The sequence below is a fragment of the Halioglobus sp. Uisw_031 genome, from assembly GCF_047729875.1.
Taxonomy (GTDB): Bacteria; Pseudomonadota; Gammaproteobacteria; order Pseudomonadales; family Halieaceae; genus Marimicrobium.
In genome coordinates, this window is the sequence record NZ_CP159826.1 from 864390 (window position 1) to 922060 (window position 57671).

Genomic DNA, 57671 nt, shown 5'->3' on the forward strand with positions numbered 1-57671 from the left:
GTAAACGCGAGGGCACCGAGCAAGGCGAGAGACACATCGAAATGCCACGCCAGTGCTAATGTCATCAGGCCAGTCACCAATTCCAAAAGGGGGTAACGTGGCGAAATTCGCACTGCGCAGTTGCTGCACTTACCGCCTAGCGCAACGTAGCTGAGGACGGGAATGTTGTGCCACGGCTTTATAGCCGTCTTACAGTGAGGGCAGTGGGAATTCGGTATGGCCAGGTTGAACGGCGCCTCCGCGCTTTCCGGCTCGACTTCCAATAATTCGCAGCAATCGCGCCGCCACCGGGATTCCATGATCAGCGGTAGGCGATAGATGACGACATTGAGAAAACTGCCGACAAGCAGCCCAAGACACAGCAGGCCAACACTGAGCAGGCCTATTGGCACGACGGTTTCTGGCATAAATTATGTGTCCTTGCAGTGGTGGGCTAGATGACCGATCCCAGCATAAATATGGGCAGGTACATAGCAATCATCAGACCGCCCACAAGGACCCCAAGCACAGACATTATCAGGGGCTCCATCAGGGAGCTGAGGCTATCGACCGCATTATCTACAGCCTCTTCATAGTGGGTGGCCACCTTGTCCAGCATGTCATCGAGTGCGCCGGATTCCTCTCCAATAGACACCATTTGCAGCAGCAGATTGGGAAATAGCCCGGTAGATTTGATGGCGCTGTAAAGTGTGTTGCCCGTGGTAACGTCGTCACGGATGCGGCGAATAGCTTTCGCATAGACGGAGTTGCCTGCTGCGCCGGCGGTGGAATTCAAGGCCTCCACCAGTGGCACACCAGCGGCAAACGTGGTGGCTAACGTGCGAGAGAAGCGCGCGATTACTGCATCATGAATGATGCCGCCAACAACGGGTGTTTTCAGTGCGGCCCTATCCAGAAACTCGGAAAAACGGACAGAACGTAGCTTCATCTCTCGAAACGCAAATATTGTACCGACAATGACCCCGAACATGACGAACCACCAGGCGATGACGAAGTCCGATATATCCATAACGAACTGTGTGAACGCAGGCAGTTCAGAACCGAAATTCTTAAAGGTATTGGCAAAAACCGGCACCACTTTGATCAGTAGGATAGCGGTTACGACCAGTGCAATACAGACCACTGCGGTTGGATAGGTCATCGCCTTTTTGATTTTGGCTTTTAGCTGTTCGCTTTTTTCCTTATAGGTGGCCACGCGATCCAGCATGACCTCCAGTGTGCCCGAGTCTTCACCTGATCCAACCAGGCTACAGAACAGCTCATCGAAGTAACGTGGGTGTTTCGCCAGAGAAGGCGCAAGTCCGCTGCCCGAGGCTACGTCATTTTTGATGCTGACGACCAACGCTTTCATTTGGGGCTTTTCTAAACCGTCTTCGACGATGTCAAAACTTTGCACCAGTGGCACGCCTGCCTTGAGCATCGTTGCCAGCTGTCGAGTGAAAATAGCGATATCAGCTGGCTTGATGGCTTTACCCTTGCCCCCGAACAATGGCTTGGGTTTTTTACGCACGTTGTTGGGCTTGATGCCCTGCTGGCGTAATTGTGCTCTGGCCATGGCTTGGCTGATAGCCGTGATTTCGCCCTTGCCGGGACGGCCACTTTTGTCTGTCCCGCTCCAGGTAAAAATGTCGGTTCTGATTGCGCTTGCTGCCATGGTGGTGACCGTCCCTCTGTCTTTATGATGCCGCTATTATCTAGTCGACGGTAATCCGGTTTGCTTCTTCTAAACTGGTCATTCCCTGGGCAACTTTTTTCAGTGCCGCGATCCGTAAATCATGAAAGCCTTCTGCTCTGGCCTGAGTGGCGATTTGCATTGAGTTGCCTTCCTCCATAATAAGCTTGGCAATAGAGGGGGTTATTTTAACCACCTCGTAAATACCCACTCGTCCCTTGTAACCGGCATTACAGTCTTTGCAGCCCACAGGGCTCATGATAGTGGCTCCGGTCAACATGTCTTCGGTGAAGCCCTCTTCGAGCAGTGTGCCATGGGGGATGTCATCCGCTGGCACACTGCAGGTCTTGCACAATCGCCGGGCCAGTCGCTGCGCTATGATCAGGTTGACCGAAGACGCTACGTTAAACGCCGGGACTCCCATATTGAGCAACCGGGTAATGGTTTCCGAGGCACTGTTGGTGTGTAGCGTAGAAAGCACTAGGTGGCCTGTTTGTGCGGCTTTGATCGCGATTTCTGCTGTTTCGAGGTCTCGAATCTCACCCACCATGATCACGTCTGGATCCTGGCGCAGGAAGGAGCGCAATGCCTCCGCAAAATTAAGTCCTACCTTAGCATTCACATGAACCTGGTTGACGCCATCGAGATTAATTTCCACCGGGTCCTCAGCGGTGGAAATATTACGCTCGGGCGTGTTGAGAATATTGAGGCCAGTATAGAGCGACACTGTTTTTCCCGAGCCTGTGGGGCCTGTGACCAGAATCATGCCCTGGGGCTGGTTCAGTACTTTTAGGTACATGTCTTTTTGGTAGGACTCATAGCCCAGGGCGTCGATGCCCATTTTTGCGCTGCCAGGATCCAGAATACGCAGTACGATTTTTTCGCCGTACAGGGTGGGCAGTGTATTGACGCGAAAATCGATAGCCCGATTGCGCGACAGCTTCATCTGGATACGTCCGTCCTGAGGTAGCCGCCGTTCTGAAATATCCATTTGCGACATGACCTTTAGCCGCGCCGCGAGGCGTGGGGCAAGATTTCGCGGAGGTTTAACCACTTCCTCCAGAATGCCATCGGTGCGAAAGCGCACCCGATAGGAATGTTCATAAGGTTCAAAGTGGATGTCTGACGCACCCTGTTTAATCGCGTCTATTAAGACTTTATTAACAAACCGCACAATGGGTGTTTCGTCAATCGACTCGCTGCCATCATCCTCTTCTTTCGCTTCTCCGTCGCTGACGATATCAATATCGTCTAGATAGGACGCGTCCAGATCACTCAGCCCATCGGAGAGTGCGTCCTGTGACTCGGCACATTTAGCCAGTGCCTCACTGAGGGCGCTTTCTTCCACCAGCACGGCATCCGTGTTGATGCCAGTGTGAAATTTTATCTCTGCAAGGGCGGCTAGATTGGTCGGGTCTGATACCGCGACAAAGAGCCGATTGCCGTGGTGTAACAGCGGCAGCGCATGGTGCTTTTGCATCAACGCTGCATCGACCAGGGCAACGGAAATCGAATCGGTATTGAGCGCGGCTATATCAAATAAGGGTAAGCCGAATTCGTGTGAGGTCAGCTCTGCCAGACGTCGACCGTCGACGTTTTCCTTCTCTACCAGATACTGGACAAAGTGCACCTTCTCTATGGCCGCTTGTTTTTGCGCTTCGACGGCCTGCTCGGCGGTGATCAGCGATCCAGCCACAAGGCTTCCCGCCAAACCGCTGAGCTGCCCCAGTGCTTTACTGTTCATCGAGTGAAGGTTCCTGTGACCGATAGAAAAATAGCCATAACGCCGCAATTGATTGAAAAGAGAAAGTATAACCAGCTTGCTATACCTGCGGCAGCCTCTGTTTAGGGTTAAATTGTACAAAATACTGCTCGCAGTAGGCGTGAGCCTGTCGGCGCATTGCTACCGTGTTGGCGTCACTTGTGACAAAAATTGTCCGATATCGACACTTTGGGTCAAAATGGTGGCAAGCGTGGAGCGGCCTGTGCGCCGTGCTGGGAAACAAAAAATAATATAACCAATTGATTTAGCTAGTATTTTTATTTTTATTGCCGTGTATTTCCATTGTTGGCACGCGATATGCAATGTCATCTCTGCAAATGGCCTATACCGGGGAGAAGAGTCTCTTGCCGGTGTGTAACCCTAATCATCAAGGTAGAGAACGATTATGAATATTCAAAAGAAGGCACAAAAAGGTTTTACCCTCATCGAACTGATGATCGTGATTGCGATTGTCGGTATTCTTGCCGCGATCGCGCTGCCTGCTTATCAGGACTATATTGTACGCTCCAAGATGTCTGAAGCAGTCGCTGCTCTGGCAGAAGCCAAAACGACCGTTACTGAATATGTGGCGTCTAACGGTGGGCTGCCGGATGATGGCGTAGGAATCGAATTTGGTGTCAATACCGCTGAGCGCAACAGTGATATTCTTAAAGTGATAACTGTGATTGTTCTGACTCCAAAGGTTTACATTACGGCGAATGTTAATCAGGCTGTCTGGGGCGACGGTACTGGCACCGAGCCCTTTTCCTTAGTGGGGACTGTAGGCTCTGATTCTACTATTCGGTGGCAATGCAACCCAGGGAGTGCGCTTAGCACAACGGGAGTTGATATAAAGTATCTTCCTGCCAACTGTCGTGGCGCTTACGTAGACCCGGACGCAGCCCCTGACGCCTAACCTCGGTCACTAATGGAGTAGGAAAAAGCCCGGCTCTGCCGGGCTTTTTTTTGACCAAAATAAAGCGGTGCTGGCGATCGTTTTAGAGGACATGCCTTGCGCTTGACCTTACGACGCCCTCGCTTTTGCCTCACGCCGTCGCGCATGCAACACCGGCTCGGTGTAACCACTGGGCTGTTGTTCACCCAGAAACACCAAATCACAGGCGGCCTGAAAAGCAATGCTGGCATCAAAGTTGGGCGCCATAGGCCGATACAAAGGGTCCGCTGCGTTTTGTGTATCCACGACGGCCGCCATGCGCTCGAGTGTCTCCCGCACCTGTTCTGCACTGCAGACGCCGTGACGCAGCCAGTTGGCGATATGTTGACTCGAGATACGCAGGGTCGCACGGTCCTCCATTAAGCCCACCTGATTGATATCAGGCACCTTGGAGCATCCCACGCCTTGGTCAATCCAACGCACGACATAGCCCAGTATGCCCTGCGCGTTATTATCTAATTCGCGCTGAATTTCAAGCTCACTGAGACCGTCGGCGCCTTTGAGGGGAATGCTCAGGATGTCGTCCAACGAGGCGCGAGCCTCCCCTAATAATTGGGTCTGCCGCTCGCCGACGTTGATATCATGGTAATGCATCGCGTGCAGCGTTGCTGCCGTCGGGGAGGGCACCCAGGCAGTGCTGGCGCCGGCCTGCGGGTGTGCAATCTTGTTGCTCATCATGTCGGCCATCAGGTCTGGCATCGCCCACATGCCTTTGCCGATCTGAGCCTTACCCAATAGTCCACAGCGCAGTCCGGTATCGACATTCCAGTCTTCATACGCAGAGATCCAGGGTTCCTGTTTCATCGCACCCTTGGGTGTAATGGCGCCTGCATGCATGCTGGTGTGTATCTCGTCGCCGGTGCGATCCAGAAAACCGGTGTTGATGAACACTAGGCGCTCGCTCGCTGCACGAATACACTCTTTGAGGTTCACTGTGGTGCGTCGTTCCTCGTCCATGATGCCCATTTTCAGGGTGTTGCGGGCCATACCCAGGACGTCTTCGATACGGTCGAACAGGTCACAGGTGAACGCGACTTCATCCGGGCCGTGCATTTTGGGTTTTACAATATAGACGCTGCCCTGCGGCGAGTTGCGATCACTGCCGGCTGCCTTGTTCAGGTCGTGCAGCGCGATCATCGCGCTGAACATGGCATCCATAATGCCCTCTGGAATCTCATCACCGTTGGCATCCAATATGGCCGGTGTGGTCATCAGATGGCCTACATTGCGCACGAACATCAGGCTGCGCCCGGCCAGCATCAGCTCGCCGCCATCGGGCGCAGTAAAGCGACGGTTCTTGTTGAGACGGCGGGTCATCGTCTTGCCGCCTTTGTCAAAGCGATCTTCCAGATCGCCACGCATCAGGCCTAGCCAGTTGCGATAAGCGACGGTTTTGTCCTCGGCGTCCACCGCTGCGACGGAGTCTTCGCAATCTTGAATGGTGGTGAGTGCCGCTTCCAGCACGACGTCTTTGACGCCTGCTGCATCGGTCGCACCAATGGGGCTTGCCGGGTCGATTTGGATTTCGATATGCAGACCGTTATGGCGCAGCAGGATGCTGTCAGGTGCTGCCGCATCGCCGCAATAGCCACGCAGCTGCGCAGGCGCTTGCAGCGTGCGGGTTGCACCATCACTCAGTGTGACCTGCAGCGCGCCCTCCGCTACGGTGTAGGCTTTCGCATCGACATGGCTGCCCTCGGTGAGGGGGCAGTGGCGGTCGAGAAAGTCTTTCGCGTAGGCGATAACGTTATTGCCGCGCACTGGATTATAGGCACCCACGCGCTCGGCTCCGTCGGCCTCTGGGATCACGTCAGTGCCATATAAAGCATCGTAAAGGCTGCCCCAGCGGGCATTGGCCGCGTTCAGTGCGTAGCGCGCATTCATCACCGGCACCACCAGTTGCGGCCCTGCCAGCGTGGCGACTTCCTCGTCTACGCCTGTGGTGCTGATGTGAAAATCGGGACCTTCATGAAGCAGGTAGCCAATCTCTTGCAAAAAGGCCTTGTAGGCCTCGCGGTCGTAGTCGTTACCCGGGTGAGCCTGATGCCATGCGTCGATTTTGCCCTGCAGATCTTCACGGATTTGTAATAAATCACGGTTACGCGGCCCCAGCGTGTCGACGATGGATTCCAGACCCTGCCAGAACTGAGCGGGCGTGACACCCGTGCCCGGGGCGATGTCTTTTTCCAGAAGTTGGTTGAGAACGGTTGCAACCTGCAAGCTCCCCTGTTGGACGCGATCCGTCATGCTGATTCCTCTTTGTAAACGATAGCTAAGCCCAGGCCCACGCCTGTGCCGCTGAGCAGATGAGTGTAGGTCGCAGACTTAAATTTAGCGAATTTATCGCTTCTATCACCGCCATTAGAGCGGTGAATGCCGCTAAAGCGTCGGTTGCTGTCCGTTCAGTTCTCTGGCGGTGTCCACAATCAATTTACGCAGCCATTTATTGGCGGGGTTGTGTTGTAAAAGTGGGCTCCACGCCATTTTCAGCTCTAGTGGCGGAATCTCCAGCGGCGGCTCGCGCAACACCACACGCGGGTTGTTCAGTTTGAGCTGCGCTGCGCGGGTTGGGAGGGTGACGATCAGGTCGTTTTGTTCTGCCAGTGTCATCGCCGCCTGATAGTGTCGCGTGAACACCCGTATTTGACGCTTCTTGCCCAGTCTGTTGAGGGCTGCATCGACCCATCCCAAGCGTTGAACGTCGCTCGGATCTACGCCTACCCCCACACCCATGCCGGTCTTACTGACCCACACATGGTTGGCTTGGAGATAATTCTCCAGGGTGAAATCGTTCAGTACGGGATTTTCGGGGCTTAGTACGCAGGTAAAGCTATCGTCCCAAAGGTGTATCTGATGGAAGGATTGGGGCATGGAGTCGAACCGGTTGATCACCATGTCGACCTTCCCGCGCTCAACATCCAGAAAGCTCACGTCCGAGGGTGTCATGATATCCAGCGTCAGGCCCGGTGCCAGCGTGCGTAGCTTTCCTAGCACACTGGGGAATAAGGTGGACTCAGCATAATCGCTGGCCATAATGCGGAAAACACGCTGCGCAGTGCCCGCTTCAAACTCTCCGCGAGGCTGTACGGCCTGATCGATTTTGCTGAGGACCTCGCGCACCACCGGCTCCAGCTCGAGCGCGCGCTCAGTGGGTGTCATGCCCTCGCTGGTCCTTACGAGTAAGGGGTCGTTAAACAGTTCCCGCAGTCGGCGCAGGCCGTTACTCATGGCCGGCTGTGACAGGTTGAGTTGGTTGGCGGCCTGGGTCACGTTGCGCTCGCGCAGCAGTGCATCTAGGTAGACCAGCAGGTTAAGATCGATCCGATTGACTTTCACGAGACGCTCCGCATTCATTTTGTGAATGAAAGATATGCTAGGTATTGGCTGGGGGAATTATACTCACAATCTAGCGATTGCCAACACTGCACATGGGTTGCACGCATCACGGTTGGGTTTGTGCGTGTGCGTCAGGATGTATAATGCTCACAATGACATCATTTTGGAGTGGTTATGATCCCAATTTCGACCCCCGATCTATCGGATGAGGCACCCGAGGTCTGTGCCCTTGAGTTGCAACTGGTTAATTATGGACAAATCCGACAATTTGGGGGGGCGGTAGTCACCATCAAATGCCACGAGGACAACTCGCTGGTAAAGCAATGTGTCGAGGAGCCGGGACTGGGCCGCGTGATCGTGGTGGATGGCGGGGGTTCTATGCGGCGTGCCCTGCTGGGTGACCTGCTGGCAGAGAAAGCGGCAGCCAATCGCTGGAGCGGCCTGATTATCAATGGGGTTATCCGCGACGTGGATGAAATTGGCCGCACCTCTGTCGGTGTGCAGGCATTGGGCAGTTGTCCGATCAAGACTGAAAAGCGCGGCGTGGGGGAGCGTGATATCGACCTTCACATCGGCGGCGTGGACATCGCGCCGGGTGATTATATTTACGCCGATAATAACGGGGTGATTGTCAGTAAGCGGTCTTTGCTCTCGCAATGACCCTGATTGTGGCGTGCGGTTTTATAGCAGGCGCATGGATAGATCGAGCGGTTTACAGTCCTTGGTCAGTGCGCCAATTGAAATAAAGTCCACGCCGGTTTGCGCAATAGCAAGCAGCGTTGCTTCGGTCACATTACCGGAGGCTTCCAGTTCGACGCGCCCATTCGACAAATTAACGGCCTGCACCGTATGCTCAAGAGAAAAGTTGTCCAGCATGATTCGGTCGCAGGCCGCCGCTAGCGCCTCTTCGAGCTCTGCAAGGTTTTCAACTTCGACTTCCACTGGTTTTCCAGGGGCGTAATTCATTGCTGCTTTTACCGCTGCAGCAATGCCGCCGCAGGCCGTGATATGGTTTTCCTTGATCAGAAAGGCATCGTATAACCCGATGCGGTGATTATGACAGCCACCGCAGCGCACCGCGTACTTTTGTGCTTCGCGTAATCCAGGAATCGTTTTTCGAGTGTCCAACAATTTTGCATTAGTCTCGCTCACAACGTCTGCATAGCGATGACTGGTGGTTGCTGTGCCCGACAGCAGCTGCAGAAAGTTGAGGGCACAACGCTCACCGGTCAGTAAGCTTCGCGCAGGGCCCTCAACGGTAAATAGTGTATCGCCTGCGGTGACGACTTGCCCGTCTGCACGATGCCATTCCAGACGCACCGCCTCGTCCAGATCTGCGAATACGGCATTCACCCACGGCTGTCCACAGAGCACGCCATCTTCTCGGCTAATCACTCGGCCAGTCGCGCGCGAACCAGCGGAAATTAACGCAGCGGTAATATCGCCGCTGCCCACATCCTCTGCCAGCGCAGCGCGAATATTACGCTGCACTACTGCGGAATCGGGGGCTGTGAGTTGGGGTTTCGACTGGCTCATAAAATAAATGTGTGTCGTGAAAATGATTGGTGATTGTAGCAGTTAGTAATGTCCACTGTTAATGCCGATTGTGAGGCATAGGTGCTCTGCATTCTGTGACTAATTCCGTGTAAACTGTGACTCGGGCAACGTTTCGCTCGGCATCGACAGTAACAGCTGTCAGGAATAACAGCAGACATGCAATACACAGTGGATAAGGGCTGGTTACTTGAGGCTAGGAGGGTGCCTTCACCGAATTGCGAGACCCGCCCGGCAAACTGTGTGCCAGAACTATTGGTTATACACAACATCTCGCTCCCGCCGGGGTGTTACGGCGGCGACTGCATAGAGCGATTTTTTACGAATCGTTTGGACTGGGACGAACACCCTTTCTTCGAAAAGCTCCGTGGCATGAAGGTGTCAGCACATCTGTTGATACAACGCGGTGGTGATCTTGTGCAATTTGTTGATTTCGGTGAGCGCGCCTGGCATGCGGGTCAGTCCACTTACAAAGGGCGTAGCGATTGCAACGATTTCAGTATCGGCATTGAGCTTGAGGGCACGGATGATGACCCTTATACCGATGCACAATATACGGCCCTGTTAGCGGTGACGAGTGTGTTAATAGCACAGTACCCGGCTATGGGTACGGATAAAATTGTCGGGCATTGCGATATTGCGCCGGGGCGCAAAACCGACCCAGGCCCCGCATTTGACTGGTACCGTTATCGGCAGCAGTTGGGGGAAGTAGACCGTATGTAAATCTCTTCCTATTGACTGTCAGCCCATTACGGCATTTTTGCGTTCAACTGCTAAGCTTTAACACTAACGACTCTCTGTTTTGCAACCAGTCGACGGATACCCAAATCCATGATGAGGCCTGCTGACACGGATTTAACCCTTCCTTCAATCATTGCCGCGCTGGGAGCTGCGCCCGCGAGATTGGATCTCGTGCTTACGATCATTTTTCATGCTGACACTGCTCGTATTGGACACAAGACTTTGGTGCCATTGCAAACGGGTGATGTCCCTTGGGTGCTGGGGCGTTATAGCCCCGAGTTCAATGGGACATATGATCACGCCCCCGCAGGGCTCGATGATGCGCATGTCAGTCGCCGAGCGCTACAATTTAGCTACCAGGGTCAGCGCCTTACGATTCGTCGATTTGATTCAGCCAGTCGCTGTCGCGTCGGCCCGACCGAGTTGTACAGCAGCGTTGAACTGCGCAGGGACACGTTGCTCGAGGGCGTCCCTCTGATGCTAGGGCACAGTATTGTTCTTATGCTGCGACTGACCAAGCGCAGTATCACAAAGAATCAAACAAGCCATGATAGCGATCCGTTGCGCGGTAACAGTGTTTGTATGGATGACATTCGAGAGCAGGTCGCTCGTACCGCTAAAAGCGACCTTGACGTACTCATTCGGGGCGAAACAGGAACCGGCAAGGAATTAGTGGCCACGGCTATTCACCAGGCGAGTGGCCGGGCCGACGGCCCCATGGTCTGTGTCAATATGGCCGCAATCCCTAATGAGCTGGCGGCGTCCGCTTTGTTTGGCAGTACTCGTGGCGCCTTTACAGGCGCTGATAAAGCAAGCCCGGGTTATTTTGAGCAGGCACAGGGTGGCAGCCTGTTTCTGGATGAGATTGGAGATGTCGCTTTGGAGGTGCAACCGTTGTTGTTGCGTGTCCTAGAGCAGCGTGAAATTCAGGCTGTCGGTGGCCCGATAAGGCGCGTGGATGTGCGCGTGATATCCGCCACGGATGCAGCGCTTGAGGGTGAGGGTTGTCATTTTAAAGCGGCATTGCGCCACCGTCTTGGGGCCTGTGAAATAGTACTGCCGCCGCTGCATGAACACCCAGAAGATATCGGTGAGTTGTTATTGCATTTTCTTCAGCGTAGCGCAGCGGAGGCCGAACGCACTGAATTATTACCTCATGTGCAGAGCCTCGCGCGGGACATTGCCGCCTGGGCAATACTGTTTTTTCGTTTTGTGAGTTATCGCTGGCCGGGAAACGTTCGTGAGCTGGTCAATTTCACCCAACAGATCGTTCTCGCAAGTGAGACGACGCCGATCTTGAATGCAAACTTGCAGTTAACGCTGCTCAAGAAAAATACTAAAGCGTCTTCAGTAGAGGGGCGTCCGCCACGCCGTAAAATCCAGGATATCGACGATGATACGTTTGATCAGGCAATGGTCTCTAACGGTAGTGAAGCGCTACGCGTCGCTTTGCAGCTAGGTGTTTCGCGGGGCGCAGTGTACCGGCGTATTAAAATGTCACCTCGCTATCGCTTGGCCACAGACATTTCACTGGATGAGTTGCAGCGTGTACTGACTCAGCGCGGTGGCGATAGCGTAGCTGTTGCTAAACAGTTGCAGGTCTCGGTGAATAGTCTGCGCTGTCATTTGCGCAATTTACGTCTTTTTTATCACTGAGTGCATGAACCTTGATAGCCAAGTAGGGCCCTATCGTATTCTGCGGCTGATTAATCAGGGCGGGCAGGGGAGTGTATTCCTCGGTTACGACAAGCGGCTGCAGCGTAGAGTGGCCATTAAAATCTACACACTTTCTGCCAAGCACGGGTCCCGCAAGCAGCTGAGGCGTGAAGCGCAATTAGTGGCTAGTATGCACAGTCACAAGGTGGTGCAGATCTACGATGTGATAGAGTCTAGTACGCACCTCGCTCTGATCATGGAATATGTGCCAGGATCGAGCTTGGAAGAGTTGCTGGCCGCGGTGCGTCCCTCGTTGGCAAGTGTGCTGACAGTAGGCGTTGACATTGCTGGGGCGCTTGCGCTCGCTCGGCAACAGCACATCGTGCATGGTGATGTGAAAGCCGCAAACGTATTGATCACCGAGTTCGGGCGAGCCAAGCTTACCGATTTCGGGATTGCTAGGGTCACAGGAGAGGAGCCATCTCGGCAATGGGCGGCGGGAAGCTTTCATGCCCTATCTCCAGAACAGTATCTTGGCTATCCGTTAGATGGACGTGCCGACCTGTTCGCTTTGGGTTGTCTGTTTTACCGCATGCTGAGCGGTGAACAGCCTTTTTTTCGTGATGGGCGGCCTGCCCCGGATTTGCTGCTAACGCACGCCGCTCGTCCCTTGAAGGACATCGTTGGCAGCGATGTGGAGCTGCCGGATCAGCTGGTAGAACTGATCGACGGGCTTCTGCAAAAAGACCCTGCTAAGAGAGCCAATCACGTGCACAAGGTACGACAGGTATTGCGGTCGCTGTTGCGGAGGCTTCCGATATCATCTGGCAATAGTCTATTGCTTGAGGCTGGCCCCTATTTTCGGCGTGAATCCCCCGCCCATATCCCTCTATTGATACCTAAGGGCTTGGCACGCCAGAGACAGTTTGCACCGGTGCACTCCGGCACGAGAGTCGCCGGATTCTGGCGTCGGATAACAGCGCTCAGGTGGCCAGTTCGCGCAGCTGCTGCGCTTGCCATTGTGATTATGATTACGGTAGCGTCAGTGCTAACCCTGCAAAGCAGGGTGACACCTATTGGGTTCGCGTTGCCGATAACCTCTGTGACCGCAGAAATGGAATTACTACCCGGCATTTCCCCTGCTTGGCTGGTGCAGGAGGTGAAGAACGCGCTGGCGGAACAGCTGGGTAGGCTCCGGGTCATCGGTCCGGTTGGGGCCGTTCCCAGAACCACCTACTATTCTGCCGGAGAAACCACGAATTGGAACGAGGCGCCCGAGCTGGGTATTCAAATTAGTCTGCACTGTGCGGCGAACCTGTGTGTGTTTGCGATTCATCGTGAGCAATCGGGTTTGCGTGTTAACCAGCAGGGTATTTTGTTTTCAGATATGTCGATGCAGCAGTGGCGGGATATAGTGCGCAGTACGACGTTGGCGCTCTATCACTGATCTATACGAAGGCCACGCTGCAGGCCAAGGCCATGTGTGATGGCCGAGACAATGCTATGGGTAGTCAATTTTTCAACGACAGAGCGTCAGCATTGATGGCTTTTTATGCTCTTCAATAATGCACGGTTGTGAGGGGCATCAATTCCATGTTGGTCTGCGACTTGCAGCAGGAAGCCAGTAATGTAATCAATTTCGGTGCGCCTGCCATTCTCGACATCCTGCAGCATCGAAGAACGATTGTTTGCAGTGGCCGCAATGACCCCCGCGATCAACTGTGGCAATGCTGCGGCAATCGCGGTAAAGCCAGCCGCCCGAGTAATCTTGCAGACCTCACCACACAAGGTCGTCACTTGCGTGATTAACTCTGGGTCCTGGCTGAGTTCGCCATTGGCACAGTTGTGCAAGGCGGTCAGAGGGTTGATGATGCAATTGATCGCCATTTTTGACCATAGTGCTGCCTCAATATCGCTATCCCACAAGCAGGTGTCAATTGCATCAGACCACTGTTCAAACCATGGAGGGGGTTTCTTTTCACCCTGCTTGCCAATGCGCGTCTTTCCCCGACCGGTATGCTGAATATGCTGCGGCGCTAGACAGTAAGCGCCCTCGGTCGTGGTGCCACAAAAAATGTTCAGGTGTGGCCAATCTGCGGCCAACTGCTCTGCGAGACCCATGCCATTCACCAGCAGCACGACTACGCTGTCTTCGCTTAAGAGGTGTGCAATGCTCGCCACGGCCTCGCTTACGTCGTATGCCTTTGTTGTGATCACTAGATGGGAAATAGGCGCATGGCTATTAGGCGTCACAACGGGTACGTGTTGTTCGCTGCGAATGCCCCCGTGTTCTGTGATTATCGGCAGCGATGCTGGCGACGTTCCTTCGCGCATGATCAGCGAAATATCGCATCCACTACTGCGAAGGTGCCCTGCGTATAGGCAACCTATCGCCCCGGCGCCCAATAGATGCCAGTGCGGCTGCTGTGTCGTCAAAATACGTAGATTGGGCTTGAAAACGGGTTGTGTCGCATGACTTTGTGACTCCTTTTTTTAGGACCTAGAGCGGGAAACATTGTACACCCAGCGGACACGATGGGGCGCATAGTCCCAGCGTTGCCCGGCAGCTCGAGACTATACGCATAGGGCGCCGTATATTGTGTGAGTAGCGCCCTAGCGTTATGTGTTACTGCCAAGGTCTATCACTGAGACACTTTCATATAGGCTTCACTGCGGCCTCTGCCTGGCGACGGAAAACCATAACATGCTGCCAAGGAAGGTTATCATGCAATTGGTCCAGCACTAAACCGACAGCGGCCATTTCGCGCTTGGCTTGAGCTACACTCATCTTGTGCAGCCGCTTGATTGGCACGGCGAGGTCCTCTTCACGGTATTCTACCAGTACGATTCTGCCGTCTTCAGACAGTGCGTCTACGACGCGCGTCATGACTTCGCGAGGGAAAGAAAACTCATGATAAGCATCGACCATCAGGACTAGGTCTACCGTATTATCGGGTAGCATTGGGTCGGTTTCTGTGGCCAGGATCGAAACGATATTGGCAATTTTTCCCGCGCGGGCCCGTTCTTCGATGATTGTTAGCATCTCGGGTTGAATATCCACTGCCAATACGCGGCCTGTTGGGCCTACCAATCGGGCGATGGGTAGCGAGAAGTAGCCGGTGCCAGCGCCAATATCCGCCACCGTGTCCCCCGGGTGCAGCGCCAGCAAGCTGAGCAGCAGATCCGTCCGCTCCTTCTGTTCTCGCTCAGGCCTTTCTAGCCAAGTTGCGCCGCGATGGCCCATCACATGGGCAATTTCCCTGCCCATATAGACTTTGCCGATGCCATCGCGGTTAGGTTGATCATAGCTATAGTAGTTGTCATCCGTATCCGGTTCGGCGGATGCCTGAGCCATAAACAGCAGACCGGCAACGATTGCGGCGAGGCTGCCGAGTTTGAGAGTGAGTTGCATTGAGTGAAGTTTGTGAGCCATTTTCTGATGCCGTGACCGATTAATGAATAATAGGTTCAGGGTACATTTCATGTGACAAGTTGACCTCCAGCGCGTTACTGGACTCTCTCGGTGGCTGCCCGATCATTTCATCATAGGCGGACTCGTGCCGCAGGGTGATTGTACCAACGGGTAAAACCTGAAGCATTTCCCTTATGTTCTGCAAGCTTCGGCTGCTAATAGCTTTGCCCTTTTTATCCACCAGCAGATGAGGCCCGCTGGGTAAAGCTACCGTGACTTGATAAAGCGCCTGCTCGAGGGAGTGGATAGTAACATCAGCGGCATCGGTTAATGCGGCAAACTGGATGATGGAAAGTCTCATAATTCTACTCCCTCTTTACTTACTGACGCCGGTTTTAAGCGACAACGGACACCTTTATAACTGGCCTATAGATGTACGCGTATTGGCTGTATTTGGATTCAATCCAAGCGCTCGATTCAAACGTAATCAATAACATGTCGAAATACCAGATAACATTCGCGACCCGGCGCAGTGTGGTAGGTCCTTGCCCTTTTTGTCAGAGACCACAACCGCTCACATTTCACCATCTTATTCCCCGAAAACTGCATCGTCGGCGGCGCTATCAGCGCAATTTTAGCCGCGAGTCACTGCGCAGGGGGATTTATACCTGCCGTGACTGTCATGATGCAATCCATCGGACCTATGACGAGCAGCAGTTGGCCGCAGCCTATGCTTCTCCTGCAGCAATCGACTCTGACCCTGTGTTGAGGCGCCATTTTACTTGGCTATCTCGGCAGCGCCGCGATTACGGCTGATTTCATCGGGAGGCCGTGCTGCAGGTTTTGTCTGTAGCGGATGGGTAACCCAAAGCGCTGGGCAGCGCGGTATTGCAAAAGAGAATTCGCAGCCACCGTTTGATTGCAGCGCCTTAGCCTTCAACATCGTCGACGTCGATCTGACCGGTCAAGCGCCTGCGAATGTGCGACCAGGACATCCCCGTTGCCAATATTATCGACAGTAAAAGTAGCGCCAGATAGGCGATAACTCCGGTCGAATGAATGCTTAGCCAACCAATATCCACCAGCAACCAGACGATAGCAGCGAACAGCGCGGCGCCAAGAGAGACCCCTAGCCACCCTAGAGATAGCAAAGTCGCACGCAAATAGATAATCCAAGCTATCAGCAACACCAGGCCAACGATTGCCAACACAGGTCCAAACGTTACGCCCTCAGACATTAACCAGCCGATATAAGAGTAGCCGCTAGGGTTGTATGTTCCGAAGACCAGCGCTGCGGCGAACCCCCAGCGCGCTACAAAACTCCCCGTCGTGAAATTTTTGGCCATATCACTTCCTGCTAAACCGTTGGTTTTTCTTTGCGCTGAACACGTTAGCCAACTGCAGTCGCCAATTCAAGGTTAATCGTTGCGGCCTCGCGCACATAGCGCCCTTTTGTTATTCGCAATGCATGAGGGGCTAGCACGCGGGCCTCAGGTACAACAACCTTTATCCGTCATTCGCTGTGTTTGTTGCCAACGTCTTCTATGAAAACCGATCTCAGCGCATTACTATGTGATTTTAAATTCTGCCGAATTTGGAGTGAGACACTATGCCATCGTTTGATGTTGTTTCGGAAGTGGATATACACCAGTTGACTAATGCTGTCGATCAGGCAGCAAGGATTGTGGGTAATCGGTTCGACTTCAAGGGCATTGAGGCCTCTTTTGAGCGTGAAGAGCGCAGCGTGGTGCTAACCGCCGAAGCGGAGTTTCAGGTGAGCCAAATGGAAGATATGTTACGCGCTGCGCTGATCAAATGCGATATTGATCCTGCAGCTATGGATGTCTCGGACATGCTGACGACGGGAAAGACCGTGCGCGCAACGGTCGTGCTGCGTCACGGGTTAGAAGCCAGCCAGTGTAAGGCGATCGTTAAGCGGATTAAGGATGCAAAGCTGAAAGTTCAGGCTCAGATCCAGGGTGATCAGGTGCGGGTTACCGGGAAGAAGCGCGACGATTTACAGCAGGTGATGGCGCTGTTGCGCGAAGAAGACAATGGCGCACCTGTGCAGTTCAATAATTTCCGCGACTAGGTTGAACGTTGTGAGAGAAGGTTCATAAGTGCCGCCGATTTTTCTTCGATAGCCGCCGCGTTTAAAACGGGTTTTTCCAGTGCCAGGTACCAGAGCAGTTCCAGGTACCGATAGATGCAGCTGTATTGGTGCAGTAGGCTTCGCTCCTGGGCGTCGGGGGCTCGCTCCAGATAAGTATTTATCAGGGCTTCTGCCTCTGCTGTAGACAGTAAATCGCCGTTTACAACCACCGCGAGGTCGTACCAATGGCTTCCCATGGCGCAGTATTCCCAATCGATAGCCCACAGCCTGCCAGCGCTATAAATACGGTTGGCCTGCAGCAAGTCGTTATGACACAGTACTGCGTTAGATGGCTTGCAGTTAATCTCCGATAAAATCGCTGACACTTTGTTCGCGCTCTTTCGCAGTCCAGCGTTCAGTTGTTGACCTTTGCGTTGCAGCCGCTTTTCATACTGCAGAATCCGTTCCGCCAGATTTAGACGATGATGCCGGGCAGGCAGTTGATGGATGGCACGCAGTAATTGGCCAACGTCAGTGATGTCAAGGTTGTATGCCGCTTCCGGTGCCAGATAGTCGCAAACGAGACTGCCCAGTTCAGGATTGAAGTAGCGTGGATGGGGCGCGAGTCCGACACTGTGGGCCGCTTCCAGCGTGCGCCATTCTGTTTGCCGGTTGAGCCCATTGGATGCTGGTTCTAGCCCGTCGATACGCACGACGAAGTGCTGCCCTGATTCAACCAGCACGCTAAAATTACTGACGCCGGCAGTCAGGATGCGCACAACGTTCGGGGCGCGGGTCAGTTCAGGAGTACAGTGCCAGTGCGGCCACTGCGAGAGGGTCTGCTCTAGCTTTAACTGGATGTTGCGCGGCAGTGCGCGGACCATTGGCATTGCCTCTCATGATTGCATGATAAGTATAGGCCGCTTACACTCTTTATCCAATACGCAAAAGCTTGGACTGTGCTGTATCGTGGTGGAGAAATGGACATAATACATGGCAGATGATCACTATTTGGAAGAGGCTCACGTAGAGGTCATAGACGGCGCTCCCGCGCTGGCATCTATTGCAGAGCTGAGGGACAGCAGACGGACGGAATTCCTCGCCATTAACCGTTACCTGTACCAGCAAACCCAGAAAATAGAACTCATGCTACTGGGCGCCTTGGATTTGCCTGCGTTGTTGGAGATATTGTTGGTCACCATGCCTCGGCATTTCTCTTTTCGAGCTTGCGAGCTGTGGTTGTTCGATCCCGAGGACACCATGGCTCACCTTCTGGCGGGTTCTGAGCGGCATGGTCAGAACTTGCAATTATGCAGTGACATCTTTCAGATGCAGGAATTGTACGATCTAGAGCCCAATCTTATGGTTATCGATGCTACTGATTCTCGTATGTTTGAAATACTTAAGTTTTCTTCCGGTATCGATTATGCCGTGCTAGTCCCGTTGCTGGATTCCGGTCGCTTGATTGGCAGCTTGCATTTGGGGACACCTGACTCAGTGTTCTTGGGCAATGCAGAGGAACATCTGGTAGCGCATTTAGCCACCATCATCTGCGCCTGCTTCAAGGCGGCCGTCAGTCGCGAGCAAAGCACAGCGCTGACGCTACTGGATCCACTGACACTTATCGGCAATGAATTAGGGTTTGATAAGGACATTGGCCGAGAAATATCCCGTGCTAGTCGAACGCATAAGCCGTTGACGTTGCTGCTCATTGAAGTTGATGATGTTAACGATCTTTATGGACACTACGGAGAGCGGTGCGGCCAGTTTGTGATCAAAAAGGTCGCAGAAAGATTGTTCTCGAACCTACGTGCGACGGATATTACTGCACGGCTGGGTCGGTCAAGGTTTGCTGTTCTGCTTCCCGTCAGTGGTGAAATGGTTAGCCTGGGTATAGCGGAACGCATGCGTAATGATATAGCGCGTTTTACCATTGACGACGGGCGCGGGGCGGTGTTGCAAGTCTATATAAGTGCTGGCTTGGTAACCTGGGAGCCCGGCCAGTTTCCTGCGGTGGATATGCAGCAACTGGCACGGCAGATGCACGTAGTGGGTAACAAAGCCCTTGACGATGTGATGGCCCGGGGTGGTAATTGTGTGGGGCAATCTCGCCTCAGTACTATGGTTTTTTGAGGGACTGCCGTGAGTAAGCTTGACGTTTTATTTGAAAAAAATCGGGATTGGGCTCTTAGCGTCAAAGCTAGCGATCCGCTGTTTTTTGAAAAGTTATCCGCACAACAAAGTCCTGAGTATTTATGGATAGGCTGCTCCGACAGCAGGGTGCCGGCCAACCAAATTGTTGGACTGATGCCTGGTGAAGTCTTTGTGCATCGTAATGTTGCCAATATGGTGGTGCATACGGACTTGAATTGCCTCACGGTATTGCAGTACGCGGTCGATGTATTGAAAGTCAAGCATGTGATGGTAGTGGGTCATTATGGCTGCGGTGGTGTTGCCGCAGCTTACGAAAATGCGGACAACGGACTGATTGATAACTGGCTGCGCAATATTAAGGATGTACAGTATCATCACCAGTTGCAGCTCGATGCGATAGAGGATAAGGCTCAGCGATTGGAGCTGCTGTGCGAATTGAATGTCGTCTCCCAAGTGTCTAATGTGTGTCACACGACTATTGTGCAAAACGCGTGGCGGCGAGGCCAACCACTAGCGATACACGGCTGGGTTTACAGTCTTGCGGATGGCCTGCTGAAGGATCTTGATTGCACCGTCGACAGAGCAGAACAGATTGCGGATGCGTACCGCATAGATGCCTGAGCGCGCGAGACGTTAGGCAATCCAGGCAAGCAGCCGCTCGGTTGATCATCGGTGATTAACGCTTTTCAATGCGATTTAAATTCATCGCCCCGACCAGTGAGCTTTGTGGCAAAGAGGTAAAACCTTTTAATGTATAAGAACTTATTGTCCAGTGGAAAGATCGGGCAACTAGAGTTGCGCAATCGTATCGTCATGACGCCTATGGGCACGAATTTGTCCGAGGCGAGCGGTCACTGTGGTGAGCGTATTCAGGCTTATTATGAGGCCCGCGCCCAAGGGGGTGCGGGTATGCTGATTGTTGGGGTGGCTTCAATTGCCTGGCCATCGGGTGCTTGCAACCCGAACCAGGTGGCGATTTCCTCCGATGAGTTTTTGCCCGGTCTGCGTGAGTTGGCATCACGTATCAAGCTGCATGGCTGTCGAGCAGCGATACAGTTGCAACATGCGGGCAAGGTGGCGGTCTGTGATATTGCCGCGGGTCGCCCTATGCTTGTGCCTTCTATTCCCGATAAATCGCGCGATGAAATGAGCGCCGCTTTGACATCGGTGGAAATGTCAGCCTTCGTTAAGTCTTACAGTAAGAAGGGTGCCAAGGTTGAGTACAAGGTTGCAGATCATGATGACATTCGCGAGCTGATAGAGCATTTTGCTGAAGCCGCCGAGCGCGCCCGGCGTGCAGGCTTCGACGGTGTTGAATTGCATGCCGGGCACGGCTATATCCTATCTGAGTTTCTTTCCCCTAGTATCAACCGTCGGAACGACGAATATGGAGGTTGTCTTGAGAATCGCGCGCGTCTGCTTGTGGATGTCATCGAGGCGGTAAAGATCAGGGCAGGAAGTGATTTCCCGGTATGGTGCCGTATAGATGCTCTGGAATATAGGGTCGACGGAGGGATATGTCTCGCCGATGCAGTTGAAACGGCTGTGTTGGCTGAGGCTGCCGGTGCCGATGCAATTCATGTTAGTGCCTACGCGAACCCCTCTTCCGGCGCCGCTTTCACAGAGGCGCCACTAGTGCACCATAGCGGGGGCTATCTGCCGTTTACAGCGGCTATCAAAGCGAGGTTACGTATCCCTGTGATCGCTGTCGGGCGCATAGAGCCTGAAGTTGCTGAGCAGGTATTGGCCCGCGGAGATGCTGACTTTATCGCCATGGGTCGTAAGTTGCTCGCCGATCCACAGCTGCCCAATAAATTAATGCATGGACAGCAGGAGAGCATACGCCCCTGTATCTATTGTTATACCTGTGTCAGTCGGATCTTCGTTAGCGATCATGTGCATTGTGCAGTGAACGCGCGCACCGGTTATGAGCACGAGATCGTGCTTCTGCCTGCGCTACAGCCACGGCATGTGCTCGTGATAGGGGGAGGTCCCGCCGGCATGGAAACGGCGCGCGTGGCAGCCCTTCGTGGGCATCGAGTTACGCTAGCTGAGCAGAGTGCAGATCTGGGCGGCACCGTATTTTTCTCCTCTATCGTCTACCCGGAGAATGGCAAGCTTATTGACTATCTGGCCGAGCAGGTAAGGCAATTAGGTGTGGATGTCCGTTTGGGCACAACGGTAGATCGTGGGTGCTTGCGGGCGCTGGCGCCGGATGTCGTGGTAGTCGCTACAGGCGCGCGCAGGGATGCACTGCCTATCCCGGGCGCAGAGCAGGCACATGTCCTCAGCGGCGATCAATTGCGCGCACTGATGACGGGTAGCGATCCCGCGGCAGTGCGCGATAAACTCCGCAGTTGGCAAATTGCGCTTTTGTCTGTGGCGGGATTACTGGGCATTACTAAAAATGCTTATTGGTTACGCCGCCTCAGTTACCTGTGGATGCCGCTGGGTAAACGAGTGAGTATTGTCGGCGGCGGACTTGTAGGTCTCGAGTTGGCGGAGTTTTTGGCAGAGCGTGGCCGCGATGTGACTGTCGTGGAAGCGGGAGAAAAATTCGGCACGGAATTGGCCATCGTAAGGCGTTGGCGGGTACTTGAGGACTTACAGCAGTTGGGCGTTGTGTTAATTAACAGGACTGATGTGTCGTGCATCAAAGAACGATCTCTGACACTAGTCTGCGACGGCGATGAAGTAGAGATAGAGACGGACACGGTCATTTTGGCCAGCGGCGCCACTGGCGATTTGTCGTTGGCCGAATTGAGCCAGAGGCTTGGTTTTGAAACACATGTAGCCGGCGACTGCGATGGGGTAGGCTACATTGAAGGCGCTATCCACAGCGCGCATGCTGTAGCGCGATCGCTATAGGCATAGGTCTGCTGACGAAGATGTTGCGGAGGGAATAGTCGCTGAATACTCTATTGTTGATACTGTTACTGATCTTTGGCGGTGTCGCGTTGATGGTGGTGCTGGGTGAACGATTTACCAAACCGGTAGACCCACAGCGTCTGGCGCGACTGCAACGCTGGTTGACGCCATTAGTTGGGTTGATGCTGGTACTGTCGCTGTTGGACTACTCTCTCTAGCCCTTTGACTTATCGGGACGACGTGATGAATAAACCTCTGGTTGGCGTGCGTATATTAGACCTCACACACATGTTGGCCGGCCCGTATGCAGGCATGATTCTGGCCGATCTGGGGGCGGAGACCATTAAAGTTGAACCCCTTGCTGGCGAGGGAACTCGCCAGTTACTGGCAACTGACCCTGAAAACTCACTGAACGGAATGGGCGCCTACTACCTGACCCTCAATCGCAACAAGAAAAGCGTCGCGGTCGATCTGAAGTCTGAAAGCGGTATGGCTGTGTTCAGTCGGTTAGTGGAAGCGTCTGATATTGTATTAAGCAACTTCGCTGCGGAGGTACCTCAGCGTCTGGGGCTGGACTTCGAGACGCTCAGCCAAGTGAATCCACGCATCATTACGTGCACTGTGACAGGCTATGGTTCAGAGGGCCCGGGTGCGAACCGTCCCGCCTTTGACCAGGTCGCACAGGCCAGCGGCGGCGGGATGTCTATTACGGGGTCTGATTGGGAACATCCGGTGCGAGCGGGAATCCCCATTGGCGATCTTGGTGGCGGTATGTTCGGTGTCATGGGTATTCTGGCGGCGCTTTACGAAAGGGAGCGCAGCGGCCTTGGCCAGCATGTGGACATCGCTATGGTCGACTGCCAGATATCCATGCTCAATTACATGGCGACCATGCACTGCCTCTCCGGGAAAGATCCATACCCTATTGGAAATGCACATTTCGTTCACGTGCCCTACGATACATTTCGCTGTGCCGACGGGGTTATCGTGATCGCGGTGATTACCGATAACTTTTGGCAACACCTGAAGATCGTGGTGGACTGCCCTGAGTTTGACAATCCGTTGTACGACACACAGCCAGGACGTTGGCAGGATAGAGCGCTCATCAACCGTTGGCTCAATGACGCGCTAGAGCGGCAAAGTTGCGCTCATTGGTTAGAGAAACTCGAGAAGCACCGTATTCCCTGTTCCGCTGTCAATAGCATCAGCCAGGCCTTGTCCGATCCCCAGGTGTTGCATCGCAACATGGTGGTGGACCTTCGCCACCCTGATGGGGGCAGCACTCGAGGGCCGGGTAACCCGATTAAGTTGTCACGCACCAAGGAGGAGAGTTTTAGTCCGGCGCCCTTGCTGGGTGCGAATACGGACAGTGTGATGTCTGAACTGTTGGGTCTGACGGCAACAGAAATCAAGGCATTGAAGGCACAGGGAGCGATAGGGTGATGAAAGAAGCGCTCACAGGCGCATCCGACGATAAGGCTATGGCTGACTGTCTATGGGCAGCACTTTTAGGCGCCGAGCAAACCGCGCTTGTTGATGGCGCAAGCATTGACGGCCTGGCACGCCTTTCCGGCGGTGCTAATATGGAGACGTGGTCTTTTGATTGGGTGCGAACGACAGAGACTGAGCCTTTGATTCTGCGGCGAGTGCCCGGCCAGACCCTGGACTTCGAGAATGCAGTAGGCGAACTCACGCTGAAGGATGAGGCCGCACTGATCGATATCGCTGGCCGATATGGTGTCCCTGTTCCTGTTGTGCGATTGGTTCTGCGCCCTGAACATGCACTGGGGCAAGGCTATATTATGAGTCGGGAGCGGGGCGAGGCCCTGCCTTTTCGTCTGCTGGCGGACGATTGTTATCGAGACGCGCGCGAGCGACTGGCTTTTCAGTGCGGCCAGACTCTGGGTCGCATCCATAAGATTCCGCTGGAATCACTGCCGGAAGGTTTATCCGATCACAGTGGTGTCCTTCTGTTTCAACGCGCCCAGGAGCTGCTCGACACCCATGGAAACCTATCCCCTGTACTGCAATTGGGGCTCAATTGGTTGCGAGATAGGCCGCGTCGAGACCCTCTGCGCACGCTGGTGCATGGGGACTTTCGCAATGGTAATTTGCTGGTAGATGAAGATGGACTTGTCGCCGTGTTGGATTGGGAGCTGGCGCACCTGGGTGATCCTGTTCAGGACCTAGGTTATATCTGCGCCAATGTCTGGCGCTTTGGCTCGCCCAAGCCGGTGGGCGGATTTGGTGACTATGCAGATCTTTTGGCGGGCTATGAGTCTGTCACCGGTATAGCGCCCGCGATGGCGGATATTCATTATTGGCAGGTGCACGCTGCTCTATCGTGGGGAATGGTGTGTCTTCGCATGTTGGAGATGTATCGAAGTGGTGAGGATTCCAGCCTGGAGAGGGCAGCGGTAGGCCGGCGCCTATCGGAGGCTGAGATCGATCTATTGCTGTTGATGGAAGGAGAGTCTGCATGAGCGGTACTGAGTCGATAGAGCTGTTAGCGGCCGTGCGCCAGTTTTTGCGTGAGGAGGTATTGCCCGAGTTGGATGGCTTTAAGGCGTACACCACCAGGGTGGCGGCCAATGCATTGGGTATTGTGGCCAGGGAACTGGAGATGGGCGCTGGTTTAGCAGAGTTCGACAAGCAGATAGCCTCCACACTTGACCTTGATGAGCAGGCGGGCCCAGTCACGCGACAAATTGCGCTTGCCCTTCGCGATGGTACAATGGCCCACGACCAGCGAATTCTCTCGTATCTCAGGCAGCGTACGTTACATGCGTGCGCTATTGATAACCCGAAATACTCCGGATTGCATCAGGCCAGGGCCCGTTGGTTGCGATAGCCTAGGTTTGGCTTTGATTGACTAGCCGCTACCTATTTGGGCTCCCTTGGGCTGGTGACATGGATGGTTCGCGTTGCAATTTCGACCGACGCCTAGAATCAGTGCCTGATTTTTTTACATTGGTGCTGAAAAATCAAAGTAATATTTCTATAAGTTATTGATTTTATGAGATTATTGTTATTTTTTCGCTATCCTTAGGGGTGGCAACACAGCTGTATCGAGTTGTGATTCTCACAGAAGCCGAATATAAATTTAAAAACTGCCCAAAAGTACAATGTCTGTGTTTATTGGCAGGGGTAGGATTGAGTTGTAAGAGTGATAAAACAAGTAGAAATACACTAAATGACTAGGCTCAACTATAAAAGAGTAAGCATTATGATCAATAAAACGATTTTCTTAGGTGTTTTATTCCTTGTTGCTGGCGCCGTTAACGCAGCAACGACGACATTATCTCAATCGCAAAATCAAACGGCTGACGGTCAAGATTTCAGCTTTGATTTCACTCCGGGCGCTTATGAAGTTGGCAGTAGCAGTAGTTTTACTGTCTCGGTGCAGGGCGATTTTAATAACATTGCGACCCCAGGCTCAACGGCCATCACTATCGGCGACGATGATAAGGGAAATTTTAATCGCGTTTCCGCTGAAGCTTATGATGTGTTTTTTAAAGGCTTTAGCAATACCAATGCGTACCGGTATAAGTTAAATTTTAACCTTGACGCGGCCCAAACGACGGCCTTTATGAATAATAGCAATGTGGTCGTTGACTTCGCCGACGGAGTGTTGGCCTTGTGTGGGTGGTGGAACTACGGTAATTGTATTGCCGACGAGGGTGATGCGCCCTATGCCCAAGTGGATTATACCTACGAAGTCAGCAGCGTTCCTGTCCCCGCGGCGGTTTGGCTGTTCGGATCGGCCTTGCTCGGTTTGGCGGGAGTGGCGAGACGCAAAAAAGCCTAGAAGAATATCAGACATTAAAACCCGCCGAGGCGGGTTTTTTATTGCTTGGAAATTTGATGCCGGCAACCGTTGTGACCTCGCTGTATCAACCTGTCACCAGAATATAAGGAGAAGTCTCTCCAATAGACCGGCTAGATGCTGACCCCTTTTGGCGCTTTCCTATCCATAAATCCAAACATATAGCCGGCCACCCGGCGCTTCTGTATTTCCTCTGTGCCCTCGGTAATCCGGTAGCGGCGGTGATGGCGATAAATATGCTCGAAAGGAGCATGACGAGAATAGCCTAGCCCGCCATGTACCTGCATGGCTTGGTCGGCGGCATCGCAACACAGTCGATTGGCGACAAAGTTGCACATCGATATTTTGTCGGATACCGAAAAAGCGCCCTTAGTGTCCATTTGCCAAGCCGTTTTGTGTATGAGGGCGCGCAGCATTTCTGCTTGCGTTTGGAGCTCCACCAAAGGAAATTGAATGCCTTGATTGCTCGACAGAGGTTTTCCGAAGGGCGCTCGCTGCATTGCATAGTTCACGGATTCGTTAATGCAGTATTGAGCCGCGCCTAAGGAAGAGGCAGCCTGGCGAATGCGATTCTCATTAAAGAAATGCTGTACCACCTGCAGAGCCTTTCCCTCACCGCCAAGAATGCAGCTGTGCGGCACTTTCATTTCCGTAAAAGACACCCTGCCGTGGTCCGTTGGCATATTGAATGTCCACAACATCTCTTCGATTTTAAATCCCTGCGTGTCAGTCGGCACGAGAAAGGCTGTGAGGCCTCCAGCGTCGCCAGCGTCGCCGCTTGTTCGTGCAATGACCAGTATGTGACCTGCACGATGAATACCGGTATTCCAAGACTTTTCGCCATTGATTGTCCACGTATCGGCGTTGCGTGTGGCAAAGGTTCCCATATGCGTTGCATCTGAACCATGAGCCGTCTCTGTAATGCCGAACGTAAAGTAGCGACGGCTTTCACACAGGTCATCAACCCAGTCGATTTTTTGCTGTGCCGACCCGTACTCAATCATCAACAATAATCCAACATTGTTACCGACGATGGAGTGTTCATTCTGTAAATCGTTGTGTAGTCCGAGTCCTCTGCAGGCAAGGTGTTCACGGATGATTGCCATTTCCAAATTGCTACCATCTTTACCCCCGTACTCTTTGGGGGAAGAGAAGCGAAAGTGTCCTGCGGCATCAGCCCGCTGCTTGGCTTTCATTAGCAGCTCTTCCCATTGTTCGTTGGGTAGCCCGTTCCTATCCCAGTCTGTGCGTGCATCCTCGCGCCGATGGTCAAAGAATCGATTGTTATCATCTTGCATCTGCAGTGGCATAATTTCGCTTTCGATAAAGTTATCGAGGTCCTGTAGGTAGTTCATCAAGTATTCGGGGATATCAAAATTCATCATGATGTGGCTCGCTGGTTCGGGGGGCAGTTTGTAGTGATGTCCGACTCTTTCGTTCGGTCGATCGACCGCGTGGACAGACAGGATCAAGTGAACAAAGTTTCGTTTTAGAGGTCATAAGATGAGTAGTGTGTAGCTCTTGCAGAGACAATCCTTAGATTGGTTAGTGTTGTGACGGCCTGGGTACTGATGAGGCAGAGTCAAAAGTTATACACACTCTATAGTGCAGGTCAAGGTCTGTTGGGTTCGGTTCCGTGGGGCGCGCGCCGCGTTCGGCAGTTTGTTAGGTACACAGGAGTTTCAACTTTGAGCGGCTCACCCTATAATCGTTGTTATTAATAGAGCTCCGTGGACAGTGTTTGCGGTGGACTAAAGGGAGTAGTTGGTGCCAGCTGATTGGCTCGGTAATTCTAGTGCGGTGTCAGGGCGAGCAGGTGTCGCTCTCATGGGTGCGCTGAACGCGATGGCACAGCCGCGTCGCGCGCGTCGGATACGTCAAGTTGTCCTGTTGCTCGTTGTTGTATGGATGCTGCTGTCGCTCACGAGGCTACTGTGGGCACTAGTCCCCAATGCTGAAAACAACAATGTTGCGCCGCCCACGGTGATTAATCCATTGTCAGCCGGCAGCTCCAGGGCTATCGTTGCGCCTGTTGATATCGATCGCATGGTGGCCTGGCATTTATTTGGGGAGGCCGGCGCGACGGCGCAGGCCGTTATTGAGGCCGCAACGGAGGTCGAGACTGATTCCCGTGAGGGTATAGAGGATGGCGCCCGGGAAACTAGCCTGCAGCTGAAGTTACGCGGTATCGTGGCGTCTACGGAGGACGGTCTCGGATATGCCATTATTGAGAATGCGAATCAGCAGGCTATCTACATGGTCGAAGACAAGTTGCCCGTTCGGGGCAATGTGGTATTGGCCAAGGTGATGCCGCGACAAGTTGTGCTGGACAATGGCGGGACCTATGAATTGCTGGTGCTGTTTGAAGAATCCACTTTGGGCACTGCGGAGCCAATGTCTGCTCAGACCGCCGCGCCTGCGGTAAGCGAGAACATCGATAAGCGCGGTGATGATCAGGCTACCCGGTTGGCCCAGAGTTATCGACAGCGCCTATACCAGAATCCTCAATCGCTAGCAGAGGTGGTGAATGTCAGCGCCGTGCGCGAAAATGGGGCACTGCTGGGTTATCGGGTAAGCCCTGGGAAGGATCAGGAACAATTTGCGCAGCTGGGGTTCAAAATGGGTGACGTGGTGACATCCGTCAACGGGGTAAGTCTCGATAATCCTACCAATACCATGGTCCTTTTCAATGACATGCGCTCAGCTAAGGAAGCGGTATTTGAGTTGCAGCGTGATGGACAGGCTCTCACGCTGAGTGTCAATTTAGACGATGGTGGCGCTCAGTGAAACTTCTTGAAAGGATACAATTTTTCGTGAAAGCAACAACTCGGTTCTACCCTTTGACTGCGATTGTATTGCTGCTTGGTCTAATGCTGGGTAGCGGATCACTGCAGGCACAGGATTATACGATCAACCTGAAAGATACGGATATTCGAGAGCTCATACAATTTGTCTCTGATGCGACCGGCACCACCATCGTAGTAGACCCTGTGGTTAAGGGTAAGGTCAGAGTGATCTCCTCCAAACCGGTATCGGCAAACGAACTGTATGAACTGTTTTTGTCGGTTTTGGATGTTCACGGATACACCGCCGTGCGTTCCGGTGACATAGTGCGTGTGATACCCAGTAAGGATGCTCGTTCCGCGCCGCTTGATGTGAGTGACGATAGATCCAGCATGACTTCGGATGAGTATATGACGCAAGTTATTCGGCTGGAGAATATTTCAGCGGCCAAGCTTATCCCCGTTTTGAGACCCTTGGTACCGCAACAGGCGCATATGGCGGCTTATGCGCCGAGCAATGCGATTATCATTTCGGATGTCTCGGCCAATATTGACAAGATCAGAGACATCATCGAGCGCATGGATAAGTCTGCCGTGCAGAAGACGGATATTATCAAGCTGCGTTATGCCGTGGCGGAAGACGTTGTGAGGATGCTTGATCAGCTTAACAAGTCGGCGGCTAAGCAGACCGGTGGTGAGCAAGAGACACTGCTGGTCGCTGATGCGCGCACCAACAGCGTCCTAGTTAGCGGTGATGAGTTAGAGCGAGCAAGACTGCGAAAATTGGTGAATCATCTAGATACTCCCCTTGAGCAAAGCGGCAATGTGAAGGTTATTTATCTGCAATACTCTGAGGCTAAGGACCTTGCCGAAGTTCTGACCCGAGTGATGAAAAATATCAGTCAGTTGGACACCGCCGAGGGAGCGCAAGCAAAAAGCAGAAGTAGCAATACCGCGACCATAGAGGCAGATGAAGACACCAATGCTCTCATTATCACCGCCGATGCGGACGAGATGGCATCTCTGGAGGCGGTTATTCAACGCTTGGATATTCGGCGGGCTCAGGTGCTGGTGGAAGCCATTATCGTAGAAATGCAAGTGACTGACGGCCAAGAATTGGGATTACAATGGTTGTTTGCCGATAACGATGGTGTGTTTGGCAGTAATATTACTCGAAACGATGCACGGCTGGGGAGTATCGCGGGCTCACAGCTATCAGACGATGGTGGGGATACGCCAGACGGTGTTGATTTAGGCGGTTTGGCTGCTGCTTTGGCTGGAGCGGGGGGAGTGTCCCTTGGTTGGGCTCAATTGGATAGCATGGGTTTATCCATGACCGTCATTCTCAATGCACTTAATGAAACGGCAAATACGAATATTCTGTCCACACCCAGTATACTGACTCTGGATAATCAGGAGGCTTATATTACGGTAGGCGAGCAGGTGCCCTTCGTGACCGGTTCGTTCACCAATACCGGTGCTGGGGGCGATGGTGCGCAGAATCCTTTTCAGACGATCGAGCGAGAGAATGTCGGTATTACCCTAACGGTGACGCCGCACATCAATGACGGTGATTCGGTGGTGCTTGATATTATGCAAGAGGTCTCCAGTATTTCTAAAACCACGGTCGCGGCATCGGATGTGATCACTAATGAACGTAAAATCCAGACTAAGGTGTTGGCACTAGACGGTCAGGTAATTGTACTGGGTGGCCTAATCAAGGACGAGGTACAGGACGCGCAACAAAAAGTGCCTTTACTGGGTGATATTCCCTATCTGGGTAGATTGTTCCGCAGCGATGCAGAGGTGGTAAGAAAATCAAATTTGATGGTGTTTATACGCACGACGATCATTCGCGACGACAAGCAGTTGGTGGGTGCCAGCGCGGAGAAATATCGCTATATCCGCGATCAACAGGCGCTGCGCAAGGAAAAAGGATTGTTGTATTTGGGCGATGCGAACCTGCCAGTGTTGTCAGAGTGGGAAGCGCAAATGCAGCAGCTGGATGCCATCAAGGCGAGCGCCAATGCACCGGGTGCGCCCGCATCGCCGGTAGATGGCCGGTGAATACGAATACGCAGGTTGAACAGCCGTCCGCGGATGTACCCATAGCCAATGTTGCAGTAGCCCCCGGCCTGCCGTTTACGTTTGCTCAGCAGTACAGAGTATTGTTGGATGCAGCCGAAGACGGTTCTCCCTTGGTGGTGCATAACGGACAGCCACCGGTGCTGGTGTTGAGCGAGTTGCGTCGTATTCTGGGTGGGTCCTTTGCACTTAAGGACGTGTCAGAGAGTGATTTCAAGCGGCGCCTGACGCTGGCTTACCAGCGCAACAACAATGAAGCCGTGCAGATGGCCGAAGACATCGGAGCCGACGTTGATCTTAGTCGCCTGGCAGATGCCATTCCTGATTCCAGCGATCTCATGGACACGGAAGATGATGCCCCCATCATCCGGCTGATTAACGCCATATTGTCGCAAGCCGTGCGTGAGAAAGCTTCGGATATTCACGTTGAAACGTTCGAAGACCGGCTGAGTGTGCGTTATCGTATCGACGGGGTTTTGGCGGAAGTGCTGTCGCCAAAGCGCATGCTGGCGCCTTTGCTGGTGTCGCGGTTGAAAGTGATGGCGAGGCTGGATATAGCCGAGAAGCGTATACCTCAGGACGGCAGAATTTCAGTGAAGATAGCGGGCCACTCGGTGGACATCCGTATGTCGACGATACCTTCTGCTCACGGCGAGCGGGTGGTGTTGCGATTGTTGGATACGGCGGCTGGGCAATTAGAGTTGACGCAGCTGGCCATGAATACTCAGGTTCTTACCGCGTATAAAAAGCACCTACACAGCCCCCACGGCATCATATTGGTAACAGGCCCTACCGGTTCGGGCAAAACGACGACCTTGTATGCCGGGCTTGGTGATATCAATGAGACTTCACGTAATATTCTTACCATTGAAGATCCTGTCGAATATATGCTGCCGGGCATCGGTCAAACACAGGTTAACACCAAGGTTGATATGACCTTTGCGCGTGGATTGAGAGCAATTTTGCGTCAGGATCCAGATGTGGTGATGGTGGGTGAGATTCGTGATCGGGAGACCGCAGAAATCGCGGTGCAGGCTTCCCTTACTGGCCATCTTGTGTTGTCTACATTGCACACCAATACGGCCATAGGCGCGATCACCCGCCTCAAGGATATGGGCATCGAACCGTTCTTGTTGTCATCCAGTCTGTTAGCAGTGATGTCTCAGCGTCTTGTACGCTTGCTGTGCGTCGATTGTAAGGAGGCCGCTGAGCTAAACCCCGCGGAGCGGGAATTGTTGCGCATTGCGCCTGCTGAAGATCACCAGAGCGTCTGTCAGGCCAAGGGTTGCGAGAGCTGTAAATACACCGGTTATCGTGGGCGTACGGGTATTTATGAAATAATTGAGATCGATGATGCCATGCGTCAAATGATCTACGGTGGCGCCAATGAGCAGGATATTTTGCATCTGGCACGCCAGCATTACCCGGGAATAGAGACCGATGGTCGGCGCCGGATAATGGCGGGTGAAACCAGTATTGAGGAAGTCATGCGTGTGACTTCCATCGTCTGATCTGCGCAGGCTGAATTGTGACCGCATATCGCTATCAAGCGCTTAACGCCGCGGGAAAGCTCATCAAGGGTGTGCTCGAAGGAGATTCCGAGCGTCAGGTTCGCTCGCAGTTGCGTGGCCAGGATATGCGACCGGTGGAGGTCGCCGAGGCCAACAACACGGCGGAGTCCGGCAAGCCCGGATGGGACCTCTCACTCTATTTTTCCCGTATCAGTGTCGGTGACCTTGCGCTGATTACCCGTCAGTTGGCCACGCTGGTGGAGGCTAACCTGCCACTGGATGAGGCGCTTCAAGCCGCAGCCGAGCAAAGCCGCAGCAGTCGCATCAAAGGCATGTTGTTGCAGGTGCGTTCTAGGGTTGCCGAGGGACACACACTGGCCTATGCGATGGCCGAGTTTCCCAGTGTGTTCAATGAAATGTACCGTGCCATGGTAAATGCTGGCGAACACGCGGGCTATTTGGGGCCGGTGTTGCAGCAGTTGGCGGATTACACGGAGCAGCGTCAATATACCGGCCAGAAGCTAAAGATGGCGATGATCTACCCGTTTATTCTCGTTGGGGTGGCGATTGCAGTGGTGCTTTTATTGCTTATTTTTGTCGTGCCCGAGCTGGTGGGTATCTTTGCTCACAGTAATCGAGAATTGCCTGCGCTGACGCGTGGTCTTATTGCTACCAGTGATTTTTTTCAGCAGTACGGTCTCTGGCTGGTGCTGGGGGTATGCGCGCTGTTCTTTATACTGCGACATTTGTTGCGCGATCCGGGACGCAAAAAACGCTGGCATAGTGTACTACTTCGGATACCCGGTGTGTCGCGGGTGTTGATCTCTATGGATACTGCACGTTTTGCTTCAACACTCAGTATCCTCATGGCCAGCGGTGTGCCTCTGCTCGAATCCCTGCGTATTGCCGGACAAGTGTTAACCAACCTGGTACTGCGCGAAGACAGCGAGGCGGTGTCAGAGCACGTCCAGGAGGGCGCTAGTTTGAATCGCGCGTTGCGTGAAAGTGGCCGCTTCCCTCCTATGATGGTGCACATGGTGGCCAGTGGTGAGGCCAGCGGTGAGCTGGAAACCATGCTTGAACGTTCAGCGACCAACCAGGAGCGAGAGCTGGAAATGACACTCGGTACCCTGATGAGTTTGATTGAACCACTGATGGTAGTGTTCATGGGGGGGATGGTTTTGACGATCGTCCTCGCTATCCTGTTGCCCATATTCGATCTTAATACAATGGTGAACTAAACGATGAAAGCAAAACGTAATGCGGGATTTTCTCTAGTAGAGATTTTGGTGGTGCTGGTCATTATGGGGCTGCTGATCAGTGTGGTTGCGCCCACGGTACTTAACCGTGCTGACGATGCCAGAGTGCAGAAAGCGCAGGCTGATTTTAAGGCAATAGAGACTTCGCTGAAAATCTATCGGCTGGATAATTACGTGTATCCTACCACTGAGCAGGGGCTACAGGCACTGGTAGAGCCCAGCACCCTTGACCCAGAACCGCGAAATTTTAAAGCCGGGGGCTATCTCGAAGAGCTGCCGATTGATCCCTGGGGACGCCCCTATCTCTACCTAAGTCCGGGTGAGAACAATGAGGTTGATATCTATTCACTGGGCGCGGATGGCTTGTCGGGTGGTGAAGGTCAGCGTGCCGACATTGGCAATTGGAAAGAAGAGGGCTGATTTTTCATGGGTAACCGCTCCGTGGCGACAACCGGCCCACCGGTATTTGCCACGGTGCTGAGGCGCCAGCGAGGTTTTAGTCTGCTGGAGTTGCTGGTAGCGCTGATTGTTGTGGTGTTATTCACCTCCCTTGCAAACCTGACTGTCAACTCAGGAGGGCAGGATATTCAGCTACAAAGCACGGTGTACAACCTCGCAGATGTGGCAGGCTACGCGCTGGATGAAGCCCAGATGACCGGCGTCGACTATGGTCTCCTGTTACGGGAAGATCAGGAGGCGGGGGAGACAATTTATAGCTATCAATGGCTGGAGCTCAGTCTCGATGGCTGGGGCGCACCGATCAGCGGTAAGGAACTGTTTGCGGAGCAACGACTGCCTCCGGGTATCGCGCTTGAGCTGGAGCTTGAGGATGCGCCGTTCGTTGAGTTGTCGCCGGATGATGATGGCGAGGCGGAGATTATCAGCCCTCAGGTGGTTTTTTATGCCAGCGGTGAGGCAACCGTAGGTACGATCAATGTGTTTCAAGTGGAAGATGGTGAATTACTGTGGCGCATCGAATGGGACCTGTTTGGCCGTTTCGATGTGCTGCGGCGGGGTGAGGCGGAGGAGGAATACTAGTGCGCTCCAGGGGTTTTACGCTGGTGGAAGTGATGGTTGCCCTGGCGATTGTCGCCATCGCTTTGCCTGCACTGTTGATGTCGCTTTATCAGCAGATAGACGATACCGCCTACTTGCGTGATAAGACCCTCGCTTACATGGTGGCCGAGAATAAACTGGCAGAGATCCGGCTTGTGATCGGCTCGACACGCAATCTTTCTGCGGGCAAAGATAGTGGCCTCGCGTCAATGGCAGATCGGGATTGGTATTGGTGGGTGGAAACTAAAGCAACAGAGGTGGAAAAATTTTTCCGCGTTGATATCACCGTCTCGCTCGACGAGGAGCAGCAAGAACAGCCACTGTACACGCTGAGCGCCTTTATGTCAGGCGACCTAGAGACAGACGCTGAGGGCGACCTTCCGGATGAGCGTGATGGTTAAAAAACCGGCAGAGGGTTTTACGCTTTTGGAGGTGTTGATTGCAATGGCCATTACGGCTTTTGTGGCTCTAATCGCCACCACCAGTTTGTCTAGGGTGCTAGACGGTGTGGAAAGTCTGCGCGCATCTGCAGACCGAACCTATGAAGTCAACCGCGCCTGGATGATTATTTCGCGGGATCTGCGCCACTTTGTTGAGCGGCCTGTGCGCGACGAATTTGGAGAGATTGAGCCAGCCCTTCTCGGAGGGCCGCTGGCACGCTTTGCACTGAGTTTTACTCGGGCGGGCTGGCATAATCCCAATGCTCACCCGCGCAGTAACCTGCAACGCGTTAATTATCGTCTTGAAGATGAAGCCCTGTGGCGAGACAGCTATCCGGTATTGGATCGGGCATCTGATACTGAGCCTTACAGCGTGCTGTTGCTGGACGGCGTAGAAGATATGCAGCTGGCCTTCCTGGGTTCACTGGAGGCTGTGCAGACCCAGTCTGGCAGTGCTGCGCTGGATACGAGCAATTGGGCGGAAAATTGGGTGGTTGATGCCGGTGTGCCGGATGCTGAGCTAAATAGTCCGGTTGGCGTTGAAATCAGTCTGCAGCTGCAGGGCTGGGGCGAGATGAGGCGGTTGTATGCATTGCTTCCGCTCTAGATCCATAGCGCCTGCTGCTCGTCAGCACGGTGCCGCCCTGATTTTTGCCATGCTGGTCTTTGCGCTGGCCACGGCATTGGTTGTGGCTATGAAAGGCGAGTTTGAGCGTTTCTATCAACGCAGTAGCAATATTCTGTTGGATGGACAGGCCCAGGCCTATCTGCGGGGCGCAGAGGATCTTGCTGGGATATTGCTTCTAACCGACTACGACATGGATAAAAATACGGGGCTGCTGCGAGACGATTTGAATGAGATATGGTGGACCAAACCGGGTGATCCTCCGCCCACCTATGCGCTTGATGGAACTGGATGGATGTCCGGTTCGTTGGAGGATTTGCAGGGACGGTTCAATCTAAATACGCTGTCAACAAGGGTGGCTAGCGAGGCAACAGCTGGATCAAAAAAGCGGTTTACCGCATCGCAAGAGCAGTTTATTCGATTATTACAGGCACTGGGTGATCCTGCTATGAGTGAGCAGGAGGCAATCACCATTACCGAGTCTATAAGTGATTGGCTCGATGCCGATCGGGAGGCTTCTTTGGACGGGGCAGAGGACGACTATTATTCTGGGCAGACGCCGGCGTATCGCACTGCCAATCGCAGTATGTCCAGTGTCAGTGAATTGCGTGCTGTTGCCTATATGACGCCCGAGATCTACCGGACGCTATTGCCCTGGGTCACAGTTTGGCCCGAGCAGCCGGCAACCCTGAATATACACACGGCGCCTGCGACGGTATTGCGCAGCATTAATGCTAAAGGGATTCTCAGCCCACTCACCGAAGCGGAAGGAGAGTCGCTTGTGCAGTATCGCGAGGACACAGGGTTCGAGGATAAGACCGATTTTCAAGCCAACCCGGTATTTGACGGGAAGAGGGATAATATGAAAGAGGTTGCGGCGCTGCTGGGAGAAAATAGCGCTTACTTTCTACTGCGGGCGGAGGTGGAGGTTGCCGGCAGGAACATGCGCTTGTACAGTGTGTTAAATCGCAGCAACCGTAATATTGCTACTATCGCTAGAGCGAGTGGTAGTCTGTAGATGAACCATTGCTCAACAGGTCAGAGACATCCGGAGAAGTCCTTAGTGGGGAAGATACAGGTTTGCGCAATATGGCCATAGTACGTTTGGTCGAGGGACGCCTCGCTTGGTATCCCCCGGGTGCTAGCGCTGAGCCTCAGTGGCTGGACGATGACGCTGCTCGGGAACATCTGCATGCGACGCTAGCCCAGCGGCGGATAAAAGTCTGTTTTGCGGTGCCAGGTGAGGACGCGCTCCTGCTGATGCTGTCTGTGACGCGTGACGAAAAAAAGCATATCAGTAAATCCTTGCCCTTCATGTTGGAGGAACAGGTTGCAGCGGATGTCGACACCTTGCACTTTGCCTATAGCCCACTGCAGGAGGATGACTTTGCCGTCGCTATTACAGCAAAGGAGAAAATGGCCCAGTGGCAGTTATTGCTCGCAGATTTTCCGGGTATCCAGCGGTGGCTGCCGGAGCCGCTGCTGCTGCCATGGCAGCCTGATGAGTGGTGTCTTTTGCTGGAGGGAGATAGCGTCATTTTTCGCGTTGGCCAGTGTAAGGGATTCACTGCTGAAAAAGAGTTGGTAGGGGTACTGGTACAGGCCATCCTGAGCGAGGTTGGTCCACCTGCTGCGGTGATTGTTTACGGTATGGATCAGGAGGCCGATACGAATATGCTGCCAGTTGAATTGCGTGAGCGGGTGCAGTGGCGTCACGGCAACCTGAGCGCAGCGATGCTACTGAGTAAAACCGAAGAGATAAACCTCAACTTCTTATGTGGGGACTTTGCCCCACGTTTGCCGGTCGCTCTGTGGTGGCGACAGTGGCGTGCAGTTGCGGCCGTGTTAGTCGCAGCATTTGTCCTGCAGTTGGGTGTTGCCTATGCTGAATATCGCAGTCTCTCAGCGCAAAACCTCGCGCTGCGCAGCGCCGTTCAGGACAGCTATCGCTCGGTGTTTCCCACAGGAGTGGTGGTGGATGCAGAAAAACAGTTACGTCGGCAACTGGATGCTCTGGGAGGAACGGGTCAAGGGTCTGGTTTTGTTAGTCTGATGGAACGTGTTGGCGATGCGATTGCCGGGATGCCGGGCACCACGATCGCGAGTATTAACTACAATGACAAGGGTGGGGAAATGCGCCTTAATATTGTTGCCGCCGATTTTGAAGGTGTGGAGAAGTTGCGTAGTCGAATGAATGAAGCTGGACTAGAAGCGGTGACGGAAAGCAGTAACACCAAGGGTGATCGTGTCAGCGCACGCTTGCGAGTTAAGGAGAGATCGTGAAGGAGTGGTTTTCCCAACTGAACCAACGCGAGCAGCTGAGTCTACTGTTGCTCAGCTTGGCGTTGCTTGTGTACCTGCTTTATATCTTAGTTTTGTCACCGCTGGAGAGCGAGCGAGAGCAACTGATAGCGCAAAATAGCGCCGTTATCGAATCTCAGGGTCGCGTAGATGCTATGGTGTCGCAGTTGTTGCAGTTGCGGGAGGGGGGCGCCAAGGCCGGTGCAAAGCGCAATCTCACGTCAGTGATTAACCAGTCCACGTCTCGCCTGCAGTTGCCCGTTATGCGTTTACAACCTAACAGCCGTGGCGAAATTCAGGTGCGTATTGAAAACGCTTCTTTTAACGATGTATTAAAGTGGCTAAATGAGATGGAATATACCGAGAGTCTGCTGGTGCGTGAGGTCTCCGTGACCCCAGCTGCTTCTGCCGGTCGTATCAACATCACAGTGCGAATTGCAGAGGCCGGATAAAGTGAATAAGTTCCGTCTTCTGTGGGCTGCAGCCCTCGGGCTGTTGTTCTTGACTAGTCTTTTGATGTCGGCTCCCGCTCGTCTGCTAAGTCATGTCGTTCCGGGTGAGCAGTTGCTCATGCGCGGGCTGGAAGGCACTGTTTGGGAGGGTAGTGCTAGCAGTGTCCTGGTGCGCCTGCCACAGGGTTATTTGCAGCTGGGCGCGGTGCAGTGGTCACTGCAGCCTGTGTCCTTGCTGCTGTTGGCGCCGCATCTCACGGTGAGCAGTGAGTGGGGGAATCAGAAATTTGCGGGCGAACTGGTGTTACGTGGTCAGAGGGATTTAGAGGTATTCAACGCGGAGGCCCAGCTGGCCGCAAATCTATTAAGCCGTTTCGCGCCAGTATCGGTTGTGGGAATGTTTAACCTGCAATTAGATCGCCTGCAGTTGCGTCAAGGTTTGCCGTATAGCGCATTGGGTCGTTTGGTGTGGCGCGATGGTGGGTGGCAGTCCGTCCGCGGCCTTGTGCCTCTAGGCAGTTATGCCTTGGATTTCGAGCAGGAGCCCGCAGAAGCGCTGCAGGGACAGGTCATTACATTATCGGGGCCACTGCAGGCCAGCGGCAGTTTGGAGCTGAAAGACGGGGGCTACGAGGTGGACATACTGTTGGGAAGTGAAGGTGCGCTGGATGGGCAATTACAGGCAATGCTGTCTCTAATCGCTGTGCCCGAGGATGAGCGTTATCGTATCAGTATTGCGAGAGACTTCTAGGTGCTGGTATAGATGTGCTGACCGTAGTGAGACAATCTCCCACTAGGGTGGCGTATAATTTTAGCTGTTGTTAGATTTATTTTGAGAGAAAGGCCAATATGAGCGATAACGATTACAAGAAGTACGAGTGTGTGATTTGCGGTTTCATCTATGACGAGGCCGAGGGCTTGCCAGACGATGGCTTTCCCCCAGGGACACTCTGGAAAGATATACCAGAAGACTGGGAGTGCCCGGATTGTGGTATAGGGAAAGCAGATTTTGACCTTTACGTGGCGTAGCCTTTGACTCATCGCAGTAACCACAGGCTGCTTTTTTTGCTCGCTTTACGTGCGATGAATCTCAAATATTTTCCCAGCAGAACCTCCCATGACAGTGAGTGAAGAACGCTTGGCGGTAGTGCGTCAATTGATGACGCAGGCAAATTACGATGCCCTAGTTGTACCCCGGGCGGATGAGTATCTCGGTGAGTATCTCCCGCTGCACAACGAGCGCCTGCGCTGGCTTACTGGGTTTACTGGGTCTGCCGGTATGGCGTTGGTGCTGCGTGATAGAGCGGCGATCTTTGTGGATGGTCGCTATACGGTGCAGGTGCGCTCACAGGTTCCCTCTCATCTGTTTGAATACCATCACCTGGCTGACAACCCGCAGGCTCAATGGCTGGCAGCTGCGCTGCCTGCTGGTAGTAGAGTTGCCTGCGATCCTCGTCTACACAGCCTGCAATGGTATAGGGATACAAAAAATACTTTGGCCGATGCCGGTGTGGAGCTTTTGCTCGATACTGATAACCTGATTGATCGCTGCTGGCTGGACCGACCCGAGCCGATCTGCAACTCTGCACTATTGTTGGATGAAGCCTTTACTGGAGAGTCCAGTAAAGATAAACGTCAGCGTATCGCTGCTCAAATTAGTGCCCAAGGTTGTGATGCGGCGCTGATATTTTCTCCTGATTCCGTCAGTTGGTTGTTGAATGTTCGTGGTACCGATATGCCGCAGTTACCGGTCGTGCAGAGCTTCGCGATACTAGAGGCCTCGGAAAAAATGACGCTATTTGTCGATGCTCGTCGTCTGCCAGAAACATTTTATCAGCACGTGGGTGATGGCGTTATGGTGATGGATGAGACGGATTCTAGTGCCGCATTCGCAGCCTATTCGAAGCATAAAGTATTGGCCGATGCTAAAAATGCGGGCGCCTGGGTGCAGATGGAATTGGCCCGCAACGGTGCGACGCTGGTGCAGGGAGAAGACCCCGTGTTACTTCCTAAGGCGTGCAAAAATTCGGTTGAATTGGCAGGTACCCGCAGTGCCCACCAGCGCGATGCTGTAGCGGAGGTTCGTTTTTTGGCCTGGCTGGACGGCGAGGTTGTGGCAGGAAAGCTGCACAATGAAGCCGAGCTGTCAGACCATTTGCTCAGTCTGCGGCAACAGGGTGAGTACTTTCATGCGTGTTCCTTCGATACTATTTCTGCCGCGGGAGCCAATGGTGCCATGTGCCATTACAATCATCTCAACGGCGTCCCGGCTCGCCTAGCAATGGACAGTGTCTATCTGTTCGACAGTGGTGGTCAGTACACTGATGGAACTACTGACATTACGCGCACCGTCGCGATCGGCGACCCCGGGCCTGAGGCGCGCCGCCTGTTCACCCTTGTTTTAAAAGGTCATATCGCTCTGGCGCGATCTCGATTTCCGTTTGGTACCACTGGCACGCAACTGGATGCACTGGCGCGACAGTATTTGTGGCGCGAGGGCTATGATTATGATCACGGCACTGGCCATGGCGTGGGTGTCTTTCTCAGTGTTCATGAGGGCCCCCAGCGCATCTCCAAGCAGCACAATGGTGTTGCGCTGCAGCCGGGTATGATTGTCAGTAACGAGCCAGGCTACTACCGTGAGGGCGTATTCGGAATTCGCTGTGAAAACCTGCAGGTGGTGCGTCCTTCTACGACTAGTCAGGGGGAAACGCCGATGCTGGAATTTGAAACGCTGACGCTTGTGCCCTTCGATGTTCGAATGCTGGATACAAAATGTATGGATGACGAAGAAGTCGAGTGGCTCAACAGCTACCATCAGCGGGTCGCCGCGACTATCGGCCCTCTGTTACAGGGTACCGACCAGGACTGGCTGAGGCAGGCAACGCAAATAGTCGGTGTTTGAATCAGCGCTACATTTTTATACACTACACAGATAATAAGGGTTGAGGAAACGTTACATGGCAGTTGCGGGCGGTGTTCACTGGTCTTCGCGTTTTGCCTTTATCATGGCCTCTGTGGGCTTCGCTGTGGGGCTTGGCAATATCTGGCGGTTTCCCTATGTCACCGGTGAAAATGGTGGCGCGGCATTCGTCTTGGTCTACCTAGCATGCGCCTTTGGTATTGGTGCCCCCATACTGATTGCGGAAATGCTGATCGGTCGGCGGGGGCAGGGCAGTCCTCCAGCGGCGATGGCTGTGGTCGCCAACGAAAGTGGTAAGTCCAGACAATGGCGGTTGGTTGGGGCCATGGGTCTGGTCGCGGCATACACCATTGAAATTATCTATGCGGTGGTGGTGGGTTGGGTCCTGTGGTACTTATTTAAGGCCGTCACTACGGGTTTTGTAGGTTTTGATGGCGCCGTCGCTAATGCCGAGTTTGCGGCAGTGCTAGACAGCAACCTAGGTATGCTTGTGTGGACGTTGGTGGGTCTGAGTATCACCGGTTTGATCGTGTTCGCGGGTCTTAAGGATGGCATTGAACGGGCCGTTATTGTCATGATGCCGTTGATGTTTATCCTGTTGTTGGGGTTGGCGATCTATAACTATGTGGTTCCGGCTATCGACTCTCGGGCGCACGGTTTCTCGCAGGCGATCGTGTGGTTGTTCACCCCGGATTTTAGCACCATTCGTTTTAGTACTGTATTGGCAGCGATAAGTCAGGCCTTCTTTTCTCTTTGCATTGCCATGGCGGGCATGATGGTCTACGGCGCATACTTGCCCAAATATGTATCCATTACGCGGTCAGTTTTGATTGTTGTTATGATTGATACGGGTGTGGCCCTGCTGGCTGGTCTGGTTATTTTTCCGGTTGTATTCCACAACGGACTGGACCCGGCGGCCGGTGCTGGCCTGATCTTCCAGACCCTGCCAGTGGGCTTCGCGCAAATGCCCGGGGGTCACTGGTTTAGTGTGCTGTTTTTTCTCATGCTGTCGGTGGCAGGTATCACGTCTATGGTAGGTCTTGTAGAGGCGGTTACCGCTTGGGTTGAAGAGCGTTTTAAGCTTCCACGCCATCAGAGCACGATTATTGTAGTGGGTTCAATCGCAGTGTTCAGTGTTCTTTCAATTCTGTCTTACAATATTTTGTCGCAGTGGGCCGTGGCAGGCAAAAATTTCAATGACATCATGGACGTCTTTTCTAACCAAATTTTGCTTCCTCTGGGTGGTTTGTTGATTGCGGTGTTCGCAGGTTGGGCGATGAAAAAAGAGGCAACGCGTGATGAGTTGAACTCACTATCTTCTGGCCAGTATTCAATCTGGTACTTTCTTATCCGCTATATCGTGCCACCTGCATTGCTAGTGATTTTTATCATGGGCATTATCGACTAGCGTTAATTTTGATGATGGACGTGGCGCGGGTTTTATCAAAAATCAGGCTGGCCCAGTCGGAATATCCTGAAACGGGATACCCTTGTCTGCACGAGGTTCCTGCGGTAACCCCAGCACTTGTTCAGCCAGAATGTTGCGCATGACCTCATCAGTGCCGCCCGCTAGACGCACGCCAGGGGAGAAGAGCACTTGCTGTTGAAAGTGGGCCCGTTCCGGGCTCAATTCAGTATCCTGCACAATGCCGGCCGGACCGAATATCTGGCAGGCAAAATTAGCAATTTCTTGATTCATTACCGCTCCGACCAGTTTCCCAAGTGATGCTTCAGCGCCAGCAATGCCGCCTTTGGCGACGGCGGTTAACATGCGCTTGTTGACCGCTTGGAGGCCAGCGTACTGACTGTACCAGGTCGCTAGTCGGTCGCGTACGAGGGGGTCGTCGGCAATCGGTTGTCCATTCAACTCCAAAGATTTGACCAGATCGAGAAACTGCGGAAAGCCCGTCGGCTGGACGCCGCTAATAGCCAGGCGCTCACTCATCAATACGGTGAGTGCACCGGCCCAGCCTCCGCCGACCTCGCCCAGCCGGTAGGTATCAGGCACTATGGCGTTATTAAAGAAAACCTCGTTGAAATGCCCGCCGCCATCCATCTGTTTGATGGGACGAACTTCCACGCCGCTTTGGCGCATGTCAATCATAAAGAGGGTAAGGCCTCGATATTTTGATATGGTGGGGTCGGTGCGGGTCAGTACCACCCCGTAATCCGAGTACTGGGCGCCAGAGGTCCAAATTTTCTGACCATTGAGAACCCAGTGGTCGCCGTCAGGTTCTGCGCGGGTGCGCAGTCCCGCCACATCGGAGCCGGCACTCGGTTCGCTGAATAGTTGGCACCAGACATCTTCGGCGCTAGCCATACGTGGCAGCAACTTACGCTTCGCCTCTTCACTGGCAAAGTGCATGACGGCTGGGCCGCAATTACCAATGCCGATCACAAAATGTGCGTCCCGTGTCTTATAGTTTTCCACTTCCTGCGTCCACACCACTTCGTGCAGAGAGGTCAGCCCAGCACCGCCGTATTCTTTGGCCCAGGTCAGGCATGCGAAGCCATCGTCCGCTTTCTTTTTGTACCAGTCTTTAGCTTCCTGAAAAGCGGTATCGCCTTCCATGCCCATGTGAAGCTTATCAGTGCGCTTAGTAGCGTTCGCCTCGAGCCAGATTTTTACGTTGCTGCGAAAGGCGGCCAGTTCTGATGTGTCTTGAAAATCCATGATGTTCTCCGAAATCTAGATGAGGCGCTGGCTGATATTTTCTTTCCATTTTGGCTGGGTACCGATCAAACCCGATAACAGTTGTGCACGACGGTAGTACAGATGGCAGTCGAACTCCCAGGTAAAGCCCATGCCACCGTGAACCTGAATGTTCTCTTTACTGATAAAGTAATAGGCATCAGTTGCACTCACCCTAGCGGTGGCCGCAGCCAATGGCAGGTCTGGTGCATCACTGGAGAGGGCACAGACGCCGTAATAAGCGTTGGCTCGCGCGAGTTCCAGAGCCACGTACATGTCAGCGAACTTGTGCTTGATGGCCTGAAACGAGGCAATAGGCCGGCCGAAGGCGTATCGCTCTTTGGTATACGCGATACCCATATCCAGAGCTGCCTGGCAGCCGCCAATTTGCTCAAAGGCCAGTAGCACTGCGACACGATCCAGTAATTCGATCAGCTGCGTCTCGCCAGCCACACCCAAAGCCTGCGCCGGCACATTGTCAAAAACTAAGCGTGCCTGAGATCGGCTGGGATCCATGCTGGTGAGCGTTTTGCGCTGCACGCCTGCATCTGCTAAATCGACGACATACAGGCCAACGCAGCCCTGTTCATCGCATGCCGTCAGCACGGTAAAATCGGCGATATCGCCATCCGGTACGGGTATTTTGTCAGCAGTGAGTTTACCCTCGAATACCCGTGCAGCAATAGACGGCGAGCCCAGCCCTTCATTTATCGCCAGCGTGCCGATCAATTCGCCCGTCGCGAGTTTTGGCAGATAGTGCTGCTTCTGTGGCTCTGTGCCCCAGCTTTTGATCGCCTCGGTGGCTAGATAGACACTCGAAGAGAAGGGTACCGGCGCCAACGATCGGCCTAGCTCTTCGGCGATAACACACAGTTCCAGATAGCCTAGGCCTAAACCACCATAGGTTTCAGGTATCGACATGGCGGTCCATCCTAGATCGACAATTTTCTGCCAAAGCCCCCGGTCAAATGGGGTATCGGTGTCTAGAACGTTGCGCACAACGCTGGCAGAACATTCTTGGCTGAGAAAATTGCGTGCCTGATTACGGATAAACAGTTGTTCTTCGGAAAATTCTAAATTCATGCGGGGCGACCTTAGTGTTTGACTAAACCCGCGGACTGTTCACAGGCAGTCATGTCGCCCGCGGAGAGAACTGGGGTGGGAATCTTTGTCTGACCATTATGGTCTTTAACCCCTTTTATTATAGACTATTGGGCTGTTGGCCTCAACAGATCAGGTGGCCAGGTTGATGGAAGAAAAATAGCCGAATATGAATGGTGGCACCGCTATAGACCTGTTTGCCAGCGCGATCACAATTCACCATAATTACGGTCCAAACGGCAGTCTAAAGGCTCACACTATGGCATCTTTGAAAGACCAACTCCTTAACGCTGGCCTTATTGACAAGAAGAAGGCTAAGCAGCTTAAGCAAGAACTGCGCAAGGAAGCTAAAGTGCGCAAAAAGGGGCAGGTTCCGCTTGACGACAACAAGGAGCAGGTCAAACGTAACCTAGTTGAAAAGGCTGAACGTGACCGGCAGCTGAATAAACAGCAACAGGAAGTAGTGGAAAGAAAGGCCATACAAGCTCAGATTTCGCAATTGATTAAGATGAATCGCATCAAACGTGAGAGTGGGGATATTGCTTATCAATTCACGGATGGCACTCGCATAAAGAAAATTTATGTCACCGAACAGTTACAAAAAGATTTAGTTAACGGACGACTAGCTATTGCAAAGCTGGGCAATGAGTTCGAATTACTGCCATCCTCAGCGGCCGAGAAAATAAGGCAGCGTGACCCACAGGTCATTGTTTTGCTTAACACCTACGAGGTGACTGGTGTAGATGAGGATGATCCTTACGCTGAATACCAGATTCCCGATGATTTGATGTGGTAGTTATCATGTTGGCGTGGCGAGGCGCCCGAGAATCAGTTGGCTGAAACCTTGTTTGCCAGTGCCATGCCAATCAGCATGGCCACAACGAATATTGCGGTTTTCCAGTCCTGGTAGAGTAACGATGACATCGCCGAGCCTGGGAAATAGCCATACAGTCCCCAGCCGATACCATAGAGGGCAGCACCACCGACGAGTTCCCCGTTGATGAACTTCGTTGTAGGTAGCAAAAATCGTAGAGACATTAGAGGGCTCTTTCGTCGCATTACAAAGGGGAATGTCATCAGAATGACGCAAGCCGCGGCGCCGATGACAAATGCCAAGTCGGGTGTCCAGTTGCCGAGCACATCTAGAAATCCCAAGACCTTCGCCGTGTCCGTCATGCCAGACACCGCTAAACCCGCGCCAAAAACGAGACCACACAGCAGGGCGATTACATTTCTCATTTATAACCCCGGCACTAAATGGCGAACGATATACAGTGTGGCGATCCCCGTGCTCATAAAAATTACAGCGGCAACCAGATAGCGTGCAGAAAACCAAACGATTCGCAGTACACCCTGACTACTGGTAAAACCAGAGCCTAACTTTACACCGAAGCCCACCAGTAGTCCGCCAATAGCGGCGTGCCACCATTGTAAGGGGCTTGCTTGTGGGTAGGGCGTATCCAACAGTGTGTGATACAGGAGTGGGCCGAGCACTAGGCCGACAACGAATAGCCAGCGCCAGGCGTTGTCAGGTTGAGCTGAAACGGCGCCCCAGACAATTCCGCCGACACCTGCAATTCGTCCAAGAAAAAAAAGCAGAAAAAAGGCCGAGATGCCAATCAGCACGCCGCCAATAAGTGGTGTGATGTACGCGACCATTAGGTTTCCTTTCTAAATATTGATTCTATCGGTTTTCATAGCGGTTTAAGTCAAACAGCCCCGCCTCAATAGGCTGATTTGCTTTGTACTGCGCGTTTAGCCGGTCGGACAACGGCCAAAACAGAGGAACGTTGGTACGACGGACGCCGTAGGCAGTGACCAGATCGACGTAGTCTGTCTCACTGCGCATTGACATGATGGCTCGGACAAAATTTTCCAAGTCCTGGTCACGCAACTGGAAGAAGACGTTAGGGTAGGCGCCGATAAAGCCTTTGACTACGGTCAGGTAGTCTTCTTCCGGAATACGTCGTTTTTGTTCCTCAAAAATCTGTGCGTTGTTTGAATAACTATCGTTATGCAAGATGGTAAATACGCTTACACCATTATCTTCTCTTAATACTTCCACAAAAGCGACTTCTGGCATCAGGCTGAATGGCTTGCCCTGCAGTGTCTGCAGCTTGGCGAAACGCGGATCAGCCGGCTGGTATCGTGCGGCCTCACCACCCGGTTGACGCTGTTGCAGCATGCTCAATAGTTCCTGCTTGGCGTTGTCAGTGTGGTACTGAATGTCGGTCTGCTGGCTATAAGCCACTGATTCGGTCATGACATGATTCTTGGTGTCCTCAGTGGCTCCTCGATACCAGAAATTTCGGAGCGGCATGCGATCCTTTTCTGGCAGGAAAAATAGAAAGTTCTGTTCACCTTCCATGCGCAGGAAATCCATATAAAGACGGGTCTCAAGCTGGAGTGCCACGTTACCAAAAACGTCAAAGTCCGCGACGAGCAGATAGTGAATACGCTCCAGTAGGGAGTAGTTGATCACCCATGCTGTTTTGGGTTGCTGGCCTACGAAGCCTTTGACCACAGAAGCGCTGCTAATGTGTCTGAAGACTGTTAGGGCAGCATTGTCGTTGTCGCCATCACCATCCCATATCAGGTCTAGGTCGATTTTTGTGCCTTCAGTTCCGGCAGTGACACTGGCAATGAATTCCGTCTTGGCTTGCAGAAACTTCAATTGCTCCTTGGAATAATCGTGCCATTCAAGCAGAGATATTACCGCGCCTTGCCTATCCTTGGGCAGGCGCATGTTATTACTTTCACTAGCGAGAAATTCAGCCATTAAAAGACTGTTTTTACTGTCAGGGTCGAGAAAGACAATCCAGAAATGATCCTCGATCACATTTAATGCTACTTGGCCGCGACATACCGGCCCTTTGATGTATCCCATAATGGTGAACTGGGCTTCATCCAGCATAAACTTGTAACGGGCACTTTGCGGCAACTCTCGATAGGCGATAAAGGGGTTGACGGCGACATCAATACCGTAAGGTGGCAGAGTAGTCACTTCGTAGTCCGGATCGAGAAATAGTGACTGCCAGCGCTGCATGCGCTGCGCGTTCAACGGGTAGGGCATATGCCGTTTGGCAAGTGCAACAGAACGCACTTGCTGCAATCGATAGTAGAATCTCGCTTCACCCGGACTATTATAGGGGCGCCTGGTAGCGATAATATCAATGGGCTGTCCTGTTGGTGTGCGCGAACGCACCAAGTTGTAATAGAGGCCCGTCGATTCAAGATCAGAAAAATACAGATCGCCTATGAACAGGTGCTCATACATATAGCGCGCCGTTAGGCGCTGTTTCAAGCTCTCACCGTTGAAAAATTCTTCCCAGCGTTGCACGGCATTTAATTCTGCTGCTGAGGGTGACATCATGGGTACACCTAATGCGCCATCGTTCAGCCACTGGGTGATGGTGGTATGTTCTTCCTCACTGAGTCCTGGTAGCCCATAGGGCATGCCCCACAGTGGGTATTTATCGGCGAACGTATTGAAGTCTTCAGGCTTGGTGCACTGTTGCTTGCGATCCATTCCCAGTGTAATGCTATCTGGCAATTTTTTCCCATTAGGCAGCGGGTGTTGTTGTTTTAGTGCCAGCATGCGGGCGAGCAGGCCTTGGTCCGGCGTTTCCTCGTTTAATACAGGATAAAAACCTTTTTGACGCCACTGCTCAACCGTCTGAGCATCCTCAAACAAGCGAGTAGGAACAGCGTCGGTGATCCGGGTGCCGTCGTAGACTATTTCCTTACTCGCACCTCTTTGTACGCCGGCCCAGGCATCCATTTTTAGCTGGCAGGGAGCGTCGTAACACCCATGACACACCATACATCGCTGTTCTACGACGGATTTGACCTGAGGAGGGTAGTCGCTGTCTGCAAGTGTGCAAAAAGACAGTAAAAGCGCTACCAATGTGAGGGTGAATCTACGGATCATTCTGGTACCTATGTTTAGGCGCCTATTAAAGACAATATTATCGATTAGAACAAGGGGCCGGTTGATTTGCTACGCTGTCTAGTCGGCATGTGGTCTTTGTGAGCCGTAGCCAGTGGTATCGAGTAACTCGCCGATGAGGGACTGCCGATATTGGTAGCCTGCTATAGGTGAGCACGAATAAGGCGTTTACTCAGTAAGTGCCGACAATATTCTCCTGCACAAAGCGCTCAATCTCCGTGGGGCTATATCCCGCTTCATGCAGTACTTCCTTAGTATGCTCTCCCAAACGGGGAGGGTGGCGGTAGATGGCGGCAGGTGTTTCGGATAAATGCCCTGGATAACGCACGTAACGCAGGGTTCCCGCCTCGGGGTGCTCGACGTCAAAAATAGTACGGTTGTGTTTGGCCTGTGGGTCCTCGGCAAATTCGCGCACGGTCTTGACTGGACCGAAGGGTACGCCTGACGCATCCAGTTTTGATAGCAAGTCTTCGGTGGTAAACCGCTTCATCACTTCACCTATGGCATCCAACCATGGCTCAAAATCACTAATACGTTCGCCGACGTTACGCATGCCTTCCCGTTCCAGCAGTTCAGTACACTCCAATGCGTTGCAAAAATTTTGGAAATGGTTGTCCTGCAGGGCCATCCCCACAACAAAGCCATCACTGGTTTCAAAGGTGCGCAGTACAGCGAGGGGGACAGGGTCCTGCATGTCGCTGGGCATGAAACTATCCACCGGCATCATGTCTGCAAGGGAGTTGGCAGCCCAGGCATCAATCATCGGTACATCCACGCGTTGTCCCTTGCCCGTTCCGCCCGGACGATCGCGCGCATAGAGGGCTGCTATGGCGACCCCGGCGGCCGTCGTCGCCGTTGTCTTGTCGACAATAGCCGATTGGATGAGTTGTGGTTTTCCGCCAAAAGGCATGCCCTGAATATGCATCATGCCGACCAGACCCTGTGCGAGCGGATCATAGGCGGGTTTGTGCGAATAAGGGCCGGTCGGGCCGAAGCCCGTAATGGACACAAAAATTAATTTATCATTAATAAGACGTAAGTCTTCGTAGCCAATACCCAGGCGGTCAGGTACCCCGCCACGAAAGTTCTCAACCAATATATCCGCGCTCTCCACCAGTTTTTTAATAATGGCGATACCTTCAGGATTTTTAAGGTCCACAGTCAGGCTGCGCTTATTGCGATTCATCTGGGTATAGAAACCGGTGAGGCCGGCTTTCTGTGGTGGAGCCATCCAACGTGCAACCTCGCCGTGGGTCGGTTCGATCTTGATGACATCAGCACCCAGGTCGCCCAGTTGCTGGCTACATAATGGCCCGGTAATCATCGAAGTGATGTCGATGACGCGAATGCCCCTTAAGGGACCTTGAGGTAAGTCTGACAGTTGCACGTCCAATGAAATTCTCCTGTTGTATTTCTATTATGGGCTCATTCTACACGTCGTCGAGCGATGCAGCGACGTTCTCGGCCTATTCGGCCACGCCGGGTTGATCGAATATTGAATCGACAGAAATGGGCCAGCACGAGACACGTTGCTATCGGGTGTCAGTGGACCAGCGTGCATAATATTATGCCGATGCCTCTTCCAGATTTAGAGGACAGTAGATACCACCAGGTGCCTCGATCAGGATGGCACAGCGGTTGCAATGAATGCAGCCGTTTTGATAGTTGCGGTCAGCCATCGCATGGTTGACGAAGGCAGGGTCTTTGATCAGAGGGCGGCCCAGCTGAATGAAATCAAACCCTTCACCCATGACTTTCTCTATACTGGCGACATCGGTACAGCCCCCTATGTAAACCATCTGACAGTTGACGCGATCACGCACTCGCTTGGCGTCGTCAAGAAAGTATAACTCTTCATAGGGATAGTGGTTGAACATCCTAGAGCCCACAAGCTTCAGCCCCAGTTTCATAATCGGATTTTTCTCTACCTCGATCAAACCCTTCTCTAATGTGTCACCCCGAAAATAGAGCATGGGATTAAAACTGCTGGTGCCGCCGGAACAAATCAGGGCGTCAATTCCGCTCGCGTCTAGCATCGCGGCAACCTCTATGGCCTCATCGATGTGCAAACCATCCTTGATGCCATCTGTAAGGCCTATTTTACCAAGAATAGGAAAGTCATCCCCAACGGCCCTGCGCACCGCGTCCATCACACGCAGGGGAAGCCGCATACGGTTGGCCAAACTGCCGCCATAGTTGTCGGTGCGTCGGTTGGTTTTGGGGCTAATGAACTGGCTAATGCCATAGCCGTGGCTGAAATGAATTTCTACCGCATCGAAACCGGTTGCTTTCATTAGTGCGGCTGCATCGGAATAGGTCTGCACTAGGTAATCAATGTCGCCGACTGACATCGCACCCGCGAACGGCATACCAGATGCCGCGCCTAGCATATTGAATTGGCGGGAGGGTCCTAGCGGGCGCTTCAGGCGCTGCATTTTTCGATTTTTAGAAAAGTTTCCGCAGTGAGTCATTTGGCCTGAAATAGCGGCATCAGGCGCCGTTTTTTTAAGTTCACTGTTCATATGGGTAAGGCGATCGCGGATACCCTCATGAATCCACATCATCTGATCGTTGATGCGGCCGTCTGCTTCAGTGGTGCAGTAGCCGATAGTTGTCATAGCGGTGCCGCCCGCAACAATGCCCTTGTGAAAGTTCAGCAGTAACTCACCGGGTATACCATCTGGAGTTTTACCCTCGTAGGTGGCAGCCTTGAGGATGCGATTCTTCAGCGGCAGTTTGCCGAGCATCGCGGGGGAGAAGGCTTTGTGCAGGCTATCGCTCATGACGTACCCTTAAGCTGGATTTACACGTGATACGCCATATCCTATGGAGTATGGTTATAGATATCAATGATAGGGTGGTTCAGTGTCGGATACCAATCGGGGTAGTAAGCCTCGAATGCAGCTGAGCGCAGAACGAGATCATGCCAAGCGGGAGACTGAACGTATGATAGTGACGCTGCTCTCAGATATGCTTATTCGTCAATTTGTGCAGACAATCTATGATGCGAGAGTCTGTTTCTTCGAGAGTTTTCCACTTCACCCCGATGGCTCGCTTCGTGATGAGTTGACGTTTGACGAGACACACCTCGCAGGTTCAGGTTATCGGCTTTGGCAGTCGCTACTGGAACCAACGGTGTCACGCTATAGCCAGAAACCATAATCAATTGGCTAAAATTTTTTTCAGGTATTCCCGCCCTTGTGTAGCCGTTGAAAAACTATATCCACGGTGACTGGAAAGTGATCCAGACGTGCCGCACGTTCCTTTCCCTCCCGAGTGGCACGAAAGAGGTGGGGAGTCATGCTGAGCAGTTGATGGATTTGTAGCTGGCTCAAAGGGTCAGTTTGAAACTGTAATGTTGACGTTTCCCCTTCCGAGAAACCCGCTGCGCAGGCCTGGGTCAACATCGTTGATTCGGAGCGTCTGACTTCCGGGTAGATAATTTTGCGTAGCTCGATGAGATGTTGTGGCCCCGCATCGACCATCAGTAAGGTCCCCTCTTTCTTCAGTACGGATCGAAAAGAGTTGAACACGGGGAATCCAAATAAGCTAAGCAGACAATCGACACTGTGTGGTGCCAGAGGAATGTTGCGATTGCTGGCGACCAGCCAAGTGGCAGCAAGTCGGCGTGTTGCGGCCTGTACTGCCCATTTGGAGATATCAAAGCCAATAATTGAAGGCCTACAATGACTGGAGGATGCGATCTGGGTCGCCAGTTGTTCTAGATAATATCCCTCACCGCAGCCTGCATCTACAATGGTCGAGTCCGCATTGATCTGCGGTTTGATGAGGCTTGCCAGCTTATCGGCCACCGGTTGATAGTGGCCGTCGCTGAGAAAATCACGTCGTGCTGTCACCATCTCTTTACCGTCACCGGGATTTCGACTACGTTTATCCGCAGCGCCAAGAAGATTGACATAGCCCTGCCTGGCGATATCAAAAGCATGCCCGCCCTCGCAGCGCAGACAATCTGCATCAAGCTGTAAAGCGTGCTGGTCTAGCGGACATTTCAGCAGGTTATTGTGAAGAAACTTCATTTGAATAGTGTACTCACTGTGAATGAGTGCTTGTGGCTGCAGCGCCCATTCATTGAAGTTGTACTGAAAAATAAGCCAAAATATCGTTTAAGGCCTCACGAGTAGGATGGCCGCTCTCATTCACAAAATCGAGCGTAAGCACCGAATGACCTTTTCCCGGCAGAGTATGGGTGATAACACGTGTTGCGTCAGGGTCGTTAAATGCGTTTTCAATGGCATGATATTTTTCAGCAGTGCACATAGGGTCTTCGGCAAACCGGTAGGCGTGTATCGGGGCGGTGTTGTCGATACGTTGTCGAATGGTAGTAATGTCTTCGTCTGACATGTGCAACTGCGTGGGTTTTAGTAACGGCATCGATGGCTGGGAACTGACAGCGGCCAGCACACTGTCATCGCCCATCAATGAGATCGCAAAATTGCCCGTGAGGCACATACCGATAACGCCGACACCCTTTGTTTGGCTCTGCGCTTTAACATCGCGACATAGCGCTTTTAGCCAGTCCACAATCGGGCTTGAGCCATTCGCCTCAAACAAGCTGAATTCCTTGCGCATACAGAACACGCGCACTAGGTTGCCGCCGATACTGACTTTCTCCAGTGGGCCAAATAGGTGCGGTAGTATCACCTCGAAGCCGTGTTCAACAAATTCATCTGCCAGCCGCATTGTTTCAGGTCCGATGCCGGGTAGCTCCTGAATGATTATTATCGGTGCACCGCGACCACGGCGATAGACATCATGGCTGATGGTTTGTCCGGTACTGCATGTGGCACTAAAGGAAGCTGAGTCGTAGTCGGTAATGGGTGTAGCAGAATGATTCATGGTTTATACCCAGTGAAGCGACTTTTCATACGTCGAACGCAGCGTACGTCACTGTAACACCCGTTCGCACTTAAAATCAGAAATGGCGCACGATACTTTCCGCATAGGTCTCCATGAACTGTTTCTTCTCATCAACGGTAGAGTGTTTTTTGCCCAGCGCATACTGGAACGGTGGCGCTACGGTACTTTCGAGTCCGTCATCGGCCAATCGTTGATAGAGTTTCAGGCTGGGGGCGGCGCTGATCCCAAGCATGGCTTCAAAAGGTAGGTGGTCTCGTCCATATTCTTGACGCAGTTCATTCAGCCGTCGTAATAGCGGGCCGACGTCCTCAGGGGTCGTGCCTGCACCTATGTAGCCGCCTCCAACGCGCGCCGCGCGCCGCAGTGCGATTTCGCTGGAACCTCCCACATAGATCGGAGGGTGCGTACTGGGTGCAGGGCTTAATTGTACTCGCGGAAAGTCAAAATGAGCGCCGTGATATTCAACCATTTGGCCACTCCAAAGGGTTTGCAGCACCTCAATAATTTCATCGGTAATCTTCCCGCGCTGGTGAAAATCAACGCCATAGATATCAAACTCTTCCTTCATCCAGCCAATTCCCACGCCCAAGATAAAACGGTTGTCACTGAGTATCGCAAGGGTAGCACTCGCTCGCGCAACTTCATGGGGATTGCGCAGCGGTAAAACGTAGACCCCGCAGGTAAAAAGGAGTTTGCTCGTTACCGCGGCCATGGCCGCGAAAATAGCCGTTTGGTCGGGGTATTCGTCATCGGGTTGCATCGGCGGCACACCGCTTTCAGAATAGGGATAGTTCGGAACGATGGACTCAGGGTAGACGGCGTGATCCCCACTCATGAGTCCATGAAAGCCCATCTCCTCTGCAAAGCGGGCAATTTCAGTCAGTTGTTCAGTTTCGGCCCAGGTAATAGCTTGCCAGAATTTCATATCGGTTCCGTCACATATCGTACAGTGAAACTGTCGTTTTAAATGGACTCTCGCGGGACGTCGAAATACGCTTCGTACTCCGTAAACAGTGCACGCAGTTCGTCCTCCTCCATGCCCGTATTGGCTAGACTGTATAAATGCTTGCCGTGTTTGTCTGCAGGGTTGTTATCGAGAAAAGATTGCATTGCCGTGGCAGCTTTGTCAGACAGCTCTATATCGAAGTGTTCGTAGGCACGACGAACGGTGCCCACTTGGTCTGCCATAAAATCGCGGAAGTACAGGTCGACAACCTGACTTTCGGGAAGTTGTCCTGATTTTCGATAGGCGACGGTATTGTTGTAACCCTGCGATAAAGCTTTGGCATAGTAGGCGGTCACCTTGCTCAGGTCGGTGCGGTCACTGGACAGGGTATGCAAAGTCGCTGCCAGATTGCTCATGGAAATAACAGTTTTCACTGGATCGCGATGCGTTTGCACAAACAGTGCATCGGGATATTCGCGATGAATGTGTTGTAGATGCCATAAATGTTGGGGAGACTTGAGAGCCCAGCGTTTTCCCGGTGCTTTCCACTGCAGGACCTGCAGGAAGCGCCGATGCCATTTCAGCGCTGACCGCATATCGCATTCCATGACCCAGCGGTCATACGTGGGCACGTAAAACTGCACAAGATAAATCATTGAGGTGAAATCATGACTGGTCATAGTGACACATTCTTGAGCCCGTTCGGCGCCCATGGGATGCATTGTTTTAAATTGTGGCAGGAGTTGGTCAACCCTTTTCAGATCCTGCTCTGCCAATGCGATGCGCGGATCACTGCCATAAGTTGCCGTTTCCGGCGGCGGCAGCGGTCGAGCCGTTTCCCAGGTAAGGGGCACACGGTTGTCTGGGTCCATCACCAGCAAATCATGAAAAATCGTAGTGCCAGAACGTGGCGGGCCGACCACGAATATCGGCCGTTCTATGCGCTGCTCCTCAATCTCAGGCTGTTGTTTCAACAGTGCGACAAAATTCAGCCTGTTCTCCAGTGTGCGTACCAGATCAGACTTGGCGATGATACGACCGAGTAGCGAAAGGTTAGCCTCCTTTTCTAGCCCTTCCAGAAGCAGTGCCAGTGGCTGCCTAAAATCATTCTCCCCAAAATCACTGAGTCCAGTATTGTCTGTGGCGGTCTGCAGCAGTTTATTGAGGCTCAGATTGAGGGGTTGAACGCCAATGCCATTGACGCTGCGCCCGACCATATTGAGAAATCGTACAGGCAAGGGCATTGCTGTTTTCATTTCAGGCCCCTAGATCAGCTAGCTTCATCAACGTTGTCTGCGGTGTTTCGACGTCGCCTGTCACTAAAAAGAAGCGCCAGAACACCAAGCCAAAAATGTTGCCCTCAGTGTCAAGCCAGTTTGGTAGGCCAGGGTCTGAGTGGGCGATTATCATTTTAAAGCTACCGTCGCTTTCTAATACTGTTTGAGTCCGGTTTAGGGATACGCTGCGGCTGCGAAAATCAAAGGTCTGCTGAAATCGATTCCACAGACACACATTGCCGAAACGACAGTCTGGCCAGCGGCCGGTAATGACCAATGCCTCATCCGGGCCAATAAAAAATGGCGCCATCGAATAGTGCGCATCGAAAGCTGCGAGGCCAAAGTCACCGGGTGGCTGTGGCGGTGGAAATTCGTTGGGCGTCAGTGACACAAATGAGGGAAGTACGCCGTTGGCCATTGGTGGCATGCCGAGCGTCCTGCCGTGTATGGCGTTGCAGACGCGTCGAATACCGGCAGACACTGACTCGTCAGTGGGTGCCGCAGGCACGCCTTTCGCCGTCAGACATTCAATGCGGATACGCGGCTCTAGGTTGGGTTCCATAGCGGCAGGACTTGCGTGTTCAAAATAATGCCGCGTTGTAACCCGAGAGGCGCCAGCCTCAAGTGGCAGCCAGCCTTTGTCCTTTGGTTCGCCGCCCAGATACAGCGTAAAATCGCCATTGCTGTCAATTTCCAGGTTTTGGTCATTAATCACGCCAGCAGTTCTGGTTGCCATATGTCCTTCTTCAGCGCCCACCTCGATGGTGAGCGAAAAGTAGGCTGCTCCATGGATACTGCCGTGTATGACGTAGGCGTGATCGGGGCTTACAGGAGCATCGAAATAAATCGCGTCTGAGTTGTCCCCTGTGAGTTTGCGGCTTGATGTCGTAATGCGACGAAAGTCTGGACGACTGGCATCCAATTCAAAGTTTCCCACTAGAGACGCTTCTATAATGTGCATTAGCGCGCGGTGGGAACCGACGATGTCCTCTGGGGAATTTAGGTTCCATTCAGGGCTTGACCAACGGGTGTCGACCTCTTGCAGTAGCTCAATAAATTCGCCTAGGGCAGTGCGACTCTGTGTTTGAATAGTCATAGTGGGTTCCGTAACGTGTTACTTATTGGCTGTCGCCGTATGAGGGTTAGTGGATTCGAAAGGAATATTGAAGCGTTTACGATAAAACATCAATCGCTGCTCAACCTCCTGTGGGTCGAGGCCGAAATCAGTCAGACTGTACTTGTGTGCACCGTGCTGGTGCTGCTGATTACTGTCTAGCCAGCCTTGCATTGCAATACGCGCATCAGGTGTGAGCGGTCGCCCTAAAAAATTGTAAATGCCCTGCATTGCATGTTCCCAGTCTGCAG

The 57671-nt window shown here is 53.0% G+C and carries 56 protein-coding genes (2 of these 56 cut by a window edge); 31 read left to right on the forward strand and 25 right to left on the reverse strand.

Translation table 11 applies throughout. The features are described 5' to 3' along the window. The 3 genes in view from ABXT62_RS04060 to pilB are tightly spaced (at most 40 nt apart) and all read right to left on the reverse strand, a layout consistent with a single transcriptional unit that may run on beyond the window. Positions 1-407 carry the 5' end (the start) of a prepilin peptidase gene (locus tag ABXT62_RS04060; RefSeq protein WP_415357264.1) on the reverse strand. Its footprint begins 457 nt before the window's first position, so the window shows 407 of its 864 coding nt (coding positions 1-407); it begins with the start codon at positions 405-407; its stop codon lies beyond the left edge, outside the window. Positions 408-433: 26 nt separating this feature from the next. Further along, complete coding sequence (locus ABXT62_RS04065; RefSeq protein ID WP_415357265.1) at positions 434-1654, reverse strand: type II secretion system F family protein; 1221 nt, start codon at positions 1652-1654, stop codon at positions 434-436. Between the two features lie 40 nt (positions 1655-1694). After that, complete coding sequence (pilB, locus tag ABXT62_RS04070) at positions 1695-3416, reverse strand: type IV-A pilus assembly ATPase PilB (RefSeq protein ID WP_415357266.1); 1722 nt, start codon at positions 3414-3416, stop codon at positions 1695-1697. A 424-nt stretch (positions 3417-3840) separates the two neighbouring features. Here pilB and ABXT62_RS04075 point away from each other — a divergent pair, with 424 nt between their 5' ends. Beyond that, the gene (locus ABXT62_RS04075; RefSeq protein WP_415357267.1) at positions 3841-4350 is read left to right on the forward strand and encodes a pilin; all 510 of its coding nucleotides are present in this window, start codon (positions 3841-3843) and stop codon (positions 4348-4350) included. A gap of 108 nt (positions 4351-4458) precedes the next feature. Here the strand turns inward: ABXT62_RS04075 and ABXT62_RS04080 are convergent, their stop codons facing one another. Together ABXT62_RS04080 and ABXT62_RS04085 are read right to left on the reverse strand one after the other, a co-directional pair. Beyond that, on the reverse strand, positions 4459-6636 hold the full coding sequence (locus ABXT62_RS04080; RefSeq protein WP_415357268.1) for a malate synthase G: 2178 nt from the start codon (positions 6634-6636) through the stop codon (positions 4459-4461). Positions 6637-6768: 132 nt separating this feature from the next. Beyond that, positions 6769-7725, reverse strand: coding sequence for a LysR family transcriptional regulator (locus tag ABXT62_RS04085; RefSeq protein WP_415357269.1), 957 nt, complete (start codon positions 7723-7725; stop codon positions 6769-6771). Between the two features lie 177 nt (positions 7726-7902). On the opposite strand from ABXT62_RS04085, the gene rraA reads away from it, so the two are divergent. Next, positions 7903-8385 (forward strand): ribonuclease E activity regulator RraA, encoded by a 483-nt coding sequence (rraA, locus tag ABXT62_RS04090; RefSeq protein WP_415358161.1) that lies wholly within the window; start codon positions 7903-7905, stop codon positions 8383-8385. A gap of 21 nt (positions 8386-8406) precedes the next feature. Here the strand turns inward: rraA and nadC are convergent, their stop codons facing one another. Next, positions 8407-9261, reverse strand: a complete 855-nt coding sequence (gene nadC, locus ABXT62_RS04095; RefSeq protein ID WP_415357270.1) for a carboxylating nicotinate-nucleotide diphosphorylase — start codon at positions 9259-9261, stop codon at positions 8407-8409. Positions 9262-9438: 177 nt separating this feature from the next. On the opposite strand from nadC, the gene ampD reads away from it, so the two are divergent. The 3 genes from ampD to ABXT62_RS04110 all read left to right on the forward strand — a co-directional run bounded on the left by ampD (position 9439) and on the right by ABXT62_RS04110 (position 13123). Continuing rightward, positions 9439-10002: a 1,6-anhydro-N-acetylmuramyl-L-alanine amidase AmpD gene (gene ampD, locus ABXT62_RS04100; protein ID WP_415357271.1), complete on the forward strand. Its 564-nt coding sequence runs from the start codon at positions 9439-9441 to the stop codon at positions 10000-10002. A gap of 108 nt (positions 10003-10110) precedes the next feature. Further along, complete coding sequence (locus tag ABXT62_RS04105; protein WP_415357272.1) at positions 10111-11676, forward strand: sigma 54-interacting transcriptional regulator; 1566 nt, start codon at positions 10111-10113, stop codon at positions 11674-11676. A gap of 4 nt (positions 11677-11680) precedes the next feature. Continuing rightward, positions 11681-13123: a serine/threonine-protein kinase gene (locus ABXT62_RS04110; protein ID WP_415357274.1), complete on the forward strand. Its 1443-nt coding sequence runs from the start codon at positions 11681-11683 to the stop codon at positions 13121-13123. Between the two features lie 86 nt (positions 13124-13209). Here the strand turns inward: ABXT62_RS04110 and ABXT62_RS04115 are convergent, their stop codons facing one another. The 4 genes from ABXT62_RS04115 to ABXT62_RS04130 all read right to left on the reverse strand — a co-directional run bounded on the left by ABXT62_RS04115 (position 13210) and on the right by ABXT62_RS04130 (position 16434). Next, positions 13210-14112: a ketopantoate reductase family protein gene (locus ABXT62_RS04115; RefSeq protein ID WP_415357275.1), complete on the reverse strand. Its 903-nt coding sequence runs from the start codon at positions 14110-14112 to the stop codon at positions 13210-13212. Between the two features lie 220 nt (positions 14113-14332). After that, complete coding sequence (locus tag ABXT62_RS04120; protein WP_415357276.1) at positions 14333-15109, reverse strand: class I SAM-dependent methyltransferase; 777 nt, start codon at positions 15107-15109, stop codon at positions 14333-14335. Between the two features lie 19 nt (positions 15110-15128). Further along, on the reverse strand, positions 15129-15449 hold the full coding sequence (locus ABXT62_RS04125) for a DUF6482 family protein (protein WP_415357277.1): 321 nt from the start codon (positions 15447-15449) through the stop codon (positions 15129-15131). Positions 15450-16017: 568 nt separating this feature from the next. Beyond that, positions 16018-16434, reverse strand: a complete 417-nt coding sequence (locus ABXT62_RS04130) for a DUF6524 family protein (RefSeq protein ID WP_415357278.1) — start codon at positions 16432-16434, stop codon at positions 16018-16020. Between the two features lie 263 nt (positions 16435-16697). Here ABXT62_RS04130 and ABXT62_RS04135 point away from each other — a divergent pair, with 263 nt between their 5' ends. Continuing rightward, on the forward strand, positions 16698-17180 hold the full coding sequence (locus tag ABXT62_RS04135; protein ID WP_415357280.1) for a YajQ family cyclic di-GMP-binding protein: 483 nt from the start codon (positions 16698-16700) through the stop codon (positions 17178-17180). Here ABXT62_RS04135 and ABXT62_RS04140 read toward each other — a convergent pair. Beyond that, positions 17177-18070, reverse strand: a complete 894-nt coding sequence (locus ABXT62_RS04140; RefSeq protein WP_415357281.1) for a phosphotransferase — start codon at positions 18068-18070, stop codon at positions 17177-17179. The genes ABXT62_RS04135 and ABXT62_RS04140 overlap by 4 nt on opposite strands. A 103-nt stretch (positions 18071-18173) precedes the next feature. On the opposite strand from ABXT62_RS04140, the gene ABXT62_RS04145 reads away from it, so the two are divergent. From ABXT62_RS04145 to ABXT62_RS04180, 8 genes are all read left to right on the forward strand, one after another. Continuing rightward, a complete protein-coding gene (locus tag ABXT62_RS04145) occupies positions 18174-19313 on the forward strand; it encodes a diguanylate cyclase domain-containing protein (RefSeq protein WP_415357282.1) in 1140 nt (379 codons plus the stop codon). Between the two features lie 9 nt (positions 19314-19322). Further along, complete coding sequence (can, locus tag ABXT62_RS04150; RefSeq protein ID WP_415357283.1) at positions 19323-19955, forward strand: carbonate dehydratase; 633 nt, start codon at positions 19323-19325, stop codon at positions 19953-19955. A 129-nt stretch (positions 19956-20084) separates the two neighbouring features. Further along, complete coding sequence (locus ABXT62_RS04155) at positions 20085-22202, forward strand: FAD-dependent oxidoreductase (protein ID WP_415357284.1); 2118 nt, start codon at positions 20085-20087, stop codon at positions 22200-22202. A 53-nt stretch (positions 22203-22255) separates the two neighbouring features. Beyond that, positions 22256-22420, forward strand: a complete 165-nt coding sequence (locus tag ABXT62_RS04160) for a hypothetical protein (protein ID WP_415357285.1) — start codon at positions 22256-22258, stop codon at positions 22418-22420. A gap of 25 nt (positions 22421-22445) precedes the next feature. Further along, positions 22446-23645, forward strand: a complete 1200-nt coding sequence (locus ABXT62_RS04165) for a CaiB/BaiF CoA transferase family protein (RefSeq protein ID WP_415357287.1) — start codon at positions 22446-22448, stop codon at positions 23643-23645. After that, a complete protein-coding gene (locus tag ABXT62_RS04170; protein WP_415357289.1) occupies positions 23645-24685 on the forward strand; it encodes a phosphotransferase family protein in 1041 nt (346 codons plus the stop codon). The genes ABXT62_RS04165 and ABXT62_RS04170 overlap by 1 nt, the downstream gene beginning before the upstream one ends. After that, positions 24682-25053 carry a DUF6285 domain-containing protein gene (locus ABXT62_RS04175; RefSeq protein ID WP_415357291.1) on the forward strand — a complete coding sequence of 124 codons (372 nt, stop codon included), beginning with the start codon at positions 24682-24684 and terminating at the stop codon, positions 25051-25053. Before ABXT62_RS04170 ends, ABXT62_RS04175 begins: the two co-directional genes overlap by 4 nt. A gap of 375 nt (positions 25054-25428) precedes the next feature. Continuing rightward, positions 25429-26010: a VPLPA-CTERM sorting domain-containing protein gene (locus tag ABXT62_RS04180; RefSeq protein WP_415357293.1), complete on the forward strand. Its 582-nt coding sequence runs from the start codon at positions 25429-25431 to the stop codon at positions 26008-26010. 131 nt (positions 26011-26141) lie between these two features. Here ABXT62_RS04180 and ABXT62_RS04185 read toward each other — a convergent pair whose 3' ends face one another. Further along, on the reverse strand, positions 26142-27413 hold the full coding sequence (locus ABXT62_RS04185; RefSeq protein ID WP_415357295.1) for an acyl-CoA dehydrogenase family protein: 1272 nt from the start codon (positions 27411-27413) through the stop codon (positions 26142-26144). 382 nt (positions 27414-27795) lie between these two features. On the opposite strand from ABXT62_RS04185, the gene gspC reads away from it, so the two are divergent. The 15 genes from gspC (at position 27796) to ABXT62_RS04260 (ending at position 42871) form a co-directional block, all read left to right on the forward strand. Beyond that, a complete protein-coding gene (gene gspC / locus ABXT62_RS04190) occupies positions 27796-28815 on the forward strand; it encodes a type II secretion system protein GspC (RefSeq protein WP_415357297.1) in 1020 nt (339 codons plus the stop codon). Between the two features lie 26 nt (positions 28816-28841). After that, complete coding sequence (gene gspD / locus ABXT62_RS04195) at positions 28842-30878, forward strand: type II secretion system secretin GspD (RefSeq protein WP_415357299.1); 2037 nt, start codon at positions 28842-28844, stop codon at positions 30876-30878. Next, positions 30875-32407: a type II secretion system ATPase GspE gene (gene gspE / locus ABXT62_RS04200; RefSeq protein ID WP_415357301.1), complete on the forward strand. Its 1533-nt coding sequence runs from the start codon at positions 30875-30877 to the stop codon at positions 32405-32407. Before gspD ends, gspE begins: the two co-directional genes overlap by 4 nt. A 17-nt stretch (positions 32408-32424) precedes the next feature. Next, complete coding sequence (gene gspF, locus ABXT62_RS04205) at positions 32425-33648, forward strand: type II secretion system inner membrane protein GspF (protein WP_415357303.1); 1224 nt, start codon at positions 32425-32427, stop codon at positions 33646-33648. Positions 33649-33651: 3 nt separating this feature from the next. Beyond that, positions 33652-34086 carry a type II secretion system major pseudopilin GspG gene (gene gspG / locus ABXT62_RS04210; RefSeq protein ID WP_415357305.1) on the forward strand — a complete coding sequence of 145 codons (435 nt, stop codon included), beginning with the start codon at positions 33652-33654 and terminating at the stop codon, positions 34084-34086. A gap of 6 nt (positions 34087-34092) precedes the next feature. Beyond that, entirely contained in the window at positions 34093-34704 is a 612-nt protein-coding gene (locus tag ABXT62_RS04215) for a prepilin-type N-terminal cleavage/methylation domain-containing protein (RefSeq protein ID WP_415357307.1), read from the forward strand. Then, complete coding sequence (gene gspI, locus ABXT62_RS04220; protein WP_415357309.1) at positions 34704-35123, forward strand: type II secretion system minor pseudopilin GspI; 420 nt, start codon at positions 34704-34706, stop codon at positions 35121-35123. The genes ABXT62_RS04215 and gspI overlap by 1 nt, the downstream gene beginning before the upstream one ends. Continuing rightward, on the forward strand, positions 35107-35769 hold the full coding sequence (gene gspJ / locus ABXT62_RS04225) for a type II secretion system minor pseudopilin GspJ (protein ID WP_415357311.1): 663 nt from the start codon (positions 35107-35109) through the stop codon (positions 35767-35769). The genes gspI and gspJ overlap by 17 nt, the downstream gene beginning before the upstream one ends. Continuing rightward, positions 35750-36805 (forward strand): type II secretion system minor pseudopilin GspK, encoded by a 1056-nt coding sequence (gene gspK, locus ABXT62_RS04230; RefSeq protein ID WP_415357313.1) that lies wholly within the window; start codon positions 35750-35752, stop codon positions 36803-36805. Before gspJ ends, gspK begins: the two co-directional genes overlap by 20 nt. 71 nt (positions 36806-36876) lie before the next feature. Continuing rightward, a complete protein-coding gene (gene gspL / locus ABXT62_RS04235) occupies positions 36877-38070 on the forward strand; it encodes a type II secretion system protein GspL (protein WP_415357315.1) in 1194 nt (397 codons plus the stop codon). Beyond that, complete coding sequence (gspM, locus tag ABXT62_RS04240; RefSeq protein ID WP_415357317.1) at positions 38067-38540, forward strand: type II secretion system protein GspM; 474 nt, start codon at positions 38067-38069, stop codon at positions 38538-38540. The genes gspL and gspM overlap by 4 nt, the downstream gene beginning before the upstream one ends. Position 38541: 1 nt before the next feature. Further along, positions 38542-39291: a type II secretion system protein N gene (gene gspN / locus ABXT62_RS04245; protein ID WP_415357319.1), complete on the forward strand. Its 750-nt coding sequence runs from the start codon at positions 38542-38544 to the stop codon at positions 39289-39291. Between the two features lie 98 nt (positions 39292-39389). After that, complete coding sequence (locus ABXT62_RS04250) at positions 39390-39569, forward strand: rubredoxin (RefSeq protein WP_415357321.1); 180 nt, start codon at positions 39390-39392, stop codon at positions 39567-39569. An 88-nt stretch (positions 39570-39657) separates the two neighbouring features. Beyond that, the gene (locus tag ABXT62_RS04255; RefSeq protein WP_415357323.1) at positions 39658-41445 is read left to right on the forward strand and encodes an aminopeptidase P family protein; all 1788 of its coding nucleotides are present in this window, start codon (positions 39658-39660) and stop codon (positions 41443-41445) included. Between the two features lie 55 nt (positions 41446-41500). Then, positions 41501-42871, forward strand: a complete 1371-nt coding sequence (locus ABXT62_RS04260) for a sodium-dependent transporter (RefSeq protein ID WP_415357325.1) — start codon at positions 41501-41503, stop codon at positions 42869-42871. A gap of 42 nt (positions 42872-42913) precedes the next feature. Here the strand turns inward: ABXT62_RS04260 and ABXT62_RS04265 are convergent, their stop codons facing one another. After that, positions 42914-44137, reverse strand: a complete 1224-nt coding sequence (locus ABXT62_RS04265) for an acyl-CoA dehydrogenase family protein (protein WP_415357327.1) — start codon at positions 44135-44137, stop codon at positions 42914-42916. Between the two features lie 15 nt (positions 44138-44152). Then, on the reverse strand, positions 44153-45238 hold the full coding sequence (locus ABXT62_RS04270; protein ID WP_415357329.1) for an acyl-CoA dehydrogenase family protein: 1086 nt from the start codon (positions 45236-45238) through the stop codon (positions 44153-44155). 187 nt (positions 45239-45425) lie between these two features. Between ABXT62_RS04270 and ABXT62_RS04275 the strand changes: the two genes are divergently transcribed. Next, a complete protein-coding gene (locus ABXT62_RS04275) occupies positions 45426-46052 on the forward strand; it encodes a DUF2058 domain-containing protein (RefSeq protein ID WP_415357331.1) in 627 nt (208 codons plus the stop codon). 32 nt (positions 46053-46084) lie between these two features. On the opposite strand, the gene ABXT62_RS04280 is transcribed toward ABXT62_RS04275, so the two are convergent. The 5 genes from ABXT62_RS04280 to ABXT62_RS04300 form a co-directional block, all read right to left on the reverse strand. After that, entirely contained in the window at positions 46085-46495 is a 411-nt protein-coding gene (locus tag ABXT62_RS04280) for a DUF6691 family protein (RefSeq protein ID WP_415357333.1), read from the reverse strand. Next, positions 46496-46915, reverse strand: coding sequence for a YeeE/YedE family protein (locus tag ABXT62_RS04285; protein ID WP_415357335.1), 420 nt, complete (start codon positions 46913-46915; stop codon positions 46496-46498). Between the two features lie 25 nt (positions 46916-46940). Next, positions 46941-49187: a fatty acid cis/trans isomerase gene (locus ABXT62_RS04290; protein WP_415357337.1), complete on the reverse strand. Its 2247-nt coding sequence runs from the start codon at positions 49185-49187 to the stop codon at positions 46941-46943. Positions 49188-49377: 190 nt separating this feature from the next. After that, positions 49378-50592 carry a CaiB/BaiF CoA transferase family protein gene (locus ABXT62_RS04295; RefSeq protein ID WP_415358162.1) on the reverse strand — a complete coding sequence of 405 codons (1215 nt, stop codon included), beginning with the start codon at positions 50590-50592 and terminating at the stop codon, positions 49378-49380. 178 nt (positions 50593-50770) lie between these two features. Next, entirely contained in the window at positions 50771-51988 is a 1218-nt protein-coding gene (locus ABXT62_RS04300) for an NADH:flavin oxidoreductase (RefSeq protein WP_415357339.1), read from the reverse strand. An 82-nt stretch (positions 51989-52070) separates the two neighbouring features. Between ABXT62_RS04300 and ABXT62_RS04305 the strand changes: the two genes are divergently transcribed. Next, positions 52071-52367 (forward strand): hypothetical protein, encoded by a 297-nt coding sequence (locus tag ABXT62_RS04305; RefSeq protein ID WP_415357341.1) that lies wholly within the window; start codon positions 52071-52073, stop codon positions 52365-52367. A 20-nt stretch (positions 52368-52387) separates the two neighbouring features. Here the strand turns inward: ABXT62_RS04305 and ABXT62_RS04310 are convergent, their stop codons facing one another. The 6 genes from ABXT62_RS04310 to ABXT62_RS04335 all read right to left on the reverse strand — a co-directional run. Further along, on the reverse strand, positions 52388-53242 hold the full coding sequence (locus ABXT62_RS04310) for a putative RNA methyltransferase (RefSeq protein ID WP_415357343.1): 855 nt from the start codon (positions 53240-53242) through the stop codon (positions 52388-52390). 49 nt (positions 53243-53291) lie between these two features. Then, entirely contained in the window at positions 53292-54062 is a 771-nt protein-coding gene (locus tag ABXT62_RS04315) for a dienelactone hydrolase family protein (protein WP_415357345.1), read from the reverse strand. Positions 54063-54138: 76 nt separating this feature from the next. Beyond that, complete coding sequence (locus tag ABXT62_RS04320) at positions 54139-55008, reverse strand: TIGR03619 family F420-dependent LLM class oxidoreductase (RefSeq protein WP_415357347.1); 870 nt, start codon at positions 55006-55008, stop codon at positions 54139-54141. Between the two features lie 38 nt (positions 55009-55046). Beyond that, positions 55047-56285, reverse strand: coding sequence for a sulfotransferase family protein (locus tag ABXT62_RS04325; RefSeq protein ID WP_415357349.1), 1239 nt, complete (start codon positions 56283-56285; stop codon positions 55047-55049). 1 nt (position 56286) lies between these two features. Continuing rightward, a complete protein-coding gene (locus tag ABXT62_RS04330) occupies positions 56287-57402 on the reverse strand; it encodes a DUF1214 domain-containing protein (protein WP_415357351.1) in 1116 nt (371 codons plus the stop codon). Positions 57403-57420: 18 nt separating this feature from the next. After that, on the reverse strand, positions 57421-57671 hold the final stretch of the coding sequence (locus ABXT62_RS04335) for a sulfotransferase family protein (RefSeq protein WP_415357353.1). The gene runs 1057 nt beyond the window's last position; only the last 251 of its 1308 coding nucleotides appear in the window; its start codon lies beyond the right edge, outside the window; it ends in the stop codon at positions 57421-57423.

Excerpts from the sequence above, each read along its gene's own strand:
- ABXT62_RS04320 (WP_415357347.1), bottom strand. The coding sequence starts at position 55,008 with ATGAAATTCTGGCAAGCTATTACCTGGGCCGAAACTGAACAACTGACT.
- ABXT62_RS04175 (WP_415357291.1), top strand. The coding sequence starts at position 24,682 with ATGAGCGGTACTGAGTCGATAGAGCTGTTAGCGGCCGTGCGCCAGTTT.
- ABXT62_RS04285 (WP_415357335.1), bottom strand. The coding sequence starts at position 46,915 with ATGGTCGCGTACATCACACCACTTATTGGCGGCGTGCTGATTGGCATC.
- ABXT62_RS04185 (WP_415357295.1), bottom strand. The coding sequence starts at position 27,413 with ATGATGAATTTTGATATCCCCGAATACTTGATGAACTACCTACAGGAC.
- ABXT62_RS04330 (WP_415357351.1), bottom strand. The coding sequence starts at position 57,402 with ATGACTATTCAAACACAGAGTCGCACTGCCCTAGGCGAATTTATTGAG.
- ABXT62_RS04140 (WP_415357281.1), bottom strand. The coding sequence starts at position 18,070 with ATGCCAATGGTCCGCGCACTGCCGCGCAACATCCAGTTAAAGCTAGAG.
- gspK (WP_415357313.1), top strand. The coding sequence starts at position 35,750 with ATGCATTGCTTCCGCTCTAGATCCATAGCGCCTGCTGCTCGTCAGCAC.
- ABXT62_RS04135 (WP_415357280.1), top strand. The coding sequence starts at position 16,698 with ATGCCATCGTTTGATGTTGTTTCGGAAGTGGATATACACCAGTTGACT.
- ABXT62_RS04125 (WP_415357277.1), bottom strand. The coding sequence starts at position 15,449 with ATGAGACTTTCCATCATCCAGTTTGCCGCATTAACCGATGCCGCTGAT.
- ABXT62_RS04275 (WP_415357331.1), top strand. The coding sequence starts at position 45,426 with ATGAATGGTGGCACCGCTATAGACCTGTTTGCCAGCGCGATCACAATT.
- ABXT62_RS04280 (WP_415357333.1), bottom strand. The coding sequence starts at position 46,495 with ATGAGAAATGTAATCGCCCTGCTGTGTGGTCTCGTTTTTGGCGCGGGT.
- ABXT62_RS04270 (WP_415357329.1), bottom strand. The coding sequence starts at position 45,238 with ATGAATTTAGAATTTTCCGAAGAACAACTGTTTATCCGTAATCAGGCA.
- ABXT62_RS04325 (WP_415357349.1), bottom strand. The coding sequence starts at position 56,285 with ATGAAAACAGCAATGCCCTTGCCTGTACGATTTCTCAATATGGTCGGG.
- ABXT62_RS04080 (WP_415357268.1), bottom strand. The coding sequence starts at position 6,636 with ATGACGGATCGCGTCCAACAGGGGAGCTTGCAGGTTGCAACCGTTCTC.
- ABXT62_RS04155 (WP_415357284.1), top strand. The coding sequence starts at position 20,085 with ATGTATAAGAACTTATTGTCCAGTGGAAAGATCGGGCAACTAGAGTTG.
- ABXT62_RS04105 (WP_415357272.1), top strand. The coding sequence starts at position 10,111 with ATGATGAGGCCTGCTGACACGGATTTAACCCTTCCTTCAATCATTGCC.
- ABXT62_RS04165 (WP_415357287.1), top strand. The coding sequence starts at position 22,446 with ATGAATAAACCTCTGGTTGGCGTGCGTATATTAGACCTCACACACATG.
- ABXT62_RS04075 (WP_415357267.1), top strand. The coding sequence starts at position 3,841 with ATGAATATTCAAAAGAAGGCACAAAAAGGTTTTACCCTCATCGAACTG.
- ABXT62_RS04110 (WP_415357274.1), top strand. The coding sequence starts at position 11,681 with ATGAACCTTGATAGCCAAGTAGGGCCCTATCGTATTCTGCGGCTGATT.
- ampD (WP_415357271.1), top strand. The coding sequence starts at position 9,439 with ATGCAATACACAGTGGATAAGGGCTGGTTACTTGAGGCTAGGAGGGTG.
- nadC (WP_415357270.1), bottom strand. The coding sequence starts at position 9,261 with ATGAGCCAGTCGAAACCCCAACTCACAGCCCCCGATTCCGCAGTAGTG.
- ABXT62_RS04170 (WP_415357289.1), top strand. The coding sequence starts at position 23,645 with ATGAAAGAAGCGCTCACAGGCGCATCCGACGATAAGGCTATGGCTGAC.
- gspL (WP_415357315.1), top strand. The coding sequence starts at position 36,877 with ATGGCCATAGTACGTTTGGTCGAGGGACGCCTCGCTTGGTATCCCCCG.
- ABXT62_RS04255 (WP_415357323.1), top strand. The coding sequence starts at position 39,658 with ATGACAGTGAGTGAAGAACGCTTGGCGGTAGTGCGTCAATTGATGACG.
- gspJ (WP_415357311.1), top strand. The coding sequence starts at position 35,107 with ATGAGCGTGATGGTTAAAAAACCGGCAGAGGGTTTTACGCTTTTGGAG.
- ABXT62_RS04310 (WP_415357343.1), bottom strand. The coding sequence starts at position 53,242 with ATGAAGTTTCTTCACAATAACCTGCTGAAATGTCCGCTAGACCAGCAC.
- ABXT62_RS04065 (WP_415357265.1), bottom strand. The coding sequence starts at position 1,654 with ATGGCAGCAAGCGCAATCAGAACCGACATTTTTACCTGGAGCGGGACA.
- ABXT62_RS04250 (WP_415357321.1), top strand. The coding sequence starts at position 39,390 with ATGAGCGATAACGATTACAAGAAGTACGAGTGTGTGATTTGCGGTTTC.
- gspG (WP_415357305.1), top strand. The coding sequence starts at position 33,652 with ATGAAAGCAAAACGTAATGCGGGATTTTCTCTAGTAGAGATTTTGGTG.
- ABXT62_RS04315 (WP_415357345.1), bottom strand. The coding sequence starts at position 54,062 with ATGAATCATTCTGCTACACCCATTACCGACTACGACTCAGCTTCCTTT.
- ABXT62_RS04215 (WP_415357307.1), top strand. The coding sequence starts at position 34,093 with ATGGGTAACCGCTCCGTGGCGACAACCGGCCCACCGGTATTTGCCACG.
- ABXT62_RS04300 (WP_415357339.1), bottom strand. The coding sequence starts at position 51,988 with ATGAGCGATAGCCTGCACAAAGCCTTCTCCCCCGCGATGCTCGGCAAA.
- ABXT62_RS04180 (WP_415357293.1), top strand. The coding sequence starts at position 25,429 with ATGATCAATAAAACGATTTTCTTAGGTGTTTTATTCCTTGTTGCTGGC.
- pilB (WP_415357266.1), bottom strand. The coding sequence starts at position 3,416 with ATGAACAGTAAAGCACTGGGGCAGCTCAGCGGTTTGGCGGGAAGCCTT.
- ABXT62_RS04290 (WP_415357337.1), bottom strand. The coding sequence starts at position 49,187 with ATGATCCGTAGATTCACCCTCACATTGGTAGCGCTTTTACTGTCTTTT.
- ABXT62_RS04120 (WP_415357276.1), bottom strand. The coding sequence starts at position 15,109 with ATGGCTCACAAACTTCACTCAATGCAACTCACTCTCAAACTCGGCAGC.
- ABXT62_RS04265 (WP_415357327.1), bottom strand. The coding sequence starts at position 44,137 with ATGGATTTTCAAGACACATCAGAACTGGCCGCCTTTCGCAGCAACGTA.
- ABXT62_RS04130 (WP_415357278.1), bottom strand. The coding sequence starts at position 16,434 with ATGGCCAAAAATTTCACGACGGGGAGTTTTGTAGCGCGCTGGGGGTTC.
- ABXT62_RS04145 (WP_415357282.1), top strand. The coding sequence starts at position 18,174 with ATGGCAGATGATCACTATTTGGAAGAGGCTCACGTAGAGGTCATAGAC.
- ABXT62_RS04260 (WP_415357325.1), top strand. The coding sequence starts at position 41,501 with ATGGCAGTTGCGGGCGGTGTTCACTGGTCTTCGCGTTTTGCCTTTATC.